The organism is Brevibacterium permense (assembly GCF_025506275.1).
GTDB lineage: Bacteria > Actinomycetota > Actinomycetes > Actinomycetales > Brevibacteriaceae > Brevibacterium > Brevibacterium permense_A.
This window is the reverse complement of the sequence record NZ_QYCP01000070.1, coordinates 1-40,768: the sequence shown is the minus strand read 5'-3', so window position 1 is coordinate 40,768 and position 40,768 is coordinate 1. Positions and strand designations below refer to the sequence as shown.

Below are 40,768 nucleotides of genomic sequence, written 5' to 3'. Positions count from 1 at the left end.
GCTCATCGTGGTCCGGCAGCCGTTTCCGGTCCGTCAGGTGCGGTTGTCGGGCTGGTGGGCGGTGCCGCCTCGGCGGGGGCGGCTGCGGTTTCGAGTTCGCTCAGACGTGCCCGCAGCATCGCCATGGCAGCGTCGACGTCTTCCATCCGGTAGCCGCGCAGGGCGGGCCGGAACCGCACCGATTCCAGGTCCTTGGCGGTGAACTCCGCCGGCAGCCCGGTCCAGCTCTCTTCGGCCTCGTCGACGGTTTCGGAGGAGAAGACGTTGAAGGTCGCTGCGACGACGAATACGAGGACGAAGACCGCAGCTGCGACACCGATGACAATCCACAGAGGCATGCCCCCATTTTCACATAGGCACCTGCCCGGAATGCTCAGCGCAGTCCGCGCACGGTGTGTCTCGGTGCCGCTTCACCGGTGATCGCCACGGTCACGTCGATGGCGTCGGCAGTGACCCTGACATCGTGGGTGCGGATCATCGCCGCTCCCTTCTCGATGGCCAGCGCGGTCGCGGCGATCGTTCCGTACAGCCGATCCGACGGGGCGACCTCACCGATGGCCTCACCGACGAAATCCTTGCGTGAGATCGCCAGCAGCACCGGATAGCCGGTCGCGGCGAACCGGTCGAGTTCGCGCAGCAGACGAAGCGAGTGGTACGTGTTCTTCCCGAAGTCGGGAGTGGGATCGATGATGATCCGGTCTTCGCGCACCCCTGCTGCACGCGCCGCCTCGGCGAGGTCGATGACGCCTGCCAAGGTGGAATCGACGACGTCACCTGCCTGGAGGCCATAGCGGTTGCGGTGGGCGTCGGTGCGCGGATCCAATCCCCCTGTGTGGGAGCAGACGATGCCGACATCATGTCGGGCGGCCACCTCGGCGAGCTTCGGGTCTATCCCGGCCCAGGTGTCGTTGAGCAGTCCCGCACCGGCTCTGCAGGCAGCCTCAGCCACTTCATGACGCCAGGTGTCGACGCTGATGAGCACGTGCGGGTGGGACCTTGCGACTGCTTCGATGGTCGGGCACACGCGGTCGATCTCCTCGGCCACGGAGATCTCCCGTCCGCGGCCGGCGCGCACTCCCCCGATGTCGACGATCTGAGCACCCGCCGAGGCGGCCGCCTCCACCGCCGTGATCGCCTCCTCGAGCGTGGCAGCGGATTCGTAGAACGAATCTGTGGTGCGGTTGATCACGGCCATGATCGCCGGGGTTCCGGACCGAGCCCTGGCGAGATCGAACCGTTCGCCCTCCGGCACTGATGAGATGTCGCTCCTCATGGTCGACCGTTCGCAGGATTCGCCGCGGCCGAGTCCTGACCGTGCCCCGGTCCGATCGCGTCGACGACTTCGTCGATGTCATCGGTGAGGGTGAACATGTTCAGGTCAGTTTCGCTGATCGTTCCCGCGGCCAGCAGCGTGTTCTGCATCCAGTCGACGAGCCCGCGCCAGTAGTCGGTCCCGAACAGCACGATCGGGAATGAGGTGATCTTGCCGGTCTGGACCATGGTGAAGGCCTCGAACAGCTCGTCCAGAGTACCCAGGCCGCCGGGCATGACGACGAATCCGCGCGAGTATTTGAGGAACATGGTCTTGCGGACGAAGAAGTAGCGGAAGTTCACGCCGAGTTCGACATGCTTGTTGAGTCCGGTCTCGAAGGGCAGCTCGATGCCCAGCCCGATGGACACTCCCCCGCCCTCGCAGGCCCCGAGGTTGCCGGCCTCCATGATTCCGGGTCCCCCACCGGTGATGATCGCATTGCCGTTCTCGGCGATGCGGCGAGCGATCTCGCGGGTATCCGCATAGGCCTGGGTACCGGCTTTCAGACGGGCTGAGCCGAAGATCGACACTGCCGGTCCGGTCTCGGCCAGCGAGCCGAATCCTTCGACGAACTCGGCCTGGATGCGCATGACACGCCACGGGTCCTCATGCACCCAGTCGGTGCCCGACTTCGATTCGAGGAGGCGCTGATCTGTCGTCGTCTCCGGCACCTGGTCACCGCTCAGACGCAGCGGGCCCTTGCTGTAGAAGCCGGGGTCACCTGTTGGGTCGTCTCCCCGGTCGCCTGTCGGATCGTCGGCAGAATGGCGCCCGGGAGCACTCGAAAGCTCGCCATCGACGTCGTCTGTCGCTCTGGTCATCTCGTTCACCTGCACTGAAGGTAGCTGCGCAGAGTTGCGGTGGCCTGCTCCACCTCGGTGACTCTAACATGCTCATCCGACTTATGGGCGTACAGAGGGTTGCCAGGACCGAAGTTCACCGCCGGAACGCCGAGTGCGCTGAATCGGGACACATCCGTCCAGCCGAGCTTCGGTGCCGGGGACAGTCCGAGTGTGTCGATGAAATCCTGGGCGATCGCCCTGTCGAGTCCGGGGCGGGCCCCCTCCGCGGCATCGGTGACGACGACGTCGAAACCGGTGAACAGCTCGCGCAGGAAGGATTCCGCCTCGGCAGCCGACTTGCTCGGAGCGAAGCGATAGTTCACGGACACCACGCACTCGTCGGGCACCACGTTGCCAGCGACTCCCCCGCGGATGTTCACGGCAGAGAGGGATTCGCGGTAGTCGAGTCCATCGACCGTGACGGTGCCGGTTTCGAATTCGGCGAGCCGGGTGAGGATCTCGGCGGCGGCGTGGATGGCGTTGACGCCCATGAAAGCACGAGCCGAGTGGGCGCGGACTCCGGTGGTGGTGACGTCGACGCGGATGGTTCCGTTGCAGCCGCCCTCGACGGAGGCGTTCGAGGGTTCGCCGAGGATCGCGAAGTCGCCGGCCAGCCAATCGGGATGGTTGCGGGAGACGCGGCCGAGTCCGTTGAGCGAGGCATCGACCTCCTCATGGTCGTAGAAGACCCAGGTGACATCGCGGTTTGGACTGGTCAGCGTGGCCGCGGTGGACAGCTGCATCGCCACTCCGGCCTTCATATCGCAGGCGCCCCGCCCCCAGATGACCTCATCATCGGGGTACTCGTCTCCGGACATGTGGGTGCGCACGGGCGGAAGGTTGTCTTCGACGGGAACGGTGTCGAGGTGGCCGGCGACGACGATGCGCTCGGCCAGTCCCAGGTTCGTGCGAGCGATGACGGTGTCTCCGTCGCGGAGGATCTCCAGGTCCGGTCCCTGACCCGCGCTGATCCTCTCCAGGACAGCGACGACGGCGTCGGCCAGGACGGTTTCGTTCCCGGACACGGATTCGATGGCACACAGTCGGCCGGTGAGTTCGGCCGGGTCACCCACCGCGGCGAACAGGTACTCGTCGAGGTCGCCGGCGGGCGCGAATATGGCATCAGTCTCAGCAGATGGATCGACAGTCATGTCTCTTAGCCTAGTACGGCGCCACCGTCTAGGCTTGAGGCATGACAGAACGCATCGTTTCCGCACGTGGACTCGCCACGATCCATTCCGACACCGTCCTCTCCGTCTGGTACCCCGCCTTGAGCACCGGTGATACCCACGACACCGCCGAGGCGGCCGCCACCAATCGCGCCGCCGACGACGGTCTCGACGCCCTGGTGGGCACCGATGAAGCTCGCGGCACCCGCTCAGAGGTCGTCACCACCACGATCGATCTCGACGCCGGTCCCGCCTCGGCGGCCGACGCCTACCTGCGTCTGCACGCACTGTCCCACCGAGTCGTGCCCCCCAACGACGTCAACCTCGACGGAATCTTCGGCCATATCGCCAATGTCGTATGGACCTCCTTCGGCGCCTGCTCCCCCGAGGACTTCGAGGCCACTCGCGCCAAGCTCCTCGCCCGCGGCCCTGTTGCCGTGTACGGGCTCGACAAGTTCCCGCGGATGACAGATTTCGTCATCCCCTCCGGTGTGCGCATCGCCGACGCCGACCGTGTCCGCCTCGGCGCTCACCTGGCTCCCGGCACCACCGTCATGCACGAAGGCTTCGTGAACTTCAACGCCGGGACGCTCGGTTCGGCCATGGTCGAAGGACGCATCTCCCAGGGCGTCGTCGTCGGGGACGGTTCCGACATCGGCGGCGGAGCCTCGATCATGGGTACGCTCTCCGGCGGCGGCACGCACCGCATCTCCATCGGCTCGGGCAGCCTCCTCGGTGCGAACGCCGGTGTCGGCATCTCCATCGGCGATGACTGCATCGTCGAAGCCGGTCTCTACATCACTGCAGGCACTCGCGTGACGGTCCCCGGCGAAGACGATGCCGTGGTCAAGGCCGCCGAGCTCAGCGGGAAGAACAACATCCTCTTCCGCCGCAATTCTGTCACCGGCGCCGTCGAGGCGATCGCTCGCGACTCCAAGGGCATCGAGCTCAACCCCGACCTCCACTGAGTCAGCCGCCGGCGACCGGCGCAACGGGTCTGATCGACCGGCCTGCCGTTCGCTGGAAAGATGAGGGCGCCTTGTTGAAGGTGAGGCTGCAGCCGAATCGCCTGCGATGATCAGCCGAGGGCGCGTTCACATCATGTGGACGCGCCCTCAGCGTATTCACTCCTCGCCGACGCCAGGCATCCCACCTGCTTCGCGGCGAGTCACCCTGCTGGCGGCAAAACACCTCGCGCGTGCCATAACGCCCCGTTCCTGCACCAGGTTTTGACATGAGGGGTGAGGGGTGCTCAAGCAGTTGTATGAACAGCCACCAGCGGTGAGAGTCGCTGCCAGCTGCAGAAGCAGCGGGCCTTCGACGGTTCTTCGCCAGGACGCCTGACATCCGCCACCCGGACTGGCATACCACCGTGTTCCTGCAGGGGGTTGTGGCACGGAGGGCGATGTCTGCGTCAGCGCCTGTAAGACAAGCCTCCTGCGGCGCATAGCGGCACTGCCGGTGCGGGCTGCCGAACGAAGGCCCGCGGTGTGGAAGCGTTGGCGGCAGGAGGCCTGCCGGAGAAATGCGCCCGCAGAAAAGACAGCGCGGAACAGCGCAGCCGGTGTGGGATGGCGGGGAACGGCGGCTCGAGACGGGCCAGTGAATGCACAACGGCATCGGGCAGAGGAATCTGCTCCGACGCCGTCGCGTCTGCCGGGACTCAGCGTTCGCTGATGTCCTTGTAGTTCCGGTTGTATTCTCCAGTGTAGATCTGGCGGGGACGGCCGATCTTCGTCTCGGGGTCCTTGATCATCTCGCGCCACTGGGCGATCCAGCCGGGCAGGCGACCGACCGAGAAGAGCACGGTGAACATATTCGTCGGGAATCCGAGAGCCTTGTAGATGAGGCCCGTGTAGAAGTCGACGTTCGGGTAGAGCTTGCGCTCGACGAAGTAATCATCGGCCAGCGCGATCTCTTCGAGCTGCTGAGCCAATTCGAGCAGCGGGTCGCCGCCGGACCGGGCGAGAACCTCGTCAGCCGTCTTCTTGATGATCTTCGCGCGCGGATCGTAGTTCTTGTACACGCGGTGACCGAAGCCCATGAGACGAACGCCGTCTTCCTTGTTCTTCACGCGTTCCATGAACTTCTTCGGTCCGTCATCGGAGGCCGCGATCTGCTCGAGCATCTCGAGCACTGCGGAGTTCGCGCCGCCGTGCAGCGGTCCGGCCAGAGCGTTGACGCCGGCCGAGATCGACTGGAACACGTTGGCCTGCGACGAGCCGACGAGGCGAACCGTCGAGGTCGAGCAGTTCTGCTCGTGATCGGCGTGGAGGATGAACAGCTGATCCATGGCCTTGACCGCCAGCGGATCCGGTTCGTATTCCTCAGCGGGAACGCCGAAGTTCACTCGCAGGAAGTTCTCTACGAGGCTCAGCGAGTTATCCGGGTGGATGACCGGCAAGCCCATGTTCTTCCGATGCGCAAGTGCTGCGATGGTCGGCATCTTCGCGAGCAGACGGAACGACGAGGTGTCGATCTGGTCTTCGTCAAAGACATCGAGGTCATCTTGGTAGAACGTCGACAAAGCCGCGACGGCAGCTGCAACCATAGGCATCGGATGAGCGTCGTACGGGAACGCACGGAAGAAGCGCCGCAGGTCCTCGTGGACGATGGTGTGTCCGCGCAGGCGAGCGTCGAAGGCCTCGTACTGTTCCTGAGTCGGCAGCTCACCGTAGATGAGGAGGTAGCAGACTTCGACGAAGTTCGACTGTTCCGCGAGCTGTTCGATCGGGTAACCGCGGTACTGCAGCTCACCGTTGTCACCATCGATGTAGGTGATGGACGACGAGGTGGTTGCAGTGTTGGCAAACCCTGGATCGTATGTGACCGCGCCGGTCTCTTTGAGCAGAGAACCGATACGGTATCCGTTGTTGCCCGCTGTTGCTGACACCTCGGGCAGTGTCAGCTCCGTATCAGCGATCCTGAGGTTCGCCTCCGAAGTCATTCGATCTCCTCACCGTTGACCGACCCCAAGAACTTCCTGAGGTGTTTTGCACAGTTCTTTCAAAGACTACCGACAACTGCGGGAATCAGAAAATCACTGTACGCTTCATTTACTGGATAGTAATACGTCTGACCAGGGCAGATAACAGTTTTTCGCCCTGTATGAAGTCTTAGCAGGAACTTAGCGGACGCTCGGAAACCGTCGACTTCCTCGCACCGTGCCCCACCCTCGCAATCATCTCGCGGCGGCCCGAAGACGCTCGGCCGCGGCTCGAATGCGTTCGTCGGTGGCGGTCAGCGCAATCCGCACATGGTCGGCAGCCGCCGCTCCGTAGAACTCGCCGGGACCCGCCACGATGCCGAGTTCGGCAAGGTCAGCCAGGGACTCCCAGCAGTTCTTGTCCGCGGTCGACCACAGATAGAGACCGGCGGTCGAATGGTCGATGCGGAATCCGTACTCTTCGAGTCCTGAACGCAGCTGCTCGCGCCGTGAGCGGTAGGTCTCCTTCTGCGCCAGCACGTGCTCGGTGTCGCGGAGTCCGGCGACCATGGCTTCCTGAATCGGGAACGGCACGATCATTCCCGCGTGCTTGCGTGAGCGGGTGAGATCGGAGATGAGCTCGGCATCACCGGCGACGAACGCCGCGCGGTAGCCGGCGAGATTCGACTGCTTCGACATCGAGTACACACTCAGCACACCGGCATTCGACTCCCCCGCGGCTGCAAGTACGCTCGGCGCCGGCTCATCGGATTCCCAATTGAGCAGTCCGTAGCATTCGTCCGATGCGACGATGACTCCGGCGGCTCGAGCACGGCGAACCACCTCGGCGAGGGTGCCGACATCGAGGACCTCACCGGTCGGGTTGCTCGGTGTGTTGATCCACAGCAGACCGACACCGTCCAATGACTCCCCGTCGACGATCTGCGCGGCGTCGAGGCGGCAGCATTCGACGCCCGCAATCGTCGCACCCATCTCGTAGGTCGGGTAGGCGGCGGAGGGACAGGCGACGGCCAGCCCCCTTTCGCGCAGACCCAACAGAGTCGGCAGCCAGGCTACGAGCTCCTTCGAGCCCACAGTCGGCAGGATCTCCGTCGCGGGATCGAGCTGAACCGAATGCCAGTTCTCGTACCACCAGGCGACAGCTTCACGAAGCTGTGCCGTTCCGGCGGTCGTCGGGTAGCCGTGCGCATCCCCTGCGTCCGACAGCGCTCGCCGGATCACCTCGGGGGTGGGGTCGACCGGAGTGCCGATGGAGAGGTCACACACCCCGTCGGGATGCTCGGCGGCCCGGTGACGGTATTCCGTGAGACGGTCCCAAGGGTAGTCCGGGAGGTTGAGTCCGAAGGCGTTCGTCATCGGTCAGTCGTCGTGGTTCTGCGGCGGCAGAGCGGAGATGATCGGATGGTCCTTGCCGGTGTTGCCGAGCTTCGCGGCACCGCCGGGCGAACCGAGGTCATCGAAGAATTCGACGTTGGCCTTGTAGTACTCTTCCCACTCATCGGGCACATCGTCCTCATAGAAGATGGCCTCGACGGGGCACACCGGTTCGCACGCTCCGCAGTCGACGCACTCGTCGGGGTGGATGTACAGGCTGCGTTCGCCCTCGTAGATGCAGTCGACGGGACATTCGTCGATGCAGGCCTTGTCCTTGAGGTCGACACAGGGCTGGGCAATGATGTACGTCACTGGGCTGACTCCTCGAACGACTCACAGATGGTGCGCATATACATCCCACAATACGCCTTCGCCCGATTCCCGTGACCACCGGTCTCAAGTGATTCGCATTGCATCTGACATCCCCGCCCGCGCCTGCACCCAACCGGGATGTGCGTGTCATAGGGTGGGAGGGCATCAATTTCGCGGAGGAAGGCCAGAAGTGGACGATCTGCAGCCCGGCAGACGAGTGGTCGTGCGATATTCGCTCGCACCCGGTGACACCCATTCGACGTCGGATGCCCTCGGCGTCGTCACAGCTGTCGACGAGGCGGGGCTCGAGATCGATACGAAACGCGGTCCCCTGCGCATCGCTCGCGACCAGATCCTCCTCGTCCACGAGGTGCCCCCGGCTCCGACGAAGGCCGGGCGCACGCATGAGATCGTCTCCGCCGTGGATCTGCGGCGCATCTCGGCCGCCGCCTGGCTTCCTCACGACGTGTCCTGGCTGCACGTGGAGAATCTGCGCAACGAAGGCACCGAGGCGGCCGCCGAGGTCAGCCTGCTGCAGAAGGGCTGGCTGCTGCGGCATTCGGAATCCGCGACCCGGCGCGCCAATTCCTGCCTGCCCGTGACCGACACCGGACTCGGGTGGGAACAGGGCCTCGATGCCGTCGAGGAGTGGTATCGGACCCGAGGCAAGCCGAGCCGCGTCCAGATCTATTCCGCCGACGATTCCTCGACGCTGGCACCCGAATGTGAGGGGCTCGCTCCCCTGCTCTCGGCTCGCGGCTACACCCCTTCCGAGGCCACACTTCTGCTCACTGGCGCCACGGCAGAGGCAGCCGGCGGTGCATCCTCCCCCGCCGAGGCGGCCGCGGCCGGACTGATCGTCGACGTCTCCGATGCCCCGACCTCCGAGCATTTCGCCGCATGGACGTCGCAGCGCAGCCTTGGTGAGGAACCGGGTTCGGCTGAGGCGTTCAAGACGCTCATCGAAGCCGATCAGCCGTGTGAGTTCGTCACCGCCTATGCCGAGCATCCCGATGGGTCCCGGACTATGGTGGCGGCCTGCAGGGTGGTCGAGCGCAGCAAATGGGGTGTCATCACCAACCTCATCACCCGTCCCGATCTGCGGAGACGCGGTGCCGGACGTTCGGTGGCCGCAGCCGCGGCAGCACTGCTCGCTCAACGCGGGGTCAGGTCCTACCTCGTCGACATCGAGTCGAGCAATGAGGCATCCCTGGGCCTCTTCGCCTCTCTCGGAGCCACAGTGCGTCACCGGTCCTGGTACGCCGAAGTGCGCTGACCCGTCAGCCGGCCGGAATTCCGCGGGGAGGGCTCAGCCCTTGCACTCGACCTTGTTCACCGGCCGGTAGACCGTGGTGAAGCCGTCCTTCGTGGTCTTACCCGAAGCGATGTCTTTCATGGTCCGGGTGATCCGGATCGACCAGCCGCCCTTCGGCGACTGAGGGGAGCAAGACGGCCCGCTTTCGGTGACCGACCCTGGTGACGTGTGGTTGAACCGATCCGAGGCGTCGGCCGACACATCGTACTTCTTGACGCCGAAGACCTTCGCGTGGACCTCTCCGTCTTTGAGGTACATGTCGAGGACGACCGGAGTCTTCGAGTTGTTCGTGAACTTCATATCGATCGACGACCAGTCGAGGGTCGACTCGCGGCCCTCCGGATAGCGGGAGATATAGCGCGAATGCGCCTGGTGTTCGTCGAGTTCGAAGCCGGCGAAGAACGCCGCATTGAACAGGGTCGTCGACACCTGTGAGACGCCGCCGCCGTAGTCTTCCTTCATCTGCCCTTCGGAGATCACGCCGGCAGGTTTGTAGCCGTTTGCGGCGGTGCGCTGGCCCAGAGCTTCATTGAGGGAGAACTGCTCACCGGGCTTGAGAACCGTGCCGGAGACCCTCTTCGCAGCAACACGCAGGTTCGTATCGCGGTTGGGTTCGGAGCTGTAGCCGGTGGAGAAGTGGGACACGGTGTCGGAGACATCGGCCTTCTTCGCGTCCTTCGTCGTGAACTCGGGTTTGACCGAGGCCAGTGTGACCGTGGGCTTGTCCTCCTTGCCGTTGATGGCGTCGGTGACCGCGCCGGTCAGTTCCTTGGCCTTGATTCCGATTCCATTGCGGGATGGCACGACCTCGGGCTTGCCGTCCTTGATCTCGAAACTCGCGTCTTCGGCCGGTCGTCCGATGTCCTTGTTCGCGGCCAGCACGGCCTTCTGCAGAGCCTCCTGATCGAAGACAGGCTTGAGCTTCGAGTCCTCGGCTTTGAACGTCAGAGTCTTCGCGACGGTCTTCGGGGACACGGTGAGGTCACCGCCCTTGACCTCCGAGTCCGCATCCTTCGCCGGCTTCGCCGCGATCGTGAGATCCTTGCTCACCGCGTCTTTCGCAAATCCGTCGGCCATGTCTTCGGCTTCGGACGTGGTGATATCGGGATCGACGCTCGTCGGACTGACCGGGAGAGCATCCTCGGTGCGCAGCCAATGATCGTCGACGGCGGTGCGCACGGCGGCGATGTCGACGGTCTGGCCGTTCTTGCCGTCCTTGACCTTCGGTGTGGTCTTGTCGAACTCGAGTTCGGCGTCTTTGGGATCGACGGCCAGGGATTCCGTGACTTTCGCGGTTTCCTTGTCGAACTTCTCCTCGTCGACCTTGATGACGGGATCGACCTCATCTTCGCCGAACAGGCGGTCCCAGATGACGGTGGGGTCGAGGCTGAAGCCGGTGATGCGCTCGACTGTCGCTTCCGAGTCGAAGGTGATTCCGGCCTTCTCCGGGTCGAGCTTCGCCGTCGGCTCTCCGGCCTTTAGGACGATGTCGTTTTCCGCGTCCTCGCGCAGGTCGTTGCGCAGGGTGTTCTCGGCGTCTGTCGCGGACTTGCCGCCGATGTCGATTCCGGCCACAGTCGTCCCCGGTGCGAGCATACGCCCGCTGAAGAAGCCGATCACCACATAGATGGCGGCCAGCACGACGACGGCCACGAGGATCAAGGGCCAGACCGACTTCTTCCGGGCAGCGCTGCCGGACGGGTCGGGCCCGCCTGCCTTCGCGGTTCCATCGGACAAGGTATTGGTCGGCATCATTCTCCCGAGGGTGTCGATAACGACTGATTCGGTGCGGTTCGCACGAGTCTATCGAGTGCGATCGTGCCCGCGCACGTTGATGAAGGAGAAGACAGCAGCCAGGACCATCGGTCCGAGCAGCCACACAACGGAACGCAGCAGTCCGGTGACGATCATATCGGCGCCGGGCAGCCACTTCGGCTGACCGAAGACGAAGGACAGGACGGCGATGATCACGGCGGCGACCAGCATCGGGGCGCTGCTGCGATACATCGTCTTCAGGTGCCACAGCCCCGCCGCGGCCAGAGCCAGGGCCAGCACGAGTCCCCACGGCAGGATGATCGGGGTCTCGCCGAGGTTGACCACCGTGACGTTGAGGTGCTGCATGGTGCCGAGGAACGCGATGAGCAGTCCGAGCACAGCGGAGTGGAGGTAGGCGAAGATTCCCGGCTTCCGCGGTGCGCGACTCCGGCGCAGGGGCTGAGCCGCTGTATTCTCCTGAGCTTCGACAGCTGCGATGTCGAGGCCGGTGAGCACGTGCGGGGCGAATCCGGCGTTGAGGATCTCTGACGGGATCGGCGCCCCGGCTCCGATAGAGAAGTATTCGCGGTCGCCGATCTTCTGGCCTGCTCCGTTGGACAAGGCGAAGAAGCCGCCGGCGACACTCACTTGGGTGCGGTGGGCTTCCAGTGCTGCCCGTTTCGTCGGCAGCACCGCGCTGACGTCCTGGTCGATGACGATCTGACCGACCGGTGGTTTGGCCGGGATCGTGTCGGCGGGGGCGAATCCGGTGTCTGCGAAGCCTGCCTGGTGCGGGTCGAACGATCGGCGGGCCACCTCGGTGGGGGTGTCGACGTAGAGCAGCCGACCGGTCCGCCATTCGGCGAAGTCGAATGCCGCAGTCGTGGCCTCGTGTACCCGCACATGGTCGGGGTGACCATAGCCGCCGTTGGCGGCATAGGTGATGATCGCATGCGGTTCGAAGGCATCGATGACAGCGGCGATGTGTCTGGCTACGGTCGTGATGTCAGCTGCGCACAGAGCATTGTCGGTCATCGATGACGCGGGTCGAGCGTGACCGTCCGGTCCCCATTCCATTCCCGAATCCTCGAAGGTGCGCGTGGTCCCGCCGAGGAAGGTGTGCATGCGCACGCCGAGAGTACGCATCGCCTCGGCGATCTCCTGTTCCCGGACCCGGGCGAGACCGGCCCGGTCGCCCTCGAGCTGCTTCAGCTCTGCGGGGATGACCTCGCCGCCCTCACCGCGGGTGGCGGTGAGCACCATGACCTCGGCACCCTCGGAGACCAATTCGGCGATCGTGCCGCCGGTCGTGATCGTCTCATCGTCGGGATGAGCGTGCACGAGGAGGACGCGTGGCGTAACAGTCATTGGTTCCTGGGTGCTCGAGGTCATTCGGTGCTGCCGGATCAAGGATTCCGGCTCAGGCGTTCTGGCGGCGCATCTTCGCGTAGAGCTTTGCGCGTTCCTTCTGATCGAGTTCGACCTTGCGGATGCGGATGGCACCCGGGGTGACCTCGACGCACTCGTCCTCACGAGCGAACTCGAGGCTCTCCTCGAGAGTCAGCTTGCGCGGTGGAGTGAGGTTCTCGAAGCTGTCAGCAGAAGCCGAACGCATGTTTGTCAGCTTCTTCTCCTTCGTGATGTTGACGTCCATATCGTCCGCGCGCGAGTTCTCGCCCACGATCTGGCCTTCGTAGACCTCGGAGGTCGGTTCGACGAAGAAGGTTCCGCGGTCTTGCAGGTTGATCATCGCGTACGGGGTCACTGTTCCCGCTCGGTCGGCCACGAGCGAACCGTTGATGCGGAACTCGATATTGCCGGCCCACGGCCCGTATCCGGCCGAGATCGTGTTCGCGATACCGGTACCGCGGGTCTCGGTGAGGAACCGCGTGCGGAATCCGATGAGGCCGCGTGCGGGAACCTTGAACTCCATCCGCACCCAGCCGGTGCCGTGGTTCGTCATGGTCGACATGACACCCTTGCGGGCAGCCAGCAGCTGGGTCACGGCGCCGAGGTAGTCCTCCGGCACATCGACCGTGAGCTCCTCGAACGGCTCATGGACCTTGCCGTCGACCTGTTTGGTCACAACCTGAGGCTTGCCGACCGTGAGTTCGAATCCTTCACGGCGCATCTGCTCGACGAGGATGGCCAGAGCCAGCTCACCACGGCCCTGGACCTCCCAGGCGTCAGGGCGCTCGGTCGGGACGACCTTGAGCGAGACGTTGCCGACGAGCTCCTGGTCGAGACGGTCCTTGACCATGCGGGCGGTGACCTTCGTGTTCTTCTCACGGCCGGCCAGTGGGGAGGTGTTGATGCCCACGGTCATCGAGATCGCCGGATCGTCGATGACGATCGCCGGCATCGGCTTCGGATGGTTGATGTCGGTGAGCGTGTCACCGATCATGATGTCGGGAATGCCGGCGACGGCGACGATGTCACCGGCCGAGGCCTCCGTGGCGGGCACCCGGTCGAGGCCCTGGGTCTCGAGCAGTTCAGTGATCTTCACCGAGCTGATCTCGTCACCGCGAGCCCAGGCGACCTGCTGGCCCTTCTTCAGCGTGCCGCCGAAGATGCGCAGCAGAGCCAGACGGCCGAGGAACGGCGAGGCGTCGAGGTTCGTGACGTGTGCCTGGAGGATGCCGTCGGAGTTGATCTCCGGTGCCGGGATCGTCTCGAGGATGGTCTTGAACAGCGGTTCGAGGTCGGGGTTGTCCGGGACCGCTCCATCGGCGGGCTGTTCGAGGGAGGCGGCACCTGCCTTCGCGGCGGCGAAGACGACGGGCACATCGAGGACGGAGTCGACGTCGAGGTCGGGGACTTCGTCGGCGAGGTCGGAGGCCAGACCCAGGAGCAGGTCCTGAGCTTCCTCGACGACTCCGTCGATGCGGGCATCGGCACGGTCGGTCTTGTTGATCACGAGGATGACGGGCAGCTTCGCGGCCAGCGTCTTGCGCAGGACGAAGCGGGTCTGCGGCAGCGGACCTTCCGATGCGTCGACGAGGAGGACGACTCCGTCGACCATGGACAGTCCGCGCTCGACCTCACCGCCGAAGTCGGCGTGGCCGGGGGTATCGATGACGTTGATGACGATGGGGTCCTCGCCGGCCGAAGGACCGTTGTAGAGGACGGAGGTGTTCTTCGCGAGAATAGTGATGCCCTTCTCGCGTTCGAGGTCGCCTGAATCCATGACGCGTTCGGCGAAGTCGCCGTGTTCGCTGAACACACCGGTCTGCCGGAGCATGGCATCGACCAGCGTGGTCTTGCCGTGGTCGACGTGTGCGACGATTGCTACGTTTCGGCGGTTTTCCCGTCGTGTGATGGCTTCAGTCATCAAGAACCTTTTTGAGATAGAGAGATCGGTCCAGCCCGGACCCAACAGACAATTATACGGCCACCCGCACGCTCTCGCGTGCAGGTGGCCGTCAGCTTGGGCGGACTCAGGCGTTCATCGTGGCTTCGAGAACCGCGTCCCTGGCTTCCCGACGCTTGCGCTGCTCCTGCGGATCCGGAACGGGAACCGCCGACAGCAGACGCTGTGTGTACGGGTGGACGGGGTTCGACACGACCTGTGAGGACTTGCCGATCTCGACGAGGTAGCCGTGGCGCATCACCGCGATGCGCTCGGCGATGCGCTCGACCACGGCCAGGTCGTGGCTGATGAACAGGCACGCAAAGCCGTATTCCTTCTGCAGGCCTTCGAACAGGTCCAGGACCTTCGCCTGCACGGACACGTCGAGGGCCGAGGTCGGCTCATCGGCGATGAGCAGCTTCGGCTGCAGGGTCAGGGCACGGGCGATGCCGATGCGCTGACGCTGTCCGCCGGAGAGCTCGTGCGGATAGCGGTTGCGCATCGAGGTCGGCAGTTCGACCGCGGTCAGCAGCTCCTCGACTCGCTTGCTCAGCTGCGGGCCCTTCATCCCCTCATGGAGGTAGAGAGGCTCACCGATCGATTCTCCGACCGGCAGTCGCGGGTTGAGCGAGGAACCGGGATCCTGGAACACGATTCCGACTTCCTTGCGCAGGGGCCTCATCTGCTTGTTGCTCAGGCCCTTGATGCTCGTGCCGTTGACGACCATATCGCCTTCGACGGTGGGCAGCAGCCCCAGAGCGGCGCGACCGATCGTGGTCTTGCCCGAACCCGACTCCCCCACGAGGCCCACGACTTCGCCCGGGGCGATCATGAGATTGATGTGGTGAGCGGCGCGGAAGGCCTTCTTCCGTCCGATGGCGGGGTACTCGATCGCGGCGTCACGCAGCTGCAGGGCCGAGGGCTTCGAGAAGTCCGCCTGCGAACCGGGATGGTAGTACGTCTCCGTGGAGTCCATCTCGATATCGGGACGGTCCTGCGCGGTCACCTGAGCGCGCGCCTCGGCTACGGCCATATCGGCAGCCCCGGCCTCGGAGAGACCGTCACCACCTGCGGCGGAGTCCGGTGCGCCGACCGGGTCATCGGCGTGCGAGGCCTTATCGGAGGTGATATCGGACAGCGATGCCTCGACATCGTCGATGTTGCCGCCGAATGCTTCGCTGTCGGTGCCCTCACCGAGGTGGGGAACAGCCTCAAGGAGCTGCTTCGTATACGGGTGCTGCGGGTGGTAGAAGATCTCCTCCGCGGTACCCGATTCGACCACCTTGCCGGCGCGCATGACGATGATGCGGTCGGCCATGTCCGCCACCACGCCCATATCGTGCGTGATGAGGATGATGCCCGCGTCGAGCTTAGACTTCAGTTCGCGCATGAGCTTGAGGATCTCGGCCTGCACCGTGACGTCGAGAGCCGTGGTCGGCTCATCGGCGATGAGCAGCTTCGGCTGGCAGGCCAGAGCCTGCGCGATCATGATGCGCTGTCGCTGACCGCCGGAGAGCTGGTGCGGGAACGAATGGAACCGATCCTCCGGATCGGGTATCTCGACGAGCCGCATGAGCTCGAGCGCCCGTTGCTTCGCCTCAGTGGGACCGATGTCGAGGTGGACGCGCAGCGTCTCCACGATCTGGTACCCGGCGGTGTAGACCGGGTTGAGCGCAGTCATCGGCTCCTGGAAGATCACGGAGATGTCGTTGCCGCGCACGGCCTGCATCTTCTCCGGAGGCATGCCGATGAGTTCACGCCCGTTGAGCTTCGCTGAGCCGGTCGCACGGCCGTTGCTCGGCAGGAGGCCGAGCAGTGACATGCTCGACTGCGACTTTCCGGAGCCGGACTCGCCGACGATCGCGAGCACCTCGCCGGCATTGACCGTGTAGTCGAGGTGCTCGGCGGCCATCCACCATTCGTCGCTGACCCAGAACTGGACTCCGAGGTCGTAGACCTCGAGGATCGGGGAGCCGGTCTTCGGCTGGGCGTCTGCTTTCTTCTCAGCCATCACTTCGCCTCTTTCTGTGCCATGCGCTCGGCCTTCTTCATCTTCCTCCAGCTCGGGATGGTCTTCATCCGCGGGTCGAACGCGTCGCGCAGACCGTCGCCGATGAAGTTCACACACAGAGCGATGACGATGATGAACAAGCCGGGCCACCAGAACAGCCACGGACGGGTGGCGAAGGAGGTCTGGTATTCGCTGATGAGCTGACCCAACGAGATGCCGGGCGGTTTGATGCCGAAGCCGAGGTAGCTCAGCGAGGCTTCGAGCACGATCGCCTGGCTCATGATCAGTGTCGTGTTGACGATGATGACGCCCATGGCGTTGGGCAGCATGTGCTTGAACATGATCCGGAAATCGCTCGCTCCGGCCACGCGGGCCGAGTCGACGAACTCGCGTTCGCGCAGGGACATGAAGTCACCGCGGACGAGACGTGCGAGGCCGACCCAGAGGATGCACCCGAGAGCCACACCGAGCAATGGGCCGTTCGCTCCGCCGACGAGCACGCCGAGGATCGATCCGACGACGATGACCGGCAGGATGACGAAGCCATCGGTGATGCGCATGAGCACCGAATCGACCCAACCGCGGTAGTAGCCCGCGACGGCGCCGACGACCGTGCCGATGATCAGGCAGACGATGCCGATGATGAACATGACGACGAGAGAGATCTGCGTCCCTTTCATCACTCGGGCGAAGTTGTCACGACCGATCTCATCCTGGCCGAACGGGTGATCGCCGAGTGAGAAGAAGTTCGCGAACGACCAGGTCGGGGCTCCTCCAGGGTTGACCACGGGCCCGGAGGCAGTATGACTGAACTTCCACCACCCTGGCACAGCGCCGAAGCCCTGTGCGCTGAAGGCGAAGATGGCCACGAGCACGAGGACGACGATGGAGATCATCGCGCCTTTGTGACGGAGGAATTTGCGCAGGACGATCTTGCCCTGGGAAAGACCTTCGGTTTCCTTCGACTCGATCGCATTGTCCCCGACTTCGTCGAGGGCGAGAGCGTTCTGTTTGTCGTTGTCAGTACTCATGCGTTCACTCGGATTCTCGGGTCGAGGACGGCATAGAGGAAGTCCGCGACCAGGTTGGCGATGATGGCGAGCAGGCCTGTGATCAGGATGTAGGCCATGACCGGGTCGAGCTCTGCCTGTCTCAGCGAGTCGATGAAGAGCTTGCCCATGCCGTTCCAGCCGAAGATCGTCTCCGTGATGACGGCACCGCCGATCATTGTGATGATGTCGACGGGAACGACCGAGGCCAATGGCAGCAGCGCATTGCGCATAGCGTGCCGCATGATCACCGTACGTTCGTTGAGGCCTTTGGCTCGTGCCGTGCGGATGTAGTCCTGCCCCAGGACCTCGAGCATCGAACCGCGGGTATAGCGGGTGTACGAGGCGAAGGAGATGAGGACGAGAGCGATCGACGGCAGCAGCAGGTGAGTGAACGAGTCGAGGTTCGTGATCCAGAAGTCCCCGTCGATATTCGGCGCCGATGCACCGATCGTCGCGATCGGACGATTGTTGATGGCCGGGTCGTCCGAATACTCCTGCCAGCCCTGCAGCACACGGTCGGAGAAGATGAGCACTGCCACGATGATGGCCGTGAAGCTCGTCGTGCGCGCGGTATCCCAGGGATCCGGGCCTCGGAATGCCAGACCGATGCCGACGGCGACGGCGATCGCGACGATGAAGAGCCCGAACATCCACAACCAGTTCATGTCGACGTAGTAGAAGAGGTTCATCAGCGGCCAGTAGAGCAGCACGCCGACGGCGACTGTGGTCAGCGTTGCGTACAGCACGCGCCGGTTCTTCAGCCCCGTTGAGAGGTACGTCATGACGATGGCTCCACCGGCGCCGATGACGACCACGCCGAGGAGGCCGATGGTCGGGTGCTGCATCCAGCCGCTGGCGAGGATGTAGTAGATGGTGCCGAAGGTGATGACCGCTGCGGCGGCGAACGTGATGACACGACGCTTCGCGCTGCCGCCGAGCGCACCCATCCAGAACAGCCCCATGGCCACGCAGCCGATGATGATCGGCCACCAGGATTCCAGGGTCGGATCGTTGATGAAGTTGTTGATGTCGATCGCTCCGTACTGCTTGAGCAGCACCGCCACCCAGAAGACGGGCAGCGAGTAGAGGAGGAACGAGACGAAGGTGATGAAGTAGTCGAAGCCCGAGTACTGGCGGATGGCCGAGATCATTCCGACGGCGATGCCGAGGATGATGGCCACGACCGTAGAGGCGGTGATGAGCTTGATCGTGTTGACGATCGCGCCCTGCAGCTGTTCTGTGACTTCTTGGCCCGACTTCCAGGCGATGCCGAAGTCACATTGGCCGATGGCGCAGCCGCCGACGCCAGCCAGCCATTTGAAGTAGCGGACGATGGCCGGCGTGTCGAGGTCGAGGAGACGTCGACGCGACTCGTAGAGAGCTTCGATGTTCGGTGAGGTGCTCGCGCGCAGGTCCCAGAAGAAGTCGAGCGCGACGTTGAGGAGCAGGTAGAGGACGAAGGTGACGACGAGGAGCACGAGCGCTGTCGACAGCAATCGTCGGAGGATGAATCTGATCATGATGGGGGTTCCGTTTCAATCTTCCGAAAACGCCGCTGTGGGGATCACACAGTGATCCCCACAGAAGGCTTGGGTGGAGAAGAACCGATCGCGTCAGTCGCGAATCAGTTGACTTCCCATTCCCAGTAGTTCCAGAACATCGTCGGCGACACAGCGGTCGACTTCACGTTCTTCACGCTGTCACGGTAGATCGTCAGTTCGGGGAACTGGAAGATCGGCGCACCGAAGGCATCTTCTGTCAGCTGCTTCTCCATGTCGATGAGGAGATCCTGCTGCTCATCTTCCTTGGACACGAGAAGCTTGTCGAGGATTTTGTTCATCTTCTCGCTCTTGTAGCCGCCGTAGTTGTTCTGAGCACCGTAGCGGAAGTTCGCATCGTTCTCGGTCACGCCGGTGCCCTCGGACTGCCAACCGAACAGCGAAACATCATAGGTGCCGTCACCGAGGCGGGTACCCCAGTTGACGTCGCCGACGTCCTTGATCTTGAAGCCGGCCTTCTCCGCCGATTCCTTGATCAGCTGGAACTCCTGCTGACGACGCGAGTTCGTGTTGTCGTACATGACACGCACGGTCGGTGAGTCCACTCCGGCTTCCTTGAGCAGCTTCTTCGCGGCCTCGACGTCGCCATCTGCGGCATCGGCGACGCCATTGGCCTTGGCGATCGCGTCGTACATCGGCGATCCGGGCACCTGCGAGTACGAATCACGGGTGACAGCTTTGTCATTGAGCGGCTTGATGATCTTCTCGACGATGTCCTCACGGGGCAGAGCCTTGAGGAACGCCTGACGGACCTTCTTCGCCTTCTCCTTGTCGCCGCCGTTGGCAGCAGGATCAAAAGGCCCCTTGTTGTCGAAGGTGAAGTCGACGTGTTCGTAGGTCGCACCATCGGCGGCATCGACGGTGACGCCGTCGATCTTCTCGGCGGCGGAGAGCACGTCGGCGGTCGCCTGCGGCTGAGTCATGTCGACCTCGCCGTTCTCGATCGCCTGGATCATTGCCATCGGGTCGCCGTTGTAGCGGACCGTGACGGTCTTGACCTTCGGCTTGATGGGGCCGGAGTACTTGTCGTCGAGTTCGAGGGTGACATACTGCCCCTCTTCGAACTTCGTCATCTTGTACGGACCGTTGTGGACCAGCAGGTCCTTGTCCTTCGGCATTGAGGTGAAGTCGAACCCGGTGTTCCAGGTGTTCGAGATCTTCGACAGCTTCTCGGTGTCCTTGTCCTTGATGGCCTTGAGGATCGCATCCTTGCCCTTCTGGGCATCGTCGATGCCCAGCGCCTTCTTCGCCACGATATGGGCGGGCACACCGACGCCGTCGGCACCGGTGCCGAATTCGGTCTGCCAGTCAGCGAAGGGCTTGGAGTATTCGAGGGTGATCTCCTTGCCGTCATCGGAGATCTCCGGGAACTTCTTCACCAGAGCCGAACCGGCGGTCGAGGAGTCGAAGTAGACGGTCTTCGCGTCGTTCTTCTTCACCGTTCCGTCGTCGTTGTTGTTCGCTTCGACGGTGTTGAAGTTCGCCGAGGTGCCGGCCCAGGTCAGCGCCAGGTCGGCGGCGTCGACGGGGGTGCCGTCGGACCACTTGGCATCATCATTGAATGTGTACTTGACCTTGAGCGGGTCTTCGGAAACCTGTTCGACCTTGCCGAGGGCTCCGTCCTGAACTTCGAGGTCACCGTCGTAGTACCCGAAGTTGTCATTCATCATGTAGGTGAGAATGGCGTTCGAGGTTGCATTGCCGTTGGCGGTCAGCGTGTTCATCGATCGGAAAGATTCGTTCCAACCGATGTTGATGGCGGTGTCCTTCGATGCTTCGTCGTCATCGCCTCCGCCAGGGGGTGTGCAGGCGGTGAGCACCATTGCAGCGGCAGCCACAGAGGCACCAGCCGCGAGGAAGCGCTTGTTCACGTTCTCTCCTTGTTGTTCTAGGGCGAGTCACCCTCGTTCTTGCACCCCAAAACCGGAGTGCATTCCGGTCACGTGAAGCATTTCGGCAGAGACCGAAGCGCATGTGACCGCGTTCATGTTTTTCACATGGATTGCAACAAAGTTAATTCACCGGCGACTGTGACGGAGTCCACATAATGAGCAAATTTCGGAATCGTTACCGTTTCGAAACCAAGGGAACAGACAACTTTTGTTCAGTCTCAATGGATAGGATGATCAGGTGGCTGACAGTGAGATAGATCGCAATGAGACCGAGCCGACTGTCGTCCGGACGACGAGTTCGACCGCCCTCTTCTTCATCGTCGGCGGGCTCTGTGCCTTGGGCGTGCTCTCGATCCTCTTCGGCGATTTCACGCTGCGCGGTCTGGCCGCCGCAGGCATCCCTCTGGCCGTCGGCACCTTGGTCTTCGTCTGCTATCGGCATCCCCGCGTCGAGCTGCACAGACAGCAGCTCATCTTGGTCAATCCGCTGCAGACCGTGACGATCCCGTGGAACCTCGTCGACGGCTTCGAGACCCACTTCGGTCTGAGCGTGCGCACCCATGAGAAGAAATTCGCCTCATGGCCGCTGGCCGGCAAAGGCAAGAAGTGGGAGAAGGATGAGCACGGTATGCGCCGGTTCGTCGAGAATCCGAGCCCGGCCGTCGATACCGTGCTCGAGCGCTATTCGTCGCTCAGCGACGCAGAACTCGCCAACCCCGGTGGGCAGCGTGTCATCGAGACGAGGTGGAACATCGGCATCATCGCCGTGGGTCTCCTCGCCATCGTCTGGGCGCTCTTCGGCTTCGCAGCACTGTCGAGCTGACGGGCGAACTGCGGTCACCAGCCGCGCTCGCGCCATTCCCCCAGTTTCGGACGTTCCTCACCCAGGGTCGTCGAGTCCCCATGTCCGGGCAGGACGAGAGTCTCGTCCGGAAGTTCGCCGAAGACCCGCTCCTCGAGGTCGTCCATGAGACAGGTGAAGTCCTCCGCCGACCAGGTCTTGCCCGGCCCGCCCGGAAACAGCGAGTCGCCGGAGAACAGGAGCGTCTGACCGCCGTCGCGCAGAAGCAGTGCGATCGAGCCGGGAGTGTGCCCGCGCAGTGCGATGGCTTGGAGGACGAATCCGCCGAAGTCCCCGACATCGAGGTGATCGACAGAGTGCGCGATCTCCACTCCTTCCGCCTCGGTGATGGCGGCCGCGTCCGCGGCACCGGCGATCGTCATCGCCTCCGAATAGTTCGCCGAGGTGGCAGGCAGTGCCCGAATATGATCCCAGTGCTGGTGCGTGGTGATGATCGCTCGCAGCATGGGTTCCGCGACGGTGTCCTGGGCACCCGAGTCGATGAGTTCGGTGATCGCCTCGGCGTCGTCGGCGGCGTCGATGAGCACCTGGGAGCCGGTCTCCTTGGCGGTGAGCAGATAGACGTTGTTCGCCATCTCGGAGACCGCGATAGAGCGGATGATGACGTGCTCGGTTTCGATCGTGTGCATTTCCAAACTCCTCAATCTGTGCTGATGCTTCCGAGGTTCAGGGACAGGTCACCAGGCTCCGCGGGTGTACTGCGGAGGGTAGGGTCCGGGTTCGGCTCCGAGAACATGGGCGGCCCGCTGCGGCCAGGAAGGTTCGCGCAGGGCTGCTCGGGCCATGAAGATCGCATCGGCCTGTCCCGTGCTGAGGATGGTCTCGGCCTGCTTCGGATCGGTGATGAGTCCGACGGCGCCGGTCGGCACCCCCTCGGCGCGGATCGCGGCGGCCAGCGACACCTGGTATCCAGGACCGATGGGGATCCGCACCGGATAGTTGCCGCCCGAGGAGACGTCGATGAGGTCGACTCCGGCCTCCGACAGCGCACGGCTGACCTCGGCGGCTTCGGCGATGTCGAATCCGCCGTCGGTCCATTCGCTGGCCGAGATGCGTACGAACACCGGCACATCCTCGCCGACTTCGGCGCGCACGGCCGCATAGACCTCATGGAGCAGCCGGGACCGGCCGGCGAGATCGCCGCCGTATTCGTCGCTGCGCTGGTTCGACAGCGGTGACAGGAACGAATGGAGCAGATAGCCGTGGGCCGCGTGGAGTTCGACGAGGTCGAACCCGGCGTCGATCGCACGGCGGGCAGCAGCCGCGAAGGCGGCGACCACCTCGGCGATATCGTCTTTCGTCATCTCCGCAGGCTCGGCCAGCTTCGGGTAGGCGATGGGACTGGCGCCGAGCGTCGGCCATCCTCCCTCGGATTCGGGGACGCTGCCCTTCGGTTCGCCGGTGAAGGGGCGATAGGTGCTGGCCTTGCGGCCGGCGTGGGCGAGTTGGATGCCGATGACGCTGCCCTGGGAATGGACGAAGTCGACGACGGCCGACCAAGATTCGGCCTGATCGTCGTTCCAGATCCCGGCGTCCTGCGGTGAGATGCGTCCCTCGGGGACGACGGCGGAGGCTTCGGTGAGGATGAGCCCGAATCCGCCCTGCGCCCGGGCACCGAGGTGGACGAGATGCCAGGGGCCGGGCATTCCGTCTTCGGCTTCGCAGGAATACTGGCACATCGGGGCGAGCCAGATGCGATTGGGGATCTCGGTTCCGCGCAGTGTCAGCGGTTCGAACAACTCAGTCATGACATCAGTCTGCCAGTTCCATTCGGACTCAGACAGTGATACCGAATACCGGAACGGCGAGGACGCGAGATGACGCAGGCGTTCCTAGAGCTGGCCGCAGAACTCCTGGATGTGGTCGACGACGATCTCAGGGTGTTCGACCATCGGCAGGTGAGCGGAGTCCGGGATCGTGGCGAAGTGCGAGCCTTCGATCTGCCCCGCCATCTCCGACATCGCTTCGGGAGTGCAGCCGGGATCCTGGGCGCCGGCCATGACGAGCGTCGGGGTGGCGACCGAGCCGAGCTTCCCACTCAGATCGTAGGTCTTCAGCGCCGAGGCGGCCGCGATGTATGCCTCGTCATCGACCAGGGCGAGGTCGGACAGGATGAGGTGACCGGTGGCGATGTCCTCGCCGAGGAACCCGGCGGCGAACCACCGATCGGCGGTGTCGTCGACAAGTCCCTTGGTGCCGTCGGCGCGGACTTCGCCGATGCGTTCGTCCCAGGATTCCGGAGTGCCGAACTTCTCGGCCGTCGCACAGGCTACGAGTCCGGTCAGCGATTCGGGGTGGTTGAGCGCCAGGGTCAGACCGACTCCGCCGGAGATCGAGACTCCGCAGTAGGTGAAGGACTCCACCCCGAGCTCGGCGAGGGATTCGACGACACCGGAAGCCAGCGCTTCGACTGTCAGCGGGGCGGCCGCCTCGGCGAGGGAATCACCGGCGGGAAGGGTATGACCGGGAAGGTCGGTGAGGTAGATCTGGAAATCGTCGGCCAGACGCGCAGCCACGGAGGTCCACAAAGGCATCCGAGTGCCCAAAGCGTTGCCGAAGACGAGGACGGGAGAACCGGGGTTGTCGTTGAAAGCACGAACGGCGATACGCATGGAGGCTCCTTGAGAACTGAAAGTGCGAACGGATTTCGACTGGATACGACGGTCGTCGATGAGTTGGATTCGACAGGGAAGCTGTGTCGGGATCGGTCAGGAGTCTGTCGTTGACAGCCTACCGCCGGAGTACTCGAGATAACAGCTCGGGCACAGTGACTCGTAGGTCACGGAATTGCCGTCGATGGCAACCTGATCACCGTCGAAGATGAACTGCCCGTCGACAAGGCGACCGTTGAACATCGCCTTGCGGCCGCACCGGCAGATCGTCTTGAGCTCCTCGAGGGTGTGGGCGATCTCGAGCAGTCGTGCCGAACCGGGGAATGCCTTCGTCTGGAAGTCTGTGCGGATTCCATAGCACATCACCGGCACCGAGGCGGTGGTGGCGATCCGCATGAGCGAATCCACTTGGACGGGGCTGAGGAACTGCGCTTCGTCGATGAGCAGGCACGCGACCGGGATCTTCGGGGCGTCGATGGACTCGATGAGGGCATCGTGGTCGACGTAGTCGGCATGTTCGGCATAGATCCGCTCCACGTCACCGTCGGCGGGGATGACGAAGTCGACCTCACGGGTGACACCCAATCGGGACACGATCTGCGATGCGCCTTTGGTGTCGATCAGAGGCTTGGCCAGCAGAACGCGCTGGCCGCGTTCCTCGTAGTTGAAGGCCGCCTGCAGAAGAGCGGTCGACTTGCCGGAATTCATCGCCCCGTACCGGAAGTAGAGTTTGGCCACTGTCGTCCTCTTTCTGTTGTCCGTGCCGACACAGAAGACTACCGGGTGCCTCCTGGGGATGTGAGCACCATCATCGGCCGGGGCCGCCTGCCGAAATGGCCCAGAAGGTAGGATAGAGGGCGATAAACCCCAAGAAGATGCGGAGTGGTCCTTAACTATGGCTAAAATCATTTACACGCGCACGGATGAAGCGCCGCTTCTGGCGACGTATTCGCTCAAGCCGATCATCGAAGCCTTCGCCACGTCGGCCGGTGTCGAGGTTGAGACTCGAGACATCTCTCTCGCCGCACGCGTGCTGGCCCAGTTCAACGACCGTCTGCCTGAGGACCAGCAGGTCGGCGACGCACTCGCGGAGCTGGGCGATCTCGCCAAGACCCCCGATGCCAACATCATCAAGCTGCCCAACATCTCGGCTTCCGTCCCGCAGCTGAAGGCGACGATCACCGAACTGCAGTCCCAGGGCTACGACCTGCCCGCCTACCCGGAAGAGCCTTCGACCGATGAGGAGAAGGACGTTCGGGCACGCTACGACAAGGTCAAGGGTTCGGCCGTCAACCCGGTGCTGCGTGAGGGCAACTCCGACCGTCGCGCTCCGCAGGCAGTGAAGAACTTCGCCAAGGCCCACCCGCATTCGATGGGCGAATGGTCCAAGGGCTCGAAGACCCGCGTGGCCACCATGGGCTCGGACGACTTCCGCGACAACGAGAAGTCCGTGATCATCGAGTCCGATGACACCCTGTCGATCCGCCTGCGCACCGCTGCGGGAGAGACGAAGGTCCTCAAGGAGTCCCTGCCCGTTCTGGCCGGCGAGATCGTCGATTCGACGAAGATGAACGCCGCCGCCCTCGACGAATTCGTCAAGGACCAGATCGCCGCGGCCAAGGCCGACGGCGTCCTCTTCTCCGTCCACCTCAAGGCCACGATGATGAAGGTCTCCGACCCCATCCTCTTCGGCAAGGTCATCGAAGCTTTCTTCCCCGACGTCTTCGCCGAGTACGGTGACGTCCTCGCCGAGGCGGGACTGACCTCCGACAACGGACTGGCCGCCATCCTCGCCGGGCTCGACACACTGCCTGCAGACGCAGCTGCCGGAGTCAAAGCCGGAATCGAAAAGGGTCTGGCCGACGGGCCCGACCTGGCCATGGTCAATTCGCACAAGGGCATCACGAACCTCCACGTGCCCTCCGACATCATCGTCGATGCCTCTATGCCGGCGATGATCCGCGTCGGCGGCAAGATGTGGAACAAGGATGACCAGACCCAGGACACCCTGGCCGTCATCCCCGACTCCTCCTACGCCGGCGTCTACCAGACCGTCATCGAGGACTGCCAGGCCAAGGGCGCCTTCGACCCGCGGACCATGGGCACCGTGCCCAATGTCGGTCTCATGGCGCAGAAGGCCGAAGAGTACGGCAGCCACGACAAGACCTTCGAGATCCCGGAAGCCGGAACCGTCGAGGTCGTCAACTCCGCTGGCGATGTGCTCATGAGCCACGAGGTCGCTGCCGGTGACATCTGGCGTGCTTGCCAGACGAAGGACATCCCCGTCCGCGACTGGGTCAAGCTCGCCGTCACCCGTGCCCGCCTGTCCGAGACTCCGGCCGTGTTCTGGCTCGATGAGACCCGCGCCCACGACCGCAACATCACGTCGAAGGTCGAGGAATACCTCAGGGACCACGACACCGAGGGCCTGGACATCCGCATCATGAACCCGGTGGAGGCCACTCAGTTCTCCATCGACCGCATCCGTGAGGGCAAGGACACCATCTCGGTGACCGGCAACGTCCTCCGCGACTACAACACCGACCTGTTCCCGATCCTCGAGCTCGGCACCTCGGCGAAGATGCTCTCCGTCGTTCCGCTCATCGCGGGCGGCGGACTGTTCGAGACCGGTGCCGGCGGCTCGGCTCCGAAGCACGTTCAGCAGCTCGTCGAGGAGAACCACCTGCGCTGGGACTCCCTCGGTGAGTTCCTCGCCCTGGCAGAGTCCTTCCGCCACGAGTTCAACGTCCACGGAAATGAGCGGGCCGGCGTGCTGGCCGACACCCTCGACGCCGCGACCGGCAAGTTCCTCGAAGAGAACAAGTCGCCGTCGCGAAAGGTCGGCGAGATCGACAACCGCGGCAGCCACTTCTACCTCACTCTGTACTGGGCGCAGCAGCTGGCCGAGCAGACCGCGGACGAAGCTCTGGCCGAGGCCATCTCCCCCGTGGCGAAAGCACTGGCTGAGAAGGAGGACGCCATCGTGGCCGAGCTCCTCGAGGTTCAGGGCAGCCCGGTCGACCTGGGTGGCTACTACTACCCGAACGACGCGAAGACCGAAGCCGCCATGCGCCCTTCGGCCACGCTCAATGAGATCATCTCCTCGCTGAGCAAGACCGTCTGATCAACTGATCGACAACGCTTAGGAAAGAGTCCCGGCAGCTGCTGCCGGGACTCTTTCTGCAAACCTGCCTTATGCGCCCCATCAGCAGTTATGATGGGGCGCATGAGTACTCAAGACCCGCGTGGCGATTCGCAGACGCCCGAAGAGCTCCTGGCCGAAACCGATTCAGTCCTCGGCAGCGATACTCCCGCGGCGGGCGAAACGGCTGCGGTGGACAAGACCCGAGAGATGTCCCCGCACGAGAGGCATGAGCAGACACAGCCTCCGACGGGACACACCGGTGAACTGCCGTCGACGAAGGCCGGATCCGGAATGTCGGCGGGAATGTGGATCTCCCTCATCCTCGGCGCCCTCATCGTCGTCCTGCTGCTCATCTTCATTCTGCAGAACAATGTCCCGGCCGAGTTCAAGTACTTCGGCTGGCAGTTCGAACTGCCCCTGGGCGTAGCGATGCTCTTCGCTGCGATCGGCGGCATCCTCATCGCCGGAATCATCGGTTCGGTGCGGATCTTCGTGCTCAACCGCAAACTGAAGAAGATCAACAAGGCCCTGGGCCGCTGATCGATGGCGCACCACCCCAGCTTCGCCGAACTGCCCACCGAACTGCCCGTCACTCTCATCCTCGCCGATACCTCGGCCGAGGCGGCCTGGGCGCGGGATGACGATTCCGTGCTCACCGAGCAGGAACGCAACTATGCGAAGGAATTCGACGCCGAGGCAGCCGCCACCTGGTCTGCCGGTCGTGTCGTCCTCCGCCATGTGCTCGGGGCGCATCTGAGTCAGGACCCCGCCGCGATCGAGATCCGCCTCGATTCGGCGGGCAAACCACGTCACGACGAGTGCGAGTTCTCGGTCTCGAGGTCTCGTCGCCTCGTCCTCATCGCTGTCTCCGACGATCCGGTCGGGCTCGACGTCGAAGCGATCCCCGAGCGAGATGTCGCGCTGGAGGCGATGCAGCTGCTCCATGAAAGAGAACGCGCCGAGCTCGAAGCGCTTCCCGATGATGACTTCGCTGCCGGCTTCGTCCGTGTGTGGGCGCGCACCGAAGCCTTTCTCAAGGCGTTGAGCACGGGCCTGGCTCGCGATCCGGGTCTCGACTACATCGGTGCCGGGCCGGAACCGAACTCACCGCATCCGGATGTCGACATCCACGATCTCGAGGCCGGTATTCCCGACGGCCATATCGCGGCCATCGCCTTCAACCGCTGATCGCTCGCCGTGCCGACGTCAGCGGCGCGCCCATCAAGCGCTGCCGCGGATACGTGCTCGTAGACGACCACAGATGTGCGCCAGAGCTTGATCGGCGTAGGGCAGCTTGCGGCAGCGGTCAGGGGTTCTGCGGCTCGTCTTCGCTGAACGACGGACCGTTCTCGCCGGTCGTGAAGACCACGGCGATGCCCAACGAGCCCACACCGACCAACCCGAAGAGGATCCAGGCGCCAGCAGGGTTGCTCGCAGCGGCGAGGATGAGACCGACGACAACCGCGACGATGAGAAGCGCGTCGAAGACCATCGGGAACTTCAGATACCGTTCCTCCCCCTTGGTCACGGCATAGGAGATCTGGGTGGCAGCGCTGAGGAAGAGCAGCACCAGTGCGGTGATGACCAACCAGCGTGGGGCGAGGAAGAAATCCTCGAGCCCGCCGATGAAGATGAAGCCGAGCACGGCCAGCAGCAGCTTGATGATGCCGTCGACTGCAAATCCGGAATTCCTCATGACTGAATCCTACTCAACAGGGACTTCACCGCGCCCAAGGCCTCCCGCAGCGCAGGAGCCTCGACGTTCGAATGGGCGATGACCAGACCGTGTCGAATCTCGTCACCACCAGTCCAGCCGTGAGCCAACGAGGCGACGAGGATGCCGCGCTCGGCCAGCTCCCGCAGGAGCCTTGCGGCCTGGGTCTGAGACGTTTCGATGACGAGAGTGCGTCCCTCGTGAACCAGACCGGGGATCGGGCCGATCTCGGACACGACCTCCTCGGCGGCCCGGAGTCGCCGCCGTCCCCGGGTGATGCGGCGACGCAGCCCACCGGATCCGAGGTAGGAGGCGATCGCCATCTGCAGAATCGGCGAGTACGCCGGTCCAAGTGCCGCGCGCAGGCTCATGAGCTCCTCCGAAATCGGTCCGCGAGCGATGACGTATCCTGTCGATACGGCCGAGGTCAGCAGCGCGGAGAAGGTTCCGATGTGGACGACCTGCGCGCTGCTGCCGGTGGATGATGCGAGGTCGAAGAGGGTCGGCAGCACTGTGCGGGTGAAGCGGGCCTCACTGTCGTAGTCGTCCTCGACGATGAGAACGTCTCCCCGAGCCGCCCAATCCAGCAGGCGGGCACGCTGGTCGACCGGCATCGGTGTTCCGTGCGGGAACTGGTGATTCGGTGTCACGACGGTCGCAGCCACATCGGCCGGTGCCGGCGAGGAGCCGACCATGTCCAGGGGCACGAGCTTATGGTCGGTCATCGCCTGGCGAAGGCCCGGGAAACCGGGATTCTCCACGGCGATGGATCCGGAGACTCCTAGACTCAGCAGCAATCGCAGACCATCGCGAGACCCGCTGGTGAGGATGATCTCGTCGGGGTCGACGGCCATCCCGCGAGTCAGCCGCAGATAGTCGGCGATCGCCCACCGAGCGCGGGGTTGGCCCAAGGGATCGATCGGACCCGGGTCGAGGTCGAGTGATTCCCTCCAGGCCCGCCGAAAGGCCGGCTCGCGCAGGGGGTCGTCTCCGCCGAACCCCGGGCGCAGGTCGACAAAATTGCGCAGGCGCCGCCTCGGCGAGTCCGGGACTCGGCGCTTGGGACCCACCGCCGTCGAGGCGGCGGGCAGGTCGGGATTGATCCGCGTGGCCGAACGCTGGGCGGCGATGAGGAACCCCTCCACGGCAAGCTGCGCATAGGCGGTCTCCACACTGCCGCGAGAGATTCCGAGATGCTTGGCCAGCCGACGACTCGAGGGCACCACATCCCCCGGGCGCAGAGTCCCGTCCGAGATCAGACGACGCAGCTCCTGAGTGAGCTGATCCGGCAGCGGAGTCGACAGACCCTTGTCGACGTTCACCGGCAGAGCAATACCCTCGGCCTGAGTGCCATCCTGTGACTTCATGACCATGATTCGATGATAGAGCGACTGCCTATATCTGGCCTAAAATAGTTCCCCGTTTCTGGCTCTCCTGCTGAGCCACACATCGGTTTAGGCTGGTCGGGAACGGCCGTTCATCCCGAAGAACCACGATCCCTCCGACTCCCTGGCAGCAGACAGAGATCGTTCTGTCCTGCTCCCTGCGTCGACCCGGATCGATTCCGCGACAGTGAATGGATCTACACCACAATGACCGAAACACAGACTCTGCTCAATACCGGACTGGCTCAGATGCTCAAGGGCGGCGTCATCATGGACGTCGTCAACGAAGAGCAGGCTCGCATCGCCGAGGCGGCCGGCGCTTCCGCAGTCATGGCCCTCGAACGCGTCCCCGCCGACATCCGCGCACAGGGTGGAGTCGCTCGGATGAGCGACCCCGACCTCATCGACTCGATCATCAGCGCCGTATCCATCCCGGTGATGGCCAAGGCCCGCATCGGACACTTCGTCGAAGCCCAGATCCTCGAGACCCTCGGTGTCGACTACATCGACGAATCAGAGGTCCTCTCCCCCGCCGACTACGTCAACCACATCGACAAGTCCGTCTTCAAGGTGCCGTTCGTCTGTGGAGCAACCAACCTCGGTGAGGCTCTGCGCCGTATCCAGGAGGGCGCGTCGATGATCCGCTCGAAAGGCGAAGCGGGAACCGGCGACGTCTCCGAGGCGATGCGCCACCTGCGGACCATCAACTCCGAGATCCGTGCACTGGGAGCGAAGAGCGAAGACGAGCTCTACGTCGCGGCCAAGGAAATCGCCGCCCCGTACCACCTGGTCAAGCAGGTCGCCAGCCTCGGTCGTCTGCCCGTCGTGACCTTCGTCGCCGGCGGCATCGCCACCCCGGCAGATGCAGCGATGATGATGCAGCTCGGCGCCGACGGTGTCTTCGTCGGTTCCGGCATCTTCAAGTCCGGCAACCCGGAGGCCCGCGCGAAAGCCATCGTCGAGGCGACCACGCACTTCGATGACCCGCAGGCCGTGGCCGCGGCCTCCCGCGGACTCGGCGATGCGATGGTCGGCATCAACGTCGCCGATGTCCCCGCGCCGCACCGCCTGGCCGAGCGCGGCTGGTGAGAGTCGGCGTCCTCGCCCTCCAGGGAGCCTTCCGTGAGCACCTGCTCATGCTCGGCTCCCTGGGGGTCGACACCTGCAAAGTCACCAAGTCGGAACACCTCGCGGGCCTCGATGCGCTCATTCTGCCCGGTGGTGAGTCCACGGCTATGGTGCGCATCGCCGCCGGCACGGGTCTCTTCGCGACTCTGCGCGAACACATGGCCGGCGGTCTGCCGGTCTTCGGCACCTGTGCCGGACTGATTCTCCTGGCCGACCGGCTCAGCGACGATTCGCTGGGTGGGTATGACCGCCTCGGCGGGCTCGATGTCACGGTGGCCCGCAATGCCTACGGTCGTCAACGCGAGTCCTTCACCACCCCGCTGACCGTACACGGGCTGGACGAACCGGTCGAGGGCACATTCATTCGGGCCCCGCAGATCCTCGAACTCGGGCCCGACACCGAGGTGCTCGCCCGTCACGACGACGTGCCCGTCCTCGTCCGGCAGGGCTCGATCTGGGGTGCCAGCTTCCACCCGGAATTGGGCACGGACGGACGAATCCATGCAGAATTCCTCCACCACCTCGGTGCCGCTGTGTAAAGATTGACTCATGACTGAGCAGGCGTTGCAGACACTCAAAGACGGATACACCTTCGACGGCGAGACACTCCATCTTGGGGTCGCCCTGGACGGTGAAGAACCATCGAAGGAGACCCCGATCTCCATTCCGATGTCCATGCTCAATCGGCACGGCCTCGTCGCCGGTGCCACGGGAACCGGTAAGACCGTGACCCTGCAGGTGCTCGCCGAGCAGCTGTCCCGGGCCGGAGTGCCGGTGTTCGCTTCTGACATCAAGGGCGATCTCTCGGGCATCGGCGCTGCCGGCGTCGAATCCGACAAACTGCGCAAGCGCCTCGATGCCGCCGGTCAGGACTGGCAGTCGCGGTCCAATCCGACCGAGTTCTACACTCTTGGTGATTCGGGACTCGGCACGCCCCTGCGAGCGACGGTGACCTCGTTCGGGCCGATCCTGCTGGCAAAGGTGCTCGAACTCAACGACACTCAGGAATCCGTCCTCTCTCTGGTCTTCCACTATGCCGATCAGGCAGGGTTGGCGCTGCTCGACCTCTCCGATCTCAAAGCCGTGCTCACCTTCCTCACCTCCGACGAGGGAAAAGCCGATCTCGAAGGCATCGGCGGGGCGTCGAAGGCCACCGTCGGCGTCATCCTGCGCAAGATCTCCGAACTCGCTGCCCAGGGCGGCGACGTGTTCTTCGGCGAACCGGAATTCGACACCGCTGATCTGCTGCGCACCGACGACAACGGTGCCGGAATCGTCTCTGTGCTCGAACTGCAGAAACTCAGTCAGTCGCCGGCCCTGTTCTCCACGTTCCTCATGTGGCTGCTGGCCGACCTGTTCCAGGACCTGCCGGAGGTCGGCGACCCGGACAAGCCCTCGCTTGTGTTCTTCTTCGACGAAGCCCACCTGCTCTTCGCCGGCGCGTCGAAGGCCTTCCTCCAGTCGGTGACGCAGACCGTGCGGCTCATCCGCTCGAAGGGCGTCGGCATCTTCTTCGTCACTCAGACGCCGAAGGATGTTCCCGAGGATGTGCTCGCACAGTTGGGTTCGCGCATTCAGCACCAGCTGCGGGCACATACACCCAACGATGCGAAGGCGCTCAAAGCGACCGTGCAGACCTTCCCGAAGTCCGACTACGACCTCGAAGAGCTGCTCACCTCGCTCGGCATCGGCGAAGCCGTGGTCACCGTCATGGACCCCGATGGTGCTCCGACCCCGGTGGCACCGACGCGGATGCGAGCCCCGGAGTCGAAGATGGGGCCGATGAGCGAGGACGAGATCAAAGCGGCTGTGGCGGCGTCGCCCCAGCATGAGAAGTACGGGACCGCGATCGACAACGAATCTGCCCGCGAGATCCTCGCCAAGCGCCTCGAAGGCGGGTCAGAAGCTCACGCCGAGGAACAGAAGTCAGCATCTGCCGATGCGCCCGCCGAAAGTCAGGGTCGCGACGCCTCGGCGGACAATATCGACTTCCCGGAGGAATCAGGCGTCTCAGGGAAGAAGTCGGTGAAGAAGGACGACGAGAACCTGTTGTCCCAGGTAGTGAAGTCCTCGGCGTTCAAACAGTTCACACGGACCGCAGCACGCGAGATCGCACGCGGAATCTTCGGCACCTCACGACGCCGGCGCTGATACCCGCAGTGTCTTCTCACCGGCGCTCACCCGCAGTTCCAGACAGTCGCCGATGAGGTCTCCGTCGAGTTGTGCTGGTACCGGTGATTCGACGGTGACCGTCGTCTCGGTCGTACGGCGATAGTTCATGAGCGGGTGGGCATCCGGTCTGCCCTGCAGGCATGCCGCGGCGATTCCTGCCCAGGCTCGGCACCGCGCGATGGGTGAGTGCGGGAACGGGCCGACGGTGAGCACGGAGAAGGTCGGAGCTTCGATGTGGGCTTCGGGGAACACGGCGACGGGTCCTGCAGGACGATCCACCTTCGACGCCATCACCGACCACACCCGCACCGAGGCGGTTCCCTCCCCTGTGCTTGCGGTGAATCCCGCGGCGAAGAGGGCCTGCGCGGCTCCCCAGGCGTAGCCGAGCAGCCCGAACGAAGCATGGTGGTAGGCAACGGCCCGGGCGTCTCCCCCGATTCCTGCAAGACTGACGAACTCGGTTCGATGTCGAGCGCCGTCGGCCGTCTGGTACTCCGCAGTATTGATCGGAACGTTCCGGAGGTTCGGCGGATCGCCGGAACGGATGATCGATGCGATCGTGCGCATGCAATGGTCGATGGCGTGCCGGGAGGATCGGAGGTCGATATGGCGGCTGAGCAGGTTCGCGGTCCCGGTCGGGACGAGGAATGTCAGGATGTCCGCCTCGGCGAGTACCGGCGCTGTCGCTCGGATGGTGCCGTCGCCACCGAGGATGATGACAATGTCGGCGCCCCACTTGACGAGCAGTTCGGCTTGCCACCGACCGGAACGGTCGACGCTGGTGGTCATGCTTCGGTAGTGCGCGCCGGCGTTGCGCAGTTCCGGCACGAGCTCGGCATACGCCCGCAGGGTCGCCGAATGTTTGGGATTGACGATGATTCCGACGGCAGTTCGGCCCGCAGGCGATGCCGGTCGGTCGCCTTCACCCACCTGGCCGGCCCGCTGTGTGCTTGGCATGTGGCGATCGTCCACCGTCGGTCGTCTCTGCGTGCTCAGACGAAGGCCGGGTGGGTTGCACTCGCCGATTCGACGGCCTCGAGGTCAACTTTCTCCCCCGGGAAGGTGTCGACGCGGACTCGCGGACCGGTCTTGCGGGGTGATCGTTTCCAGGTCGCGCGTGCACGGGTGCCGGTCACCACCGTGTTCTTGAACATTCCGTTGCCTCCGGGCACAACGAGTTTCTCATTTGCAGGGTCGAGTGTGGCGCTGCGGTCCTTGTACCCGAGGATGATCTCGTCGAATCCCGGCAGCAGCATGGTCTCCTGCGCCGCTGTCTCCCATTCGGCCAGTCGGTCCTCAAGATCCGGGGCGTGAACGTAGTCGGTGCCGTCGATGTCGGTGCTCACGATCTCTCCGGCATCGAGTCCGGCGTGGACGGCCTTTCTCATCCTCGTCTTCGGCAGTCCCGTCCACCGTGTCACGTCATCGACTGTGACCGGTCCGTGGCTGGTGACGAAACGTCTCATCCATTCGTGGTCGGCCGCCTCGGTGTCCAGCTCTGTAGGTGTGGGCACCCAATCGGCGGTGAGCACATATTTCATGTCATCTTTGCCCTCGATCAAGGGAGCTTGGACGATGATGTTCTGCAGCGCCAGGGACGTGATGAGGTAACGGGCGTGGCCGTATTCGTCTCCGGCACCGATGGGAGCGAACGCTTCGAGCAGCTCTTCGCGCGTCAGCGGTCCCCGGTCCTGGATGGCCGCTGTGGCGAGTTCCGCTGCAGTGTCGAGCATGGCGTCGGTGATGCCGAAATACTCGCGCCGCTTGGCCGTGGCTTTCATGATCCGTGCCCCGGTGAGGCCGAGGATCCACCCGATGTCCTTGGCCGTGGTCAGATGGATGGTGCCGCGCTGAGTCCAGGAACGCACGATCTCTCCAGAATCGATGGCGGCACGGACGGCGGCCACACCGTCAGTGACATCCGGTCCTAGGCGCAGGGCGATGGAGACCAGTGCACCGCCGAGCGCTTGGGCTTGGACGCAGCCGAGATGCTCGACGACTGCGCCGGCGGTTGAGAGGTCGGTTCCTGTCGGTGACTGGGGTGGAGGTCCGATGAGTCCCTGCGAGATCAGACGGGCTGCCGAGATCTGATGTGCGTCCATGGTCCAACGGTAGTGCACGCCGGTGACATGGCGGTTGTGAAAAGACGACAGAGCCGGGAACGCAGACGGCGATCGTGCAGTTGAATCGTTCAACCCATGATGTCGATGAGTCCGGGCACCCGCACCCGCGGCAGTGTGCCCGAGGAGGCGAATTCGCCCCAGGTCCGGCGCAGCTCGGGACCGGCGATATCAGTGGTCGCACCGTAGTCGAGGAAGGAATCGTGCCAGATCTCGCCGGGGAAGATCAGCGGCAGATCTCCGGAGTGGGCAGCGTCGAAGAAGCTGCCGTCTCCGCGGGAGACGATGAGCAGGCGGGCGCCTTGACCGCCGGACATCCGGTGGCGGTCGTAGAATTCGCGTCCGGCCCGAGTGTAGACCGCGGAGGTGATTCCGGAGATGAGGGATTCGAGCATCGGAGAGGTCAGGGTGCGGTCGTGGAGGCGTCGCAGTGCGGGAACAAAACCGGCGAAGAAGGCCATCTCCCGTTCCGTGCGGGTCATGAGGACGTCGAATTTCGGGGCGACTTCGGCCCAGGCCTCGGCTGCTTTCGAGCGTGATGGCAAAGGGTACTGACCGTAGCGGACTCCGAAGCACATTCCGGCATGCAGACCTCCGACGAGGGCGGCCTTGTGCACTTCCTCCTGCGCGCGGAGGATGTCGTCGACGTCGGCTTCAGGGTCGATCTTCTGGGCGACTTTCCCCATTGCCCAGTTCATTGCGTCGGTGCCGCCGGCGAGCCCCAAGGGTGCTGAGGCCATGAGCACACGTTGGAAGAGTCCTTCGGTACCTTCGGCGATCATGAGGTGGGCGCAGGCGTCTGCCCCGGCGCTCTGCCCGGCGATCGTGACGTTGTCCGGGTTCCCGCCGAAGGCGGAGATGTTCCTCTGCACCCAGCGCAAGGCAGAGATCTGGTCGAGCACTCCGAGGTTGAGGTGTTCGTCTCGACCGGTTCCGAGATATCCGAGGACACCGAGGCGGTAGGTCACGGAAACGACGATGATGTTCTGCTCGGAGGCCAGGGCGTGCGGATCGTAGATATCCGCGTCCCCGGCCCCGGCGACGTAGGCTCCGCCGTGGATCCAGACGAGGACGGGAAGCCCCGCCTCGGTGGTGGTGTCATTCGGCATGGTCACGCTCACGCGCAGACAGTCTTCGCTGATGGGCAGGCCGCCGAGTTGGTCGAAGGTCATTCCGGCGTTCGGGTCGCGGCGCAGCTGCGGGCTTGCCGGGCCCGGTTGACGGCCGTCGATGAAGTCCACCGGAGGTTCATCGACGGGAGGGAGGAAGCGCCCTGCACGGGCGTAGCGGATGCCCCGCGCGCGGATCACGTCATCGCTGACGTAGGCGCGCACGCGTCCGCACGGGGCCGCGATGTCCCGTGTCTCCTCCATTTGGTCAGCTTACTTGCTGGGTACGACCGGGGGTTCGGCCGACCAGGGGAAGACGATCCACTGATCGGTGCGCTTCCACACGAAGTCCGGATCGATGATCGATGCGGACTTCGCGTAGATGACGGCCGACTGGGCTTCCGCGCCGTGTTTGCGCAGCAGTTCGAGGACGAGGGCCAGGGTGCGCCCGGAGTCGGCGACGTCATCGACGACGAGCAGCTTCTTGCCCTTGATCGCTTCGATGTCGAGCATCGGGGCGAGCAGGATAGGGTCGGGCAGGGTCTCGTGGACGTCCGTGTAGAACTCGACGTTGATGGCGTCGGAGAGCTTGAGTCCGAGCGCATAGGCCAGTGCTCCGGCGGGCAGCAGTCCACCGCGGGCCACGGCGATGACGATCTCGGGATCGTAATCGGAGTCCGCGATGGTCTGCGCCATCTCACGCGCCGATCGGCCGAACATGTCCCAGCTGAGAATCTCTTTTTCGTCGAGATCGGTCGAATCGGCGTGATAGGCCATGGATGCTCCTCGTGTCTGCCCGTTTTTGGTTCGAGCTTCAAGGATACGCTGTCGCCGGTTCAGCGCAGAAATACCTCCAGTCCGGCCATCTCCTGCGCCTGCGAACCGGTATGGGTCGGCGGGTTCGGGTTGACCCAGTACTCCCCAGTATGGGCATTGCGTTCGAGCAGGCGGTAGTCGATGAGTTCGCGACGCAGCAGGGCGAAGTCCGGATGGAATTCCCCGAGGATGCCGTTGAGCCGTTTCTCGTCGTAGACCTGGTCCGAGTCGAGGGCGGCGAGGACTTCGATGAGGACGAGCACGAGGGCGCGGCGTTTCGTCGGAATGGCGACGATGCGTCCGTCGGGCATGAACGTCTTCAGAGTCTTCGTCCGAAACTCTGCGATCTCCGGGGCGATGACGGATTCGCTGCGGGAATCTCTGTTGGATCCTGGACCCTGGTTCGCGGCGACCAGCGCGGAGCGGGCCGTGGTGTAGTTCTCACCGGTTTCGGTCATCCGCGTGCGAACGAGCTTCTTGAAATCCTTGTCCTTGGTCATGGTGTCACTTCCTCAAACGACCAAGTCTCCCCCAGCACGAAACCTGGTCAGGAAATCACCGTGCCGGTTTCGTCCGAGGATTCTCTCCCCTTCGCCATGCGGTCCGTGTGCTGGGAACACGACCTCGGCTGGGCGTTGGATGCGCCGAGCACCAGTATAGACGCAGTGGTCGGCGTTCGAAGCGGATGCCGGTTGTCAGCCCTCGAGCGCTTCGAGGTACATCCACCGTCCGGCTCGGCGGACGAAGGAGGAGTTCTCTTCGAGGACATGATCGCCGAGGTGGTCCCGGAATCGCGCACGGAAGTGCACGGTGCCGGTAGCATCGTCGATTCCCCCGCCTGTGGTGGACACGATTTCGAGGCCAAGCCACGTGGTGGCGTCATCGACACCGACATCGTCGGGTCGGGTCTTGGCATGCCAGGTGCGGAAGAGGTGGTCTTCGTTGCCGCGGACGAAGGCGGTGTAGCGGGAGCGCATGAGCGCCTCGGCGGTAATGGGCCAGGTTTCACCGTCGAGTGCTGGGCGACAGCAGTCGTCGTAGGCGGTGCCGGGAGGCATTCCGGAGCAGGGGCAGATCATCTGTCGATGATATCGGCAGTGGACTGCAGTGACGGGCGTGCGAAGATGGAGTCATGACTTCACTGTTCCTGTCTGGAGATCCGAAGGCCGATGCACTCTTGGCCGAAGACCGCTTCGCTCTGCTCGTCGGGATGCTGCTCGATCAGCAGGTGACCATGGAGAGCGCCTTTGCCGGGCCGGCCAAGCTCGCTGAACGCCTCGGCAAGCTCGACATCGACGAGATCGCCGAGATGAACCCGGATGACTTCCTCGACATCTTCGCGCAGACTCCCGCAGTCCACCGTTTCCCGAAGTCGATGGCTGGACGAGTGCAGAAGCTGGCCGCGGCCATCGTCGACGAGTACGACGGAAAGCCCGAGGCGATCTGGACTGAGGGTGACCCCAGCGGCGCCGAGGTCCTCAAACGGCTGAAGAAGCTGCCCGGATTCGGCGACCAGAAGGCCAAGATCTTCCTGGCTCTGCTCGGCAAGCAGTTCGAACTCCAAGCCGAAGGCTGGCAGGAGGCTGCCGGTGATTACGGAGACGCAGACGCCCGCCGATCGATCGCCGACGTCGTCGATGACGTCACTCTGCAAGAGGTACGTGCTTTCAAGAAGCAGCAGAAGGCCGCGGCCAAGGCGGCGAAGGCCGCAAACAAATAGCGATAATCGCCTAGAGCTGCGTGCTCCCACGCACTCGGGCGTGAGTTATCCACAGATTCGACTTCGCCTGTTCTAAAAAGCGTGCCTGTCGAATAATGTAGGGAATCCGGGTGTCGGCCAACGGGGTCGCGCCGCAGTTGCAGACCACAGAGGCGTGGAATGAGAACTGGATCGTCCCGACCGTATCGTCTACCTTCCCAAGTATGCGTTGCCGTTTTCTCCGCGCTGAGTTTGGTCTCGGTTGTCGGCTGTGCCGACAACTCGCCGGTAGCCGCACCGACGTCGACCCTGCCCGCGCAGCAGCCCGACGGAAGCTCTTCCGATAATCCCGCCGAGGTGGCCATCCCCGACTACGAAACCGACCTTGACCTCGACAAAGAGGAAAAGAAGGCCGTCGAGGGCGCGCTGGCTGCGTTCGACAACTTCATTCAGGCCGTTAATGAAGCGTATTCCGGTAAGTCCGAGGTAGCTGATGACTTTCCGAAATTCGCATCCGGCGATGCGCTTGAGTCAATTCAGACTGAAGCCAGATCAGTAGCCGCTGACGAGGCTATCTTTGAGGGGCAAATCGAACCGTTGAAGGTCGAAGTATTTGAAGTCACGAAATTGGACGAGACAGCTAAGTCTGGCTCGGTCCTAGTGAACTTTTGTGTTGACACTTCTAGGTGGACAATGACCCCGGCAGGTCAATCTCCGACTTTGAATCCTGATGGAGAAGTGACGATGCAACACACCATTCAGTTAGATGACGAAAGCTGGAAAGTCGACCAGCAAACTCTCTGGGAACGACGTTGTTAGGAAATAGGTTTTCCCACAGCATTCTTTGTTTTGCAATCGTCGCCTTTGGGCTGTTTATGTTTCCGCCGCCGGCAGAGGCAGCACCTGGCTGCACGATTGGCGACACAAGCGGATGTGAAGCGGTGAAACCCCCTGCACCCCAGCCACCTCCCGGCGGGGGCGACTCCGGCGGCGGAGGCTCCGGAGGTGGCGGCTCTGGTGGAGGCGGCAACGGCGGCGGTGGATCCGCAGGCGGCGGTGGCGGCGGACAGCCTGACTGCCCGACTGAAGACGTCGGTTATCTGTGTGTGAGTGAGCC

General features: G+C 63.7%; 37 protein-coding genes. 11 read left to right on the top strand and 26 right to left on the bottom strand.

All coding sequences use genetic code 11. The annotated features are described in order from the left end of the window. Positions 1 to 2: 2 nt before the first annotated feature. The 4 genes from D3I60_RS03020 to dapE are packed head-to-tail and all read right to left on the bottom strand — an operon-like array spanning position 3 to position 3,305. Entirely contained in the window at positions 3 to 338 is a 336-nt protein-coding gene (locus tag D3I60_RS03020) for a DivIVA domain-containing protein (RefSeq protein WP_262774674.1), read from the bottom strand. A 35-nt stretch (positions 339 to 373) separates the two neighbouring features. Next, positions 374 to 1,273 (bottom strand): dihydropteroate synthase, encoded by a 900-nt coding sequence (gene folP / locus D3I60_RS03015; RefSeq protein ID WP_262774673.1) that lies wholly within the window; start codon positions 1,271 to 1,273, stop codon positions 374 to 376. After that, positions 1,270 to 2,133 carry a TIGR00730 family Rossman fold protein gene (locus tag D3I60_RS03010; protein ID WP_262774672.1) on the bottom strand — a complete coding sequence of 288 codons (864 nt, stop codon included), beginning with the start codon at positions 2,131 to 2,133 and terminating at the stop codon, positions 1,270 to 1,272. The genes folP and D3I60_RS03010 overlap by 4 nt, the downstream gene beginning before the upstream one ends. Positions 2,134 to 2,138: 5 nt before the next feature. Further along, complete coding sequence (gene dapE, locus D3I60_RS03005) at positions 2,139 to 3,305, bottom strand: succinyl-diaminopimelate desuccinylase (RefSeq protein ID WP_262774671.1); 1,167 nt, start codon at positions 3,303 to 3,305, stop codon at positions 2,139 to 2,141. Positions 3,306 to 3,346: 41 nt separating this feature from the next. On the opposite strand from dapE, the gene dapD reads away from it, so the two are divergent. Continuing rightward, positions 3,347 to 4,291, top strand: coding sequence for a 2,3,4,5-tetrahydropyridine-2,6-dicarboxylate N-succinyltransferase (dapD, locus tag D3I60_RS03000; protein WP_262774670.1), 945 nt, complete (start codon positions 3,347 to 3,349; stop codon positions 4,289 to 4,291). Between the two features lie 695 nt (positions 4,292 to 4,986). On the opposite strand, the gene D3I60_RS02995 is transcribed toward dapD, so the two are convergent. From D3I60_RS02995 to fdxA, 3 genes are all read right to left on the bottom strand, one after another. Beyond that, the gene (locus D3I60_RS02995; protein ID WP_262774669.1) at positions 4,987 to 6,270 is read right to left on the bottom strand and encodes a citrate synthase; all 1,284 of its coding nucleotides are present in this window, start codon (positions 6,268 to 6,270) and stop codon (positions 4,987 to 4,989) included. Between the two features lie 234 nt (positions 6,271 to 6,504). Next, complete coding sequence (gene dapC / locus D3I60_RS02990; protein ID WP_262774668.1) at positions 6,505 to 7,626, bottom strand: succinyldiaminopimelate transaminase; 1,122 nt, start codon at positions 7,624 to 7,626, stop codon at positions 6,505 to 6,507. Positions 7,627 to 7,629: 3 nt separating this feature from the next. Continuing rightward, complete coding sequence (gene fdxA, locus D3I60_RS02985) at positions 7,630 to 7,956, bottom strand: ferredoxin (protein ID WP_025776980.1); 327 nt, start codon at positions 7,954 to 7,956, stop codon at positions 7,630 to 7,632. Between the two features lie 190 nt (positions 7,957 to 8,146). On the opposite strand from fdxA, the gene D3I60_RS02980 reads away from it, so the two are divergent. Beyond that, the gene (locus tag D3I60_RS02980; RefSeq protein WP_262774667.1) at positions 8,147 to 9,232 is read left to right on the top strand and encodes a GNAT family N-acetyltransferase; all 1,086 of its coding nucleotides are present in this window, start codon (positions 8,147 to 8,149) and stop codon (positions 9,230 to 9,232) included. 33 nt (positions 9,233 to 9,265) lie between these two features. Here D3I60_RS02980 and D3I60_RS02975 read toward each other — a convergent pair whose 3' ends face one another. The 7 genes from D3I60_RS02975 to D3I60_RS02945 all read right to left on the bottom strand — a co-directional run bounded on the left by D3I60_RS02975 (position 9,266) and on the right by D3I60_RS02945 (position 20,868). Then, on the bottom strand, positions 9,266 to 11,026 hold the full coding sequence (locus D3I60_RS02975; RefSeq protein ID WP_262774666.1) for a VanW family protein: 1,761 nt from the start codon (positions 11,024 to 11,026) through the stop codon (positions 9,266 to 9,268). 48 nt (positions 11,027 to 11,074) lie between these two features. Beyond that, complete coding sequence (locus D3I60_RS02970) at positions 11,075 to 12,394, bottom strand: PIG-L family deacetylase (protein WP_262774665.1); 1,320 nt, start codon at positions 12,392 to 12,394, stop codon at positions 11,075 to 11,077. A 52-nt stretch (positions 12,395 to 12,446) separates the two neighbouring features. After that, complete coding sequence (typA, locus tag D3I60_RS02965) at positions 12,447 to 14,357, bottom strand: translational GTPase TypA (protein WP_262774664.1); 1,911 nt, start codon at positions 14,355 to 14,357, stop codon at positions 12,447 to 12,449. A 106-nt stretch (positions 14,358 to 14,463) separates the two neighbouring features. Continuing rightward, positions 14,464 to 16,386 (bottom strand): ABC transporter ATP-binding protein, encoded by a 1,923-nt coding sequence (locus D3I60_RS02960; protein WP_262774663.1) that lies wholly within the window; start codon positions 16,384 to 16,386, stop codon positions 14,464 to 14,466. Beyond that, positions 16,386 to 17,417: an ABC transporter permease gene (locus tag D3I60_RS02955; RefSeq protein ID WP_262774662.1), complete on the bottom strand. Its 1,032-nt coding sequence runs from the start codon at positions 17,415 to 17,417 to the stop codon at positions 16,386 to 16,388. Before D3I60_RS02955 ends, D3I60_RS02960 begins: the two co-directional genes overlap by 1 nt. After that, positions 17,414 to 18,958: an ABC transporter permease gene (locus D3I60_RS02950; protein WP_262774661.1), complete on the bottom strand. Its 1,545-nt coding sequence runs from the start codon at positions 18,956 to 18,958 to the stop codon at positions 17,414 to 17,416. The genes D3I60_RS02955 and D3I60_RS02950 overlap by 4 nt, the downstream gene beginning before the upstream one ends. 104 nt (positions 18,959 to 19,062) lie before the next feature. Next, positions 19,063 to 20,868, bottom strand: coding sequence for an ABC transporter family substrate-binding protein (locus D3I60_RS02945; protein WP_262774660.1), 1,806 nt, complete (start codon positions 20,866 to 20,868; stop codon positions 19,063 to 19,065). A 259-nt stretch (positions 20,869 to 21,127) separates the two neighbouring features. Here D3I60_RS02945 and D3I60_RS02940 point away from each other — a divergent pair, with 259 nt between their 5' ends. Further along, positions 21,128 to 21,712 (top strand): hypothetical protein, encoded by a 585-nt coding sequence (locus tag D3I60_RS02940; protein WP_262774659.1) that lies wholly within the window; start codon positions 21,128 to 21,130, stop codon positions 21,710 to 21,712. 14 nt (positions 21,713 to 21,726) lie between these two features. Here D3I60_RS02940 and D3I60_RS02935 read toward each other — a convergent pair whose 3' ends face one another. The 4 genes from D3I60_RS02935 to D3I60_RS02920 form a co-directional block, all read right to left on the bottom strand. Beyond that, entirely contained in the window at positions 21,727 to 22,380 is a 654-nt protein-coding gene (locus D3I60_RS02935; RefSeq protein ID WP_262774658.1) for an MBL fold metallo-hydrolase, read from the bottom strand. 48 nt (positions 22,381 to 22,428) lie between these two features. Further along, positions 22,429 to 23,499: an NADH:flavin oxidoreductase/NADH oxidase gene (locus D3I60_RS02930; RefSeq protein WP_262774657.1), complete on the bottom strand. Its 1,071-nt coding sequence runs from the start codon at positions 23,497 to 23,499 to the stop codon at positions 22,429 to 22,431. 84 nt (positions 23,500 to 23,583) lie between these two features. After that, positions 23,584 to 24,363: an alpha/beta hydrolase gene (locus D3I60_RS02925; protein ID WP_262774656.1), complete on the bottom strand. Its 780-nt coding sequence runs from the start codon at positions 24,361 to 24,363 to the stop codon at positions 23,584 to 23,586. A gap of 96 nt (positions 24,364 to 24,459) precedes the next feature. Then, positions 24,460 to 25,101, bottom strand: a complete 642-nt coding sequence (locus tag D3I60_RS02920; RefSeq protein WP_139907616.1) for a thymidine kinase — start codon at positions 25,099 to 25,101, stop codon at positions 24,460 to 24,462. 157 nt (positions 25,102 to 25,258) lie between these two features. On the opposite strand from D3I60_RS02920, the gene D3I60_RS02915 reads away from it, so the two are divergent. From D3I60_RS02915 to D3I60_RS02905, 3 genes are all read left to right on the top strand, one after another. Continuing rightward, on the top strand, positions 25,259 to 27,487 hold the full coding sequence (locus D3I60_RS02915; RefSeq protein WP_262774655.1) for an NADP-dependent isocitrate dehydrogenase: 2,229 nt from the start codon (positions 25,259 to 25,261) through the stop codon (positions 27,485 to 27,487). Positions 27,488 to 27,589: 102 nt separating this feature from the next. After that, the gene (locus D3I60_RS02910) at positions 27,590 to 28,048 is read left to right on the top strand and encodes a LapA family protein (RefSeq protein WP_262774654.1); all 459 of its coding nucleotides are present in this window, start codon (positions 27,590 to 27,592) and stop codon (positions 28,046 to 28,048) included. 3 nt (positions 28,049 to 28,051) lie between these two features. Then, complete coding sequence (locus D3I60_RS02905) at positions 28,052 to 28,696, top strand: 4'-phosphopantetheinyl transferase family protein (RefSeq protein WP_262774653.1); 645 nt, start codon at positions 28,052 to 28,054, stop codon at positions 28,694 to 28,696. Positions 28,697 to 28,814: 118 nt separating this feature from the next. Here the strand turns inward: D3I60_RS02905 and D3I60_RS02900 are convergent, their stop codons facing one another. Both D3I60_RS02900 and pdxR read right to left on the bottom strand, forming a co-directional pair. Further along, entirely contained in the window at positions 28,815 to 29,204 is a 390-nt protein-coding gene (locus D3I60_RS02900) for a hypothetical protein (RefSeq protein ID WP_262774652.1), read from the bottom strand. Further along, positions 29,201 to 30,589: a MocR-like pyridoxine biosynthesis transcription factor PdxR gene (pdxR, locus tag D3I60_RS02895; RefSeq protein WP_262774651.1), complete on the bottom strand. Its 1,389-nt coding sequence runs from the start codon at positions 30,587 to 30,589 to the stop codon at positions 29,201 to 29,203. Before pdxR ends, D3I60_RS02900 begins: the two co-directional genes overlap by 4 nt. A gap of 225 nt (positions 30,590 to 30,814) precedes the next feature. Here pdxR and pdxS point away from each other — a divergent pair, with 225 nt between their 5' ends. The 3 genes from pdxS to D3I60_RS02880 are packed head-to-tail and all read left to right on the top strand — an operon-like array spanning position 30,815 to position 33,886. After that, the gene (pdxS, locus tag D3I60_RS02890) at positions 30,815 to 31,696 is read left to right on the top strand and encodes a pyridoxal 5'-phosphate synthase lyase subunit PdxS (protein ID WP_262774650.1); all 882 of its coding nucleotides are present in this window, start codon (positions 30,815 to 30,817) and stop codon (positions 31,694 to 31,696) included. After that, positions 31,693 to 32,274 carry a pyridoxal 5'-phosphate synthase glutaminase subunit PdxT gene (gene pdxT, locus D3I60_RS02885; protein WP_440588554.1) on the top strand — a complete coding sequence of 194 codons (582 nt, stop codon included), beginning with the start codon at positions 31,693 to 31,695 and terminating at the stop codon, positions 32,272 to 32,274. The genes pdxS and pdxT overlap by 4 nt, the downstream gene beginning before the upstream one ends. 10 nt (positions 32,275 to 32,284) lie before the next feature. Continuing rightward, on the top strand, positions 32,285 to 33,886 hold the full coding sequence (locus tag D3I60_RS02880) for a DUF853 domain-containing protein (RefSeq protein ID WP_262774649.1): 1,602 nt from the start codon (positions 32,285 to 32,287) through the stop codon (positions 33,884 to 33,886). On the opposite strand, the gene D3I60_RS02875 is transcribed toward D3I60_RS02880, so the two are convergent. From D3I60_RS02875 to D3I60_RS02850, 6 genes are all read right to left on the bottom strand, one after another. Further along, positions 33,869 to 34,864 (bottom strand): diacylglycerol/lipid kinase family protein, encoded by a 996-nt coding sequence (locus tag D3I60_RS02875; RefSeq protein ID WP_262774648.1) that lies wholly within the window; start codon positions 34,862 to 34,864, stop codon positions 33,869 to 33,871. The two genes, D3I60_RS02880 and D3I60_RS02875, sit on opposite strands and share 18 nt — an antisense overlap. Before the next feature lie 35 nt (positions 34,865 to 34,899). Beyond that, positions 34,900 to 36,009 carry a winged helix DNA-binding domain-containing protein gene (locus D3I60_RS02870; RefSeq protein ID WP_262774647.1) on the bottom strand — a complete coding sequence of 370 codons (1,110 nt, stop codon included), beginning with the start codon at positions 36,007 to 36,009 and terminating at the stop codon, positions 34,900 to 34,902. An 89-nt stretch (positions 36,010 to 36,098) separates the two neighbouring features. Next, positions 36,099 to 37,400 carry a carboxylesterase family protein gene (locus tag D3I60_RS02865; protein ID WP_262774646.1) on the bottom strand — a complete coding sequence of 434 codons (1,302 nt, stop codon included), beginning with the start codon at positions 37,398 to 37,400 and terminating at the stop codon, positions 36,099 to 36,101. A gap of 9 nt (positions 37,401 to 37,409) precedes the next feature. After that, the gene (locus D3I60_RS02860; RefSeq protein ID WP_262774645.1) at positions 37,410 to 37,913 is read right to left on the bottom strand and encodes a phosphoribosyltransferase; all 504 of its coding nucleotides are present in this window, start codon (positions 37,911 to 37,913) and stop codon (positions 37,410 to 37,412) included. 59 nt (positions 37,914 to 37,972) lie between these two features. Then, the gene (locus D3I60_RS02855) at positions 37,973 to 38,452 is read right to left on the bottom strand and encodes a DUF2087 domain-containing protein (protein WP_262774644.1); all 480 of its coding nucleotides are present in this window, start codon (positions 38,450 to 38,452) and stop codon (positions 37,973 to 37,975) included. Positions 38,453 to 38,647: 195 nt separating this feature from the next. Further along, positions 38,648 to 39,031 carry a YchJ family protein gene (locus D3I60_RS02850; protein ID WP_262774643.1) on the bottom strand — a complete coding sequence of 128 codons (384 nt, stop codon included), beginning with the start codon at positions 39,029 to 39,031 and terminating at the stop codon, positions 38,648 to 38,650. A 53-nt stretch (positions 39,032 to 39,084) separates the two neighbouring features. Between D3I60_RS02850 and D3I60_RS02845 the strand changes: the two genes are divergently transcribed. Further along, a complete protein-coding gene (locus D3I60_RS02845; RefSeq protein ID WP_262774642.1) occupies positions 39,085 to 39,672 on the top strand; it encodes an HhH-GPD-type base excision DNA repair protein in 588 nt (195 codons plus the stop codon). 159 nt (positions 39,673 to 39,831) lie between these two features. Continuing rightward, the gene (locus D3I60_RS02840; RefSeq protein WP_262774641.1) at positions 39,832 to 40,470 is read left to right on the top strand and encodes a hypothetical protein; all 639 of its coding nucleotides are present in this window, start codon (positions 39,832 to 39,834) and stop codon (positions 40,468 to 40,470) included. Positions 40,471 to 40,768 lie beyond the last annotated feature (298 nt).

What these genes read in the sequence shown, in the direction of transcription:
- D3I60_RS03020 (WP_262774674.1), bottom strand. Translation starts at nt 338, where the DNA reads ATGCCTCTGTGGATTGTCATCGGTGTCGCAGCTGCGGTCTTCGTCCTC.
- folP (WP_262774673.1), bottom strand. Translation starts at nt 1,273, where the DNA reads ATGAGGAGCGACATCTCATCAGTGCCGGAGGGCGAACGGTTCGATCTC.
- D3I60_RS03010 (WP_262774672.1), bottom strand. Translation starts at nt 2,133, where the DNA reads ATGACCAGAGCGACAGACGACGTCGATGGCGAGCTTTCGAGTGCTCCC.
- dapE (WP_262774671.1), bottom strand. Translation starts at nt 3,305, where the DNA reads ATGACTGTCGATCCATCTGCTGAGACTGATGCCATATTCGCGCCCGCC.
- dapD (WP_262774670.1), top strand. Translation starts at nt 3,347, where the DNA reads ATGACAGAACGCATCGTTTCCGCACGTGGACTCGCCACGATCCATTCC.
- D3I60_RS02995 (WP_262774669.1), bottom strand. Translation starts at nt 6,270, where the DNA reads ATGACTTCGGAGGCGAACCTCAGGATCGCTGATACGGAGCTGACACTG.
- dapC (WP_262774668.1), bottom strand. Translation starts at nt 7,626, where the DNA reads ATGACGAACGCCTTCGGACTCAACCTCCCGGACTACCCTTGGGACCGT.
- D3I60_RS02975 (WP_262774666.1), bottom strand. Translation starts at nt 11,026, where the DNA reads ATGATGCCGACCAATACCTTGTCCGATGGAACCGCGAAGGCAGGCGGG.
- D3I60_RS02970 (WP_262774665.1), bottom strand. Translation starts at nt 12,394, where the DNA reads ATGACTGTTACGCCACGCGTCCTCCTCGTGCACGCTCATCCCGACGAT.
- typA (WP_262774664.1), bottom strand. Translation starts at nt 14,357, where the DNA reads ATGACTGAAGCCATCACACGACGGGAAAACCGCCGAAACGTAGCAATC.
- D3I60_RS02960 (WP_262774663.1), bottom strand. Translation starts at nt 16,386, where the DNA reads ATGGCTGAGAAGAAAGCAGACGCCCAGCCGAAGACCGGCTCCCCGATC.
- D3I60_RS02955 (WP_262774662.1), bottom strand. Translation starts at nt 17,417, where the DNA reads ATGAGTACTGACAACGACAAACAGAACGCTCTCGCCCTCGACGAAGTC.
- D3I60_RS02950 (WP_262774661.1), bottom strand. Translation starts at nt 18,958, where the DNA reads ATGATCAGATTCATCCTCCGACGATTGCTGTCGACAGCGCTCGTGCTC.
- D3I60_RS02935 (WP_262774658.1), bottom strand. Translation starts at nt 22,380, where the DNA reads ATGCACACGATCGAAACCGAGCACGTCATCATCCGCTCTATCGCGGTC.
- D3I60_RS02930 (WP_262774657.1), bottom strand. Translation starts at nt 23,499, where the DNA reads ATGACTGAGTTGTTCGAACCGCTGACACTGCGCGGAACCGAGATCCCC.
- D3I60_RS02925 (WP_262774656.1), bottom strand. Translation starts at nt 24,363, where the DNA reads ATGCGTATCGCCGTTCGTGCTTTCAACGACAACCCCGGTTCTCCCGTC.
- D3I60_RS02915 (WP_262774655.1), top strand. Translation starts at nt 25,259, where the DNA reads ATGGCTAAAATCATTTACACGCGCACGGATGAAGCGCCGCTTCTGGCG.
- D3I60_RS02910 (WP_262774654.1), top strand. Translation starts at nt 27,590, where the DNA reads ATGAGTACTCAAGACCCGCGTGGCGATTCGCAGACGCCCGAAGAGCTC.
- D3I60_RS02905 (WP_262774653.1), top strand. Translation starts at nt 28,052, where the DNA reads ATGGCGCACCACCCCAGCTTCGCCGAACTGCCCACCGAACTGCCCGTC.
- D3I60_RS02900 (WP_262774652.1), bottom strand. Translation starts at nt 29,204, where the DNA reads ATGAGGAATTCCGGATTTGCAGTCGACGGCATCATCAAGCTGCTGCTG.
- pdxR (WP_262774651.1), bottom strand. Translation starts at nt 30,589, where the DNA reads ATGAAGTCACAGGATGGCACTCAGGCCGAGGGTATTGCTCTGCCGGTG.
- pdxS (WP_262774650.1), top strand. Translation starts at nt 30,815, where the DNA reads ATGACCGAAACACAGACTCTGCTCAATACCGGACTGGCTCAGATGCTC.
- D3I60_RS02880 (WP_262774649.1), top strand. Translation starts at nt 32,285, where the DNA reads ATGACTGAGCAGGCGTTGCAGACACTCAAAGACGGATACACCTTCGAC.
- D3I60_RS02875 (WP_262774648.1), bottom strand. Translation starts at nt 34,864, where the DNA reads ATGCCAAGCACACAGCGGGCCGGCCAGGTGGGTGAAGGCGACCGACCG.
- D3I60_RS02870 (WP_262774647.1), bottom strand. Translation starts at nt 36,009, where the DNA reads ATGGACGCACATCAGATCTCGGCAGCCCGTCTGATCTCGCAGGGACTC.
- D3I60_RS02865 (WP_262774646.1), bottom strand. Translation starts at nt 37,400, where the DNA reads ATGGAGGAGACACGGGACATCGCGGCCCCGTGCGGACGCGTGCGCGCC.
- D3I60_RS02860 (WP_262774645.1), bottom strand. Translation starts at nt 37,913, where the DNA reads ATGGCCTATCACGCCGATTCGACCGATCTCGACGAAAAAGAGATTCTC.
- D3I60_RS02855 (WP_262774644.1), bottom strand. Translation starts at nt 38,452, where the DNA reads ATGACCAAGGACAAGGATTTCAAGAAGCTCGTTCGCACGCGGATGACC.
- D3I60_RS02850 (WP_262774643.1), bottom strand. Translation starts at nt 39,031, where the DNA reads ATGATCTGCCCCTGCTCCGGAATGCCTCCCGGCACCGCCTACGACGAC.
- D3I60_RS02845 (WP_262774642.1), top strand. Translation starts at nt 39,085, where the DNA reads ATGACTTCACTGTTCCTGTCTGGAGATCCGAAGGCCGATGCACTCTTG.
- D3I60_RS02840 (WP_262774641.1), top strand. Translation starts at nt 39,832, where the DNA reads ATGAGAACTGGATCGTCCCGACCGTATCGTCTACCTTCCCAAGTATGC.